This window comes from Ewingella americana, assembly GCF_006438725.1.
Lineage (GTDB): Bacteria > Pseudomonadota > Gammaproteobacteria > Enterobacterales > Enterobacteriaceae > Ewingella > Ewingella americana_A.
Genome location: NZ_RCZD01000015.1, coordinates 1 through 57,671 on the forward strand (window position 1 = coordinate 1; position 57,671 = coordinate 57,671).

Here is a 57,671-nt window from a genome sequence, read left to right on the forward strand (position 1 = left end):
CTGGTCTCCTATAATCTGCTGAGAAAGGAAATGGTTGATATAGCAGGGGAGGCTGGAGTCATACCGACGCGAATTAGCTTTGTTGCGGCATTAAATATCCTGGTATCGCAGGTCAGAGTGAGCGGTAAAGGCGCTGCGGGAAACATCCCTAAGCATCTGAAAGGAATGAGGGAAAATGTAAAAGCGTTTATCCTTCCGGAAAAAAGAAAGCACCGACGATACGATCGTACAGTGCTTTACATACCACCTAAATATCCGTTCAGTTTTAAGTCACGTGAGGCTTAAGTGAACGGCATTAGGCACCAATGGCCCGCCTTTTTTTCCGCGATTCCTTACTCTTCTTTTAAACCCCGGTTCTTCAGCATCGGTTCAATCGACGGTGCTTTACCGCGCCAGGTTTCATACAGTTTTTCCAGGTCTTCGCTGTTACCGCGTGACAGGATTTGGTCACGGAATTTCTGTCCGTTTTCACGGGTTAACCCGCCCTGCTCTTCGATACCGGCAAAGGCATCGTCAGCCAGCATTTCGGTCCACAGATAGGCGTAATAACCGGCGGCATAGCCGTTGCCCCAGATGTGCTGGAAGTAGCTGGAACGGTAACGTGGCGGCACGTAAGCCAGGTCGATATTGTCCTTCTTCAGCGATGCCGCTTCGAATTTATCCACATCCTGCTCCGGCTCACTGGCGCTCAGGCTGTGCCAGTGCATATCGAGCAGCGCGGCGGCCAGCAGTTCGGTCATCTCGTAGCCTTTATTAAACTTGCTGGCCTTCTCGATTTTGTCCTGCAACGCCTGCGGCATCACTTCACCGGTCTGGTAGTGTTTGGCGAAGTGAGTAAACACTTTCGGATCGCTGGCCCAGTGCTCGTTGAACTGCGACGGGAATTCGACAAAATCGCGCGGCGTGGCGGTGCCGGACAGGCTCGGATACTGCTGGTCGGCGAACAGCCCGTGCAGGGTGTGTCCGAACTCGTGGAACATAGTGATCACGTCATCCCACGACAGCAACGCAGGCTGGCCCGCAGCCGGTTTCTGGAAGTTGGCGACGTTATAAATCACCGGTTTGGTACCGAGTAATTTGGACTGATCGACGTAGTTGCTCATCCACGCGCCGCCGCCTTTGTTGTCGCGCTGGAAGTAGTCGGCGTAGAACAGCGCCATCGATTTTCCGTCTTTGTCGAACACTTCAAACACCCGCACGTCCGGGTTATAGACCGGCAGATCGTGGCGCTCTTTGAAGGTCACGCCATACAGCAGGTTGGCGGCGTAAAACACGCCGTTTTCCAGCACATTGTTCAGCTCGAAGTAGGGTTTGATCTGCGCATCGTCCAGGTCATATTTGGCTTTGCGCACCTGTTCGGCATAGTGCTGCCAGTCCCAGGCTGCCAGTTTGAAGCCACCTTTCTGCTTATCAATTAATGCCTGGATGTCTGCGGCCTCACGTTGCGCCCGCGCCGTGGCAGCCGGAACGATTTTGTGCATAAAATCGAGTGCCGCCTTGGGTGTTTTCGCCATCTGATCCTGTAACTTCCACGCAGCATACGACGGGAAACCGAGGATTTTCGCCTGCTCCGCGCGTACTTTCGCCAGTTTGGAAATCAGCTGGCGGGTGTCGTTGGCATCGCCACGTTCAGCCCGGTTAATCGAGGCGTCGTACAGGGCTTTGCGCGTTTCGCGATCTTCCAGCGACTGCAACAGCGGCTGCTGCGTCGTGTTTTGTAATACCAGCAACCAGGCGTTATCCAGTTTGCGGTCTTTGGCGGCCTGCGCCGCCGCAGAGAGCTCAGCCTCGCTCAGCCCCGCCAGCTGTTTCTGGTCTTTGAGCGTCAGCCCGCCCGCTTTAGTCGCCGCCAGCAGTTTATTGGTGAACTGGGTGCTGAGCGTGGCAGACTGCTGGTTCAGTGCCTTGAGTTTCTCTTTATCCGCATCAGAAAGATTCGCACCCGCCAGTTCGAACTCTTTGTAGGTCACTTCAATCAGGCGCTGGGATTCAGGGTCCAGTTTCAGTGTATGGCGCTGGTCGTAGACCGCTTTCAGCCGCGCAAACAGCTTACTGTTCAGATAAATACTGTCACTCATCGCCGCCAGTTTCGGCGAGGTATCTTCATCAATTTTTTGCAGGCCATCAGAAGTATTCGCGCCGGTCATTGCGCCAAATACGTTCATCACACGGGTCAGCAAGCTGCCTGACTTTTCCAGCGCCACGTAAGTGTTTTCAAAGGTCGGTGGCGCGGTGTCGTTGGCGATTTTGTCCACTTCCGCCAGTTTCTGCTTAATCCCTTCGGCAATCGCCGGGGCATAATCGCTTTCCTGATAAAGATTGAACTGCGGCGCCTGGTACTCAAGCGGGCTGCGTTCGAAGAACGGATTGGCGTGTTTTGCCGGACTGTTCATGACATTTTCCTGCGTTGGGGCAGACGCGGGGGAAGTCTCTGCTGCTACCGCGTACTGACTGCATGCCAGAGTAATGGCCAGAAAGAGGTTTGAAAGACGCATTGATGATCTCCTTTGCTATAAATTCCAGTAAGGTCCTGATCATAGTAACAGGTTGGGAGATCAGCAAAATCATGGCGACATTAATGTGAGATCTGCTAGTCTTGCCGCATAACTACTGTGCATTTTTACAGGCTTAATCATGATTAAAAATCAAACCTTTACCGATCAGCGTTTCAGCCAGCAAAAAACGCTGGCAGGCGAAATCTTCCATGATTGCCATTTCCTGCGCTGCCGTTTCGATAGCACAGACCTGTCAGAGACGGCGTTCGTTAACTGCATTTTCTATGATGATGAAACGCAAAAAGGCTGCTCTTTTCAGCATGCACAGCTTAAGGATGCCAGCTTCAAAAACTGCGATCTCACCATGGCAGATTTCAAAAACATTCAGGCGCTGGGTCTGGAAATGCGCGAATGCAAAGCCACCGGCGCAGACTTTGCGGGTGCCAATTTTATGAACATGATCACCGCCCGCACCTGGTTTTGCAGTGCCTTCCTGACCAAAAATAATTTTAGCTATGCCAACTTCAGCAAAGTGATTTTGGAGAAGTGCGAACTGTGGGAAAACCGCTGGACCGGCGCCAACATGCAAGGCAGTAACCTGAGCGGTTCAGATCTTTCCGGCGGCGAATTCACCGAATTCAACTGGAACGACGTCAACGTCACCCACTGCGACCTGACCAATTCCGATCTCGGCGAGCTCAACCTGCGAAAAGTGGACCTCGACGGTGTGAAAATCGACGACTGGCAGCAGAGTCATTTGCTGGAGAAATTGGGCGTGATTGTGATTCATTCGAAGTAGGATATGCGAAGCAGGGTTAAGTGAAAGAGACTGCATAAAAATGCTCTGTTACATCACCCTCCATCAGAATTGCACAGCAATATGCTATAACAGCCGTTCGCTGTGGCTACGAAATTAACCTTATGAAAGATAATAGTATTTATTCTCCTCAATCCTCGGTGCCGGTGACGTCGCGGGTGCTGGGTTGGTCGGATTTATTCTCGCTGTGGTTCTCGCTCGGTATGGGCCTGATGGTGTTGCAGGCGGGTGCGATTTTGGCACCGGGTCTGGGGATGGCAGGGGCAATTACCGCCATTTTGCTGGGAACGGCGGTGGGTGTGGCGTTGCTGGCACTGGTTGGGGTCATTGGTGGGCAGACGGGCATGTCGTCGATGGCGTCGCTGAAACTGAGCCTCGGCAAACGCGGCGTGGCGCTGCCGGTGCTGTTCAATCTGATCCAACTGGTTGGCTGGGGCGCGTTCGAGATCGTCGTGATGCGCGACGCCGCCAGTTTGCTGGCGCAGCGGGCATGGGGAAGCGAAAGCCTGTGGGCGAACCCGACGCTGTGGACCTTTATTTTCGGTGCCGTTGCTACGTTGTTGGCGGTAAGCGGCCCGCTGGCGTTTATCCGCGTGGTGCTGCGCCGCTGGGGCATCTGGCTGTTGATGGCCAGCTGCGCGTGGCTGACGGTATATCTGTTCCAGCATGCCAATCTCGTTGCCCTGTGGCACAAAGCCGGTGATGGCTCGATGCCATTCGCCATGGCCTGTGACATCGTGGTGTCGATGGCCTTTTCGTGGCTGCCGCTGGTGTCCGATTACACCCGTTTTGGCAAATCCGCCCGGCAGAACTTCTGGGGCACGGCCTGCGGATTCTTCCTCGGCAGCGTATGGATGATGTCACTCGGAGTTGCCTATACACTGGCGTTTGTCAGCACATCGACCGACGCCAATGCGCTGCTGCTGGCGCTGTCCGGCGTGGCACTTGGTATTCCGCTGCTGCTGATTTTAGTCGATGAACACGAAAATGCCTTTGCCGATATCCACTCAGCGGCCGTATCTGCTGGCACTTCATTACCGCTCAGTATCGGCAAGCTGACGCTGGGGATTGGCCTGCTGTGTACGCTGATTGCCTGGCGCGTTCCACTCACACAATACGAAAACTTCCTGCTGCTGATTGGTTCCGTCTTTGCGCCACTGTTCGGCGTGGTGCTGACGCATCACTTTGTCTTGCGTCAGCAGACTACCCGCGACCTGAACGGACGATCGCTTGCGGCCTGGGCCATCGGTATTGTGGTCTATCAACTGATGGCAAACTTCCTGCCCGATATCGGTGCGACACTTCCTTCGCTGTTTGTCGCGGGATGGGTGTGCTGGGGCTTGGGGCGCAAGGTAAATAGCTAAAAAAACCGCCCCGAAGGGCGGTTCCTTTATTGTGACAAACCAGATCTTAAGTTGATGCTGAAGTTGATGTGAGAAACGTTAATGTTCCATCCATCTCCCGCTGGCGTCATCAAAGAACCCAGCACAACGATCAGTGCATAAATACACTTTTTCATTGTTTCGGCCTTTTAGAGCCGCGTTTCACCAATAAGCACCGGGACCCACTGACGAAGGACAAGCAGTGTTTGAGCTACCTGTACCCGCGGTGCTTAAGTTCTAATTTCAAGCCCGGTGACCCGTCTCTAAACGGGCAAATTAGCCCCGCGCAGATGCTACCATTAAGACCATAAAATAAATAAGGTTATTGATCATAATTTAAACTTGTGATGCTTTTATCCGTAGTGTAAATTAAAGGCGTTTGGGCTGCCTGTACCCGCTTGTTTCAAGCGAGTGAAAAATGGGAAAGTTTAGCGCTAACTGAACTCCCCAACAAAAAAACCGCTCTCTAAAGCGGTTTTTTTGTGCCTAAAATTCAGCCGTTACGACGAACGGCTCACCTCATTTCCCCTGCACGAAAAAGTCGTTATAGAGCATATAAAGATGCGCTGCGCTCCAGGAGAAGTTGGGCGCGCCCTGCTGCTGGCCGTTGAGCGGATTGTAGTTCTCGCGGATTGGGCCATCGGTGACCAGGCCGTCGGCGTGGTCGAAGAAAGTTTGGGCCATTTGGATCGCGTCATTGCGGTAGCCGTACTGCTCCATGCCTTTCAGGCCAAAGTAGAGCTGATCCACCCAGACGCGGCCGCGCCAGTAGATATCTGCGCCGAAAGCCGGATTGGTCAGCGCCGCAGTGCCGAGCGGCACGTAGGTGTTGAACTCTTTCGGGTCTTTCATCACTTTCACCACGGCGTCTGCATGTGGCTGGGTAGCGGCACCGTTAAACAGCGGCGACCAGCCCTCCGGGCCTCTGCCGCGTTCGACAATCGGTTTGCCCGCGCAGCCGTTGGCCAGCGGTTTTGCTTCGATACGAATGTCATAGAAGAAGCCGCTGCGGCTGTCGAACATGCAGGTATTGATGTAATCCGCCAGTTTGCTGGCCTTGCTGCGGAAAGTCTCAGCCTCGGCTTTCTTGCCTAAAATATCCGCCATTTCAGCCAGATATTTGTTGTCGCTGTACATATAGCTGGCCTGATCGACTGACTCCTGCAACAGCGAATAGCCCAGCAGCGTGCCATCCGCAGTGCGGTTTTCGGCGAAACTCACCTGCCAGTCCTGCTTTTTGCCGCCATTTTTGACGTACTTCGCCAGTTGATCGGCATCGATAAAGCCAAAGGCGGCAGCGTCATCACGGCCAGACTCCCACGACGCGGCGACCTGCGCCGGGATCTCAATGCGGTCATATTTTCCTGACTTCACCACCTGGTCGTAGTTTTTCAGCCCGGATTCCGTCTGCTCTTTTTGCCCCTCTTTGACGGTAAACAGCATCTGCCCGTCGGCGGTGTTATGCGCTTTATCGCGCGTGGCGCCATATTCTGGCACGCCGTTATGGTTGTGGTCGCGGTTGCGCAACCACCAGTCGTGATAGGCCACCAGTTTCGGGTACATCTCGGCCAGCCACTGTTTGTCGCCGGTGGTTTTATACACCTCCATCACCGACCAGGCTGCCAGGCTCGGCTTGGTGTTGCGTTCGTTCCAGTTGGTACCGTCGCCGCCGCGTTCCGGGCTCGGATTATAGGCAATCAAATCAGGCAGGAAACCGGCGTCCCAAGGGCGTACCGGGTCATCGGGCTGAACCTGAAACGCGAAGACTGCGCGGATATTATCTTTGGCGACGTCCGGGTTGAAATGCGCCATCGCGTAGGCCTGTTTCCAGGTATCCCACGGCCAGGTCTGATTGCCGGAGAACCAGCGTCCGGTAACAGAAGGCGTGACCGAGTCAAACTTCATGGCACCCGCCACGCCGCGCCAGTTACCGTTGAGGGTTTCGATGGCTTTCACCGCCACGCGCTCCTGAACAGAGGTGGCGTGTGCGTTGGTCAGCCCTTTATTCAAATACCCTTCCCAGCGCTGAGCGGAAGCCGTCAGGTACGGCTGCGGATGAGCCAGCATATCGGCGATTTTCGGCTGCTCTTTTTGCACTTCTTCAACCGTGAGCAGATGCGAATAGGTGGTGTAAAGGGTGGTAGAACCAGAAATACCGGCTTTCGCCACAAACCGATGGCCCTCGACGGTGGTTTGCATCGGTATCGATTTATGGATCTGATATTCAGACTCACCGGAGGTCATCAAATTGGACGGTGCCCGCACTTTGCCGAAGGTGACGGTCAGGCCGTCGGCGGTAGGCAGAATTTTACGGCTATAGCCCGGATAGACCTGTTCGATGGTTTGTGCGGACTGCGGCTTGCCTTCTTTTGCATGGTATCTCTCCAGCAGTTCACCGTCCCACACCAGTTCCAGCGGCACATTCGTGGTGATGTTGGTTTCCAGCAGCGAGGTGCGCGCGCTGGCAAAACGTAAGGTCATGTCGATGCGGATACCCGGTGCGGTCAGGGTTTGGATCAGCGCACCGGGAATACTGTAGGCCGTCATACTTAGCGCGACTTTTTGACCGTCTTTGTAGATCGTCAGGCGATCAAAGTTATCTGCCATAAAGTTGATGTATTCTTCGGTCAAGAGCGCCGGGCCGGGGAATCCGCCCATCCCTTCCGGGCCTGCGGGTAATAAATGTCCGTGCCATGAGCCGTCGTCGAAAAATGGATTCAGACGCTGATGGTCGTCTGAATCGTAATCGAGCATGTAATGCGGCGCGGCGCTGCGGTTGATGACATTTTTATAGGCATCGGCGCGTAAATGAATATCGCTGCCGCTGGCCGCCACACCACCGGAAATAAGCAGAACCGCAGAGATAAAAATAGCGAGAGGTGTTCGCAGGCTGACCTTATTCATTATGATTTCCCCCAATAGAAATATTGCATCAGAAAGACCGAGTTACTGGCGCCGGTGGTGTCGTTGGTCATATAAAATTTGCTGTCGAGCGCGGTCGCAAACCGGCCACCGGCGTATTCGTACCAGATGCCCGCCTGGGCATAGGAAGTGGTGGTGTCTGGTGCGTTATCCAGATGGTGTTCGGCGTAACTGTAGGCCGTGGACAGATAGAGCCCGTTGGCGGCTTCGACCATGGCGCTGGCCATCATGCCGGTCTCGGTGCCTGGATGATGGCCATCGCCTTTGCCGGTGTGATGCCAGACACGGCCCGCCAGATTCTTACCCTGTAAACCGGCCAGGAACAGCTGCCCCATGCCGTCGGTCAGTTCCAGTCCGTTCAGCAAGGTCAGCCCTTCAAACAGGTCATATTGGGTGTAACCATTGACCATCGCCTGATACGTGTATTTATCTGAATAGCGGTCATATTTGCCGAAATGCAGCAGCGCTTTGCTCTCATCGACGCGACTTTGCGGTGCGGCAGTCACGCTGTAGCGAAACTTCCCGGTGAGGTTCTGGATTTTTGCAGCCTGGGTTAAATCGCGGGTGTTGGGGATCACATAACCGTATTCCGGCGTGAAATCGCCCCACCATTGCAGGTCATCCAGTGAGGAGTCATTGCGCATACTGAGGATCAGTTCGGTGCCGTCATCGGTACGGTAGCCGCCATAAAAACGGTTGAGTCCGCCTTCGAATCCGCCCCAGCTGTGGTCCGGCACCCAGGCATTACCCTGATGATCGGCCTGTACAGTCCAGCCTTCGCCATAAATAAGCCCGAACCAGTTGCCATGCTTTATTTCCAGCCCGCCTTCAATATAGGTGCCGTCGCTGTATTTATGCTGGTCTTTCCCCTCTAAATATAGGCTACCGCCACCGCCCATTTCGCCATAAAAACGGTACGCGGTAGCGTTCGGGTTTTGGGCGGTTATTTCCGGTGGCGTTAAAATATTATGTTCGGCGGGTACGACAGGTTCCTGTGCCATTAAAGTTATTGGCGTGCTGAATAACAAGAATAGTAATATTTTATTAGGTGATGTTTTCTTCATTCGATGCGCTTCACTTATTCGATCCATGGACGAGAAAGGCAAAAAAGTAAAAGGCATACTAGTAAATATTTTACTAAAATATACTAAATAATAAGTAAATTGTTAACTGCGTCACATCGAGATTTTGGCCATTGGGACACGGATCCAATGTATACATGTGTCCGCGTAGCCTTTAAGCTAACTGACTGATTTACCCCTTTATCATTCACTGAGACACAGATGGCTACTTTGAAGGAAATCGCTGAGGCCGCGAACGTATCCGTTGCGACGGTTTCACGCGTGCTAAATGACGATCCGAGCCTGAGTGTGAAAGCGCAAACCCGGCAGAAAATTTTGGAAGCGGCAGAACGCCTGGAATATAAAGTGTCGCCCTCCAAACGCAGCACCACGCACCGGATGACTTTTGCCGCGCTGTTCACCTACCGGCAGGGGCTGGAAATCGACGATCCCTACTACCTTTCCATGCGCTACGGCGTTGAAACACAGTGTGAAAAGCTCGGTATCACGCTGGTTTCCGGTTATGACTTTAACGGGGATAAACCGCTGCCGTCCGTGGACGGTTTTCTGGTTATCGGGCAGCCGCAACCCGCGCTGCATACCCAGCTCAGTCAGCAATCCAGTCCGGTGGTGTTCATTGATGGCGTGATGGAAGACCCGCAGTTTGACTGCGTGAATGTCGATCTGGTTAAGATCAGCCAGAAAGTGATCGATTTCTTTATCGCGCAGGGCTATTCACGGATCGGCTTTATTGGCGGGCGCGATCATCCTGAATTTGCCGACCAGCGCGAGCAGGCGTTTGTGGAGTATGGCCGTCTGAAGAATGTGGTGCAGGCGCAGGATATATATTTTGGCGATTTCACCAGCCAGTCCGGCTATCAGTGCGCGAAAAAAATGTTGCAAGAGAACACGCCGTATCCTCCGGCATTATTGATTGCCACCGATTCAATTGCGCTGGGCGTGATGCGGGCTCTGCTGGAACACGGGGTGAAAATCCCTGAAAAAATCGCGCTGATCAGCGTCAATGACATCCCGACTGCCCGCTTTGTTTTCCCTTCATTATCAACGGTACGTATTCATTCAGAAACCATGGGTGCACAGGCGGTCAACTTGCTGACCGAACGCTTGCGCGATGAACGCAGCGTACCCCTTTCGGTCTTTGTACCGAGTTCACTCCAGCTGCGCGACACCACCCGCCGCTGATACCGGCTTCCCGATTGCCACTCTCTGGCGCCATGTTTTTAGATGAACAATGGGCGTCAGAGGGATCCACTGCAACCGGTAAAATTAACGACATGATCCTCAAGCAGATTTTTTATTTATTGTGATCCCTCTGACAATCGGTAAATATTTTTAGTTATTTTTACTAAAATTTTACTATCTTCTTTCCCATAGAAACACGTCTCAGGAGAGATCACGTGAATAATTGGGAAAACATCGATAAACAGTCAGAGAAGCGTTTACCCCCGCGCGCCCGCTTTTTCAGCTACCCGCATGCACAGCAGGCCCTGAGCTTTGACCGCGCCGCCAGCCAGCATTTTCAGTTGCTGAGCGGCCGCTGGCAGTTTCGCTATTTTGAGCACCCGGATTTAGTCCCGGACGCGTTCTACCACCAGCCGATGACGGACTGGGGCGATATCGCCGTACCGGGCATGTGGCAGATGGAAGGCCACGGCCAGCTGCAATACACCGATGAAGGATTCCCTTTCCCGATTGACGTCCCGTTCGTGCCCACCAATAACCCGACCGGGGCCTACCAGCAGCGCTTTACACTGGATGAAGTGTCGGCGGGCACACAAACTCTCATCAAATTCGACGGCGTGGAAACCTACTTCGAAGTCTACGTGAACGGCCACTACGCAGGGTTCAGCAAAGGCAGCCGCCTGTGCGCGGAATTTGATATCAGCGCCTTCGTACAGCCGGGCGACAACCTGTTATCGGTGCGCGTTTTGCAGTGGGCGGACTCGACCTATATCGAAGATCAGGACATGTGGTGGATGGCCGGTATCTTCCGCGACGTGTATCTCATCGGGCAGACCCCTGTTCATATTCATGATATTACCGTCGTCACCACCTTCGATGAAAACTACTGCAATGCGCTGCTGGCAATAGATGCGCTGCTGCACAACGCGGGTCCGGTGCCACTGACCGGTTACCGTCTGCATGCTCAGTTATTTGACGGCAAACGTTGCGTGGCAGAGCAATGGAAAGAGGTTCCTGAAGCGGAAGTGGAAGCGCGCTGCCAGTTGGCGATCCCGGTCAGCCAGCCACGTCAGTGGAACGCCGAACATCCTGAGTTATATCAGCTGTTGCTGACATTGCATGACGACGCAGGCAACGTGCTTGGCGTGGTGCCGCAACACGTGGGTTTTCGTGATATCTGCGTGCGCGACGGGCTGTTTTACGTCAACGGTCGCTACCTCAAACTGCACGGCGTCAACCGCCACGACCACGACCACCGCAGAGGTCGGGCGGTCGATATGGCGCGGGTTGAGCGCGATATCATTCTGATGAAGCAGCACAATATTAACTCGGTGCGTACCGCGCATTACCCTAACGACCCGCGCTTTTACGACTTGTGCGATCGCTACGGGCTGTTTGTCATGGCCGAAACCGATTTGGAGAGCCACGGTTTCGCCAACGTCGGCGATCTGAGCCGTATCACCGACGACCCGCGCTGGGAACATGCTTATGTCGAGCGCATCGAACGGCATGTGATGGCGCAAAAAAACCACCCGTCGATCATCATGTGGTCGCTCGGCAACGAATCCGGTTATGGCTGCAATATCCGCGCCATGGCGGCACGCTGCAAACAGCTCGACCCAACCCGGCTGGTTCACTACGAAGAGGACCGCGACGCCGAAGTGGCCGATGTCATCAGCACCATGTACTCCCGCGTGCAGATGATGAATGCGTTCGGCGAATACCCGCACGCCAAACCGCGCATTATTTGTGAATACGCCCACGCGATGGGCAACGGCCCCGGCGGACTCGCCGAATATCAGGCCGTTTTTAACCGCCACGACAGCCTGCAAGGTCACTACATCTGGGAATGGTGCGATCACGGCCTGTTAGAAACCAATGAACACGGGCAGGCGCGCTACACCTATGGCGGCGATCACGGCGATTACCCGAACAACTATAACTTCTGCATGGACGGTCTGATCTACCCTGACCAGACGCCCGGCCCCGGCCTGCGCGAATACAAACAGGTGCTGTGCCCGGTGGAAGTTAGCCTCACCGATGACAAAAAAGCGCTCCGCATAAAAAACCGTTACTGGTTCAGCTCACTCGACGACATCCGGCTCTCGCTGACGGTACAGCTCGACGGACGTGGCCTGCCAACCCGTGAAATCACCCTCCCGCATCTGCAATCCGGCGAATCCGAAGAGATCCCGCTGCCAGAATTTACCGCCAACGGGAAGGAAACCTTCCTCAACGTCAGCATCTGTAAAAACAGCCAAACCGCGTACAGCGAAGCGAATCATCCGCTCGGGCAGTATCAGGTGCTGTTGCAGGCGGCACAGCCGCTGGTGACGTTACCCGAGCCTGAAAGCAGGATGCCGCTGATTTGCGACGAGCAAAAGCACCGGCTCATCGTCAGCGGCCAACATTTCCGCCTCGAATTCTCACGTCTCGATGGCGAACTAAAATCCTGGCAAGTGGATGGCGAAGAGATCGTCGGGCGTGCGCCAAAACTCAATTTCTTCAAGCCGGTGATCGACAACCACAAGCCGGAATTTGAAGGCATCTGGCAACCGAACCATCTGCATATTCTGCAGCAACATTGCCGTTCACTGCGCTGGGAGCGTCAGAATGACGACATGGTGATTGAAGTCTGCACGGTGATCGCCCCGCCGGTGTTTGATTTCGGCATGCGCTGTATGTATCGCTGGCGGATATCATCACAGGGCACGGTCAGCCTGGATTTATCCGGCACGCCTTACGGCAATTTCAACCATGTCATACCGAAAATCGGTCTGGATTTTGGCATCAGCCGCCGTTTCGAACAGGTGGAATATTACGGTCGCGGGCCGGGCGAAAACTATCAGGACAGCCGTCAGGCCAACCTGATCGGGCATTACCAGCAACCGGTCAGCAGCCTGTTCGAGAACTATCCGATGCCGCAGGATAACGGTAACCGACAGGATGTGCGTTGGCTGAGCCTGCGCGATAAAGCGGGTCACGGCATTTTCATTCAGCCGCGTCAGCCACTCAATTTTAGCCTGTGGCCGTACAGCTCGCAGATGTTGCAGCAGGCGCAGCACATCGACGAACTCACGCCGGACAGCTGCCTGACGCTCAATCTCGACCATAAAATCATGGGGCTCGGCTCCAACTCCTGGGGCTCGGAAGTGCTCGATTCCTACCGCGTTTATTTCTCTGCGTTCAGTTACGGCTTCACGCTGGTGCCGTTCAGCCAGCAGGACACCGACAGCCTGAGTCTCGCTGAAGTGTCCTTTCAAACACCGGTCTTTCAACACCCGGAGATAAACTGATGATTATTCTCGACGCGTTATCTGAATTTCAGCGGCTTTACCGCACGGGAAAAAAATGGCAGCGCTGCATGGAAGCGATTAATAACCTTGAAAAACTCCGCCCCGGCGTTTTTCACTCGATCGGCGATTCGCTGGTCTACCGGCTGGCGTCCGGCGCTGAGCCGCAGCGGGCCGAATTCGAAGGCCACCGCCGTTATTTTGATGTGCATTACTACCTCGAAGGCCGTGAGGAAATCGAGTTCGCCGCGAAATCCCGGCTTAACTCCGTCGCGCCTTACCTTGATGAAACCGACCGCGAATGGTTTACCGGCGGTGGCGAAAAAATCACGGCCAGCAAAGGCAACGTCATCCTTTTTGAAAACCACGAAGCCAGCCGGTTCAGGCCGGAAAAAAACGTTAAAAAAGTCATCCTGAAGGTGACCATCGAAGAGAGCTATTTTCTAAACAAATAATAAAAAACCTAACCCTACAATTATCGCAGTTGGAGAATCTTTATGGCCGGGTCGAGCAGAAACACTATCGGTAAGTTTGGATTATTATCCATGACATTTGCCGCTGTTTTTAGCTTCAATAATGTCATCAATAACAATATTCAGTTGGGCATCGCATCTGCGCCGGTCTTTCTGCTGGCGACGCTGATTTATTTTATTCCGTTTTGTCTGATCATCGCCGAATTTGTCTCACTCAATAAAAACTCGGAAGCCGGGGTTTATGCCTGGGTAAAAAGTGCGCTCGGTGGCCGCTGGGCCTTTATGACGGCGTACACTTATTGGTTCGTGAATTTGTTTTTCTTCACGGCGCTGCTTCCACGCGTTATTGCCTATGCGTCTTACGCGTTTTTAGGGCATGACTCTATTTTCACACCGGTCACCACCGCCCTTATCAGCATCTGCTTGTTCGCCTTTTCCACACTGATCTCCAACAGTGGCGCAAAATTACTCGGGCCGATGACCTCGGTAACCTCCACCTTAATGTTGCTGCTGACTTTCTCTTATATTGTGCTGGCGGGCGCAGCGCTTATCGGTGGCGTGGAACCCGCGAATCCGATTAATGTTGAAGCCATGACACCGCATTTTAACTGGGCATTCTTAGGCATTATTGCGTGGATATTCCAGGCGGCGGGCGGCGCGGAATCGGTCGCGGTATATGTGAATGACGTCAAAGGCGGCAGCCGCTCGTTTGTCAAAGTCATCATTATTTCCGGGCTGGTGATCGGCGTGCTGTATTCCATCGCATCCTTGCTGATTAACGTGTTCGTGGCACAGTCCGCGCTGCATTTCACCGGCGGTACGGTACAGATCTTTGAGGGTTTGTCGGCGCACTTTGGTCTACCGGCGGTGCTGATGAACCGCTTTGTCGGCGTTATCTCTTTCACCGCGATGTTTGGCTCATTGCTGATGTGGACAGCGGCTCCGGTCAAAATTTTCTTTACTGAAATTCCGAAAGGTATTTTTGGTGAGAAAACCATCCGCCTGAATAAACACGGCGTGCCGACGCGCGCGGCGTGGATCCAGTTTTTAATCGTCATCCCTCTGATGTTAATTCCAACATTAGGCTCCAATAGTGTGCAGGATTTAATGAATACGTTGATCAACATGACCGCCGCGGCATCAATGTTACCGCCGCTGTTTATTATGCTGGCATACCTGAATTTACGGCTGAAATATGACAGCGTCGAACGCGATTTTAAGATGGGCTCGAGAATGCAGGGCATTGCCATTGTCAGTACCCTGATTGTTATTTTCACCGTCGGGTTTATTGCTTCGACCTTCCCGACCGGCGCCAGCATTATGACGATTGTGTTTTATAACGTCGGCGGCCTGGTGCTATTTCTCGGCTATGCGTGGTGGAAATACAACAAATACTCGAAAAGCCTGGATACTCAAACCCGTTATCACGAAGACACTCCGCTGGCGAGAAGGGTACTGGAATCACAACATGAGAAAGCCCGCGTAAATAAAGCCAACCCGCTTAACGCGCTGTCCGGCACCTAACGGCCAGTATTGCGCGCATAAAAAAACCGCCGGGTTAAAGGCGGTTTTGCATTTTATCTCAGTCGACAATTTACAACGCGACGTCAGCCACCTGTTTCTGCTCCTGCCCCGGTTTAGGGGCAGAAGAATTATCCGCCGCCGGCGCCGGTTCGACCGGTTTTGGCTGTGGATTGTCCAACATCAGAACACGGCTGGTGTCGCCCAGTTCTTTTTCAGTGGCTTCAACATTACCGTTCAGTTGCGTGCCATACGAAGGGATAATCTCCTTCAGTTTGGCCTGCCATGCTGGCGTCGCGACTTTGTCTTTGAAGACTTTTTCCATCAGGTGCAGCATGATCGGTGCGGCGGTAGAAGCGCCCGGTGAGGCCCCCAGCAGCGCGGTGATGCTGCCATCTTTGGCGCTGACCACTTCGGTGCCCAGGCGCAGAACGCCGCCTTCTTGCTCATCTTTTTTGATGATCTGCACGCGTTGACCCGCTTCCCACAGACGCCAGTCGGCTTTCTTCGCATCCGGGAAGTATTCACGCAGCGCATCAAAACGGTCGTCGTCGGACAACATCACCTGGCTGACCAGGTATTTCACCAGATCAAAGTTGTCGATACCGACGTGGGTCATCGGCATGATGTTGGAGAAGTTAACGCTGCCGAACAAGTCCCACAGGGAGCCGTTTTTGAGGAATTTGCTGGAGAAGGTGGCGAACGGCCCGAACAGCAGAACCTGTTTGCCATCAAGAATGCGGGTGTCGAGGTGCGGAACGGACATCGGCGGCGAGCCAACGGACGCTTTACCGTACACTTTCGCCAGGTGACGTTTTACCACGTCCGGGTTTTCCGTCACCAGGAATTCACCGCCGACTGGGAAGCCGCCGTAGTTATCCGCTTCAGGAATGCCGGATTTTTGCAGCAGGGTCAGAGACGCGCCGCCTGCACCGATAAACACGAATTTTGCTTTGATGACACTCTCTTTGTCGCCATTTTTCAGGTCAGCCACCGTCACGTTCCAGGTGTTATCCGGGTTACGTTTGATTTCACGGACTTCGTGGCCGAGGCTCAGTGAGAAATTAGGTTTCTTCTGCAAAGAAGCCACCAGCTGGCGCGTGATTTCGCCGAAGTTCACGTCGGTACCGATCGGAATACGGGTCGCTGCGACTTTCTGTTTCGGGTCGCGGCCTTCCATCACCAGTGGGATCCACTGTTTGATTTTCGCCGGGTCTTCTGAGTATTCCATGCCACGGAACAACGTGCTTTGTTGCAACGCGGCGTGGCGTTTACGCAAGAAGTTGATGTTGTCGTCGCCCCACACAAAACTCATGTGCGGCGTGCTGTTGATGAAGGAGCGCGGGTCATGCAGTACGCCATTCTCCACCTGATAAGACCAGAACTGGCGGGAAATCTGGAAGGACTCGTTGATCTCAACCGCTTTGGAGATGTCGATGCTGCCGTCGGCTTTTTCCGGCGTGTAGTTCATTTCCGCCAGCGCGGAGTGGCCGGTACCGGCGTTGTTCCAGCCGTTGGAGCTTTCCAGTGCAACACCATCCAGACGCTCAACCATATTGATTGACCAGTCCGGTTCTAATTCCTGAAGGTATGTCCCCAACGTCGCGCTCATAATGCCGCCGCCGATCAGTAGTACATCGACGGGCTTTTCATCTTTTGCGAACGTTGACTGACTGAAGGCAACCACGTTAAGGCAGAAGATCATGGCGAGTATTTTTCTCATGACGTCTGTTTCTCTGAATGTTTAGTTTTTGTTTTGCAGGTGAAAGCTATCCAGATCTCCCTGGATAAACGAAATCAACAACCCGATGCGGTGGGAAACAAGCGATTATTTCCACAGAGTGTGAAAGGACAATAATGCGGAGTAACGAAAACAGCGGCAAACAACGACAAATCAACCACACAAATGTTACCGAATACTCATATTATCGAGATTTCGCAAACATTTTAACATTGCCGTTACGTGCATTAACAATAGTTTACTGCTTTAAATAATTACATAAGTGAGTGTCACGGCCACCTTCCTCAGGCAATGGTGGCCCGCAAAGCCCCCGCACGCACCGCCATTTCCGCTGCCGGGCAGTGGCCGATGAACATAAAGTTGTAGCCAGCATTGCGCCAGTAAACCACGTTCATCCCCTGTCGGATTTCACTCTCCTGCGGCGTACTGTTTTGCTGTTCGCTGCGGGTAATACAGAGCGCCATCGGCCCGTACTCTTCATCGAGATAAGAGATCTGTGCAATATCATAGTCGTCGTAATGCAGAATGCGGGCATTCTTCAATGTCGCGCCCGGCACCGCCAGTGCAGCCGGGCTTAACGCGATACCCAGCGTGTTTTGTACCCGCGAGAGCTGCTGTTGTTGCTGTTCGGCGGTATCATTGACGTCCGCCAGCGTCTGCGCGGTATACAGCGACATATAACCGGCAACGCGCTCGCGCCAGTTGCTATCGGCGGCAGAAACCTGTGCCGAGTAACGTCCGGCGAGCAAGCCGACCGCCAAAAAACTCACCGACGCCGCCAGCAGTCTGCGGCGACTTATCCCGACCGGCCTGACGGCTTCAGGAATGGCATCGAGCCGTGCCTGTAAAGCAGCCAGCGGTGCCTGCGCCAGCATCGGCTCAAAGGCATCGTGGAAAGGTAAACTACTGTGCGAAAGCAACGTCAGGCGTTCGCTGAGGATCTCATCCTCCTGCAAACGCCTGGCAAACTGTTCACGTTCGGCGCGGCTGAGCTGGTTATCCAGATAAGCTACCAGCACCTCATCAGAGAAAGGAACGGGAAGACACTTTTGCGTCATTTTTTCTCCCCCTGTTGCGCATGGCGTGCAGCAACCGCCGTTTTCGCCAGCGTCTGCCGCGCGGTGGCCAGCCGGCTCATGATCGTGCCCACGGGAACGGCAAGAGTATGCGCAGCTTCCTGATAGGTAAAACCTTCGACATAAACCAGAAATACCGCATTGCGCTGAGCCTCCGGCAAACTGCCGACCTGTTGCATAACCTGCCGCTGCCAGCGGCTGTCTTCGAAATCGCTGGCTTCACTGACCGGGTCCAGATCATTGATATCAACAAATCCCTGCCCCTGACGCACCTGCTGCGCCCTGAGTTCATTGACCCAAATGGAATGCAGAATCGAAAACAGCCAGCGGTCGATGCGGGTTCCCTCCTCAAACTGCGGGCTGCGTTCCAGCGCCCGCACGCAGGTGGATTGAACCAAATCATCAGCCACGTCGCGCTTGCGCGACAACACCATGCCATAGCGCCAAAGACGCGCCAGGCAGAGGCTCAGTTCGTACCGGATTTCAGTGGGCGTGATTTTTCACAACCTCGTCGTCAGTCAGACAACATCAGGATTCAGGATGCCCGGCGATCGCAGCATTGAGATCGCGATACTCTTCGCAGCCGGTGCCGCAAATGCTTTTGATGGTTGCCAGTTGGGCTTTAGCTAAATCAGGACGGCCTTTGATCATATAGGCTTCGCCAAGGTATTCGCGCACTTTGGCGTAATGGCCATCGAGCGCGATGGAACGTTGATAATAGCCGATCCCTTCATCCGTGCGACCCAGTTTGCGCGTCGCGTAGCCACGGTAGTTCCAGGCTTCGCGGGTATTGGGTTGTTGCAGGGTATCGAGCAGCGTCAGCGCTTCCTGATAACGGCCCGATTTCGCCAGATGATAAGCGTACTGGGTTTTATCCTGATCGGAAATCATGCTGCCTTTCTCGACCATACAGCTTTTGGTTTTACTGTCGTAAACCTGGCCTTTCGGGCAGTCTGGCGTTTTTTGCGAGTCGTCACCCATGGCGCTGGCGGCGACGGAAAACAGCGACAGCCCGGCGACCAGGCACAGCGCTGACAAGGCTTTAACGGAAGTGATGGTTTTCATATTGGTGTCCTGAGATCACTGCGTTGACGGATTATGAGCGGCCGTGGCTGCCCGGTAACATGCGGCGCAAAATGCCGTCGCGTAACACGTAATGGTGGAACAGCGCGGCTAGAGCATGAACGCCCGCGACGATGATCAGCGCCCAGGCCACGTTGTTGTGCAGCATCCCGAAGGTACTGGTCATGATGCTGTCGAAATTGAAGACGTCGGGGATCGGGAATAAACCGAAGAAATAGAAGGGCTCAGCCTGCGACCAGCGGAACAGAAAGCCGAGAACAATCTGCGCGACCAACAATAAATAGAGCACCAGATGCGTCAAATGTGAAACGGCTTTCATCAGCGTCGGCATGGCGATGGGTGCCTGCTTGCTACGACCGGTACTGACGGTAAACAGCCGCCAAAGCAAACGCCCGATAATTATCACCGCCAGTAAAATACCCATCGAGATATGCACCGATTGCAGCCCTTTGCGCAGCGGCGTGCCACGTTCCAGCACCTCCCAAATATGCGCACTGGCAAACATAAAGATGACAATCAGCGCTGTTGCCCAGTGCAAGGTGATCGTCAGGCCGTCATAGCGATGACGAAGCGGTGAAGCGGAAGAAACCGAGTGTTTTTGCATAAAAGAAGCGTCCATAAGTGTCCTGTTAAGAAGTAAACACCTGAGGATGGGTTTTTATTCGATTTTATTTATCAATCTGGGAAAATAAATTTCACGTCGTCGAAGGGAGAACGTTCTGCGGCATGGCGTTAATCCTAAAAAAACAGTAATGCTGAAAAAGAGATAAAGCTTCGGCACCTGTTGCCGATAACCGTTATGACCGCTTTTTTAAGTCAAATTGAGCACCGGATAACCAAAATAATAAAATACTGATGGGGTATGGCAGGTGAGCGAAGCATCGAAAGAGCAATTTGTCAGACGCAATAAGCTGGGGATCCTGGCGGTTCTGCGTGACCTGAAAAAGAACAATACGCTGGTAATGGTGAGCCACGGGCGCGGGCAATTTATCAGCAAAATCCTGGAAGTTCTGCCAGATACCAATCAGTTACTGTTCGACCTGGGCAGCGGCGATTATGACAATCAGTTGGCGAAAGAAGCTCAGACGCTACGTTTTGTGGCAGAGCCTGCCGGTGCCAAAGTGGAGTTCACGTCCGGCAAAATTCATGAGATCAGCTGGCAAAATCTGCCGACGTTCAGCTGTGAAATTCCACCTGAGCTCTATTTTATTCAGCGTCGTGAGTATTTTCGCGTCAACATTCCGTTGCAGCCGGCCTATATTTGCAGCGGAAAATTCCCCGACGCCAGCGACTTTGCGTTCAAGCTGAAAGATATCTCGCTCGGCGGCCTGGGGCTGCATGTAGATAAAGTGATGCCGCTGTGCATTGAGTCTGGTGCGGTGATTAAAGATACGGTGGTGGAACTGGCGGAGTTTGGTTCGTTCAGGCTGGATCTGGAGTTTATCAGCGCAATGGACCGCAAGTCGGTGAGCAATAAAGGCGAAACCGTCACCACGCAAAGATTGAGTTTCAAGTTTCCGTATTTATCGCCCGCACAGGAACGTGACCTGCAACGGGCGATTTTCGAGCTGGAAAAGCAGCAGAATCAGAAAGCCAAACGCTTCCAGGAGGACTGATTTAGCCGCTCCAATAAGCCGTTAGATAAACATACCGCCCGACGCTTCTACACGCTGGGCGTTCATCCAGCGGCCAGCATCACTGAGCATCAGCGCCACCATATCGCCGATATCGTCCGCCAGCCCAACGCGTCCCAGCGCCGTGTTATCCGCCACCATTTTGTTCACTTGCGGGTTATCACGCACCATACCGCCGCCGAAATCCGTTGCAATGGCACCTGGCGCGAGCACGTTGACCGAGATCCCACGCGGGCCCAGCTCTTTCGCCAGATAGCGGGTCAGGACTTCCACCGCGCCCTTCATAATGGCGTAGGCCGAAGAACCCGGTAGCGCAAAGCGTGTCAGCCCGCTGGAGACGTTCAGAATGCGGCCGCCATCGGCCATGAGTGGCAGCAGTTTTTGCGTCAGGAAGAAAGGTCCCTTCAGATGGATGTTCATCATCAAATCAAACTGCGCTTCAGTGGTTTCGCTAAACAGCGCATGGTTGCCCACGCCTGCGTTGTTAACCAGATAATCGAACGTATCGCGCTGCCAGACCTGTGCCAGCTGCTTTTTCACTTCGGCGGTGAAGGCATCAAAACCGCCGCTTTCTGCCGTATTCAGCTGCAGGGCAACGGCTTTGCCGCCCTTGGCTTTGACAGACGCCACGACAGCCTGAGCGGTGTCGGCCTGGCTGTTGTAAGTCAGAATGACATCAATTCCCTGATCCGCCAGCTTCTCTACCGCGTTTTTGCCTAAACCACGGCTGCCACCGGTCACTAATACTATTTTATTGCTCATTTTAAGACTCCGCAGTGAATTTTATAGGGTTGCTGTGTACGAAATACAGACTATTAGACGACAGAGTAATGATAAAGAGCACATAATGAGTTTCACTGTCTCAACTCAAACAACAATCGGGCAAAATGTGGATAAAATTCAATCAATGCAGGTGTTTGTGCGGGTGGCGGAACTGAGTAACTTTACCCGCGCTGCCGAAAGCCTGGGGATGCCCAAAGGCAGCGTGTCACGGCTGGTACAGCAGTTGGAGACGCGGATGTCGGCACGTTTGCTACACCGTTCGACCCGCCGCGTGCAGCTGACACAAGACGGCCAGGTGTTTTACGAGCGCTGCAAAGAGCTGCTGGCCAATATGGACGAACTGGAGTCGATGTTTCAGTCGCATCCGTCAACGGTGAGCGGGCGGCTGCGCGTTGATATGTCAGTCGCGATGGCCCGCGATTTGGTATTGCCGCGGCTGGGCGAGTTTCTCAACCGCTATCCGGCGATCGAAATTGAGCTTAGCAGCACCGACCACCGTGTCGATGTGGTACGCGAAGGGTTTGACTGCGTGGTGCGCGTAGGGGCGCTGAAAGATTCGGGGCTCATCGCCCGCCCGCTGGGTGAGTTCACCGTCGTCAACTGCGCCAGCCCCGGTTATCTGCAACGTTACGGCACGCCCGAGCACCCGAACCAGCTGACCCAACATGCGATGGTGCATTACGAGCAAACCCTCGGCAGCCGCCCAACCGGGTTCGAATATCTGGAGGGAAATCTATTGAAAGTAGTGAAAACCGGGGGGGCCGTAACGGTCAACAGCACCGAGACCTACTCGTCGGCCTGCCTTGCGGGACTTGGCATTATTCAGGTGCCGCTAACGGGTGCACGCAACGCACTGGCCAGTGGCAAACTGGTGAGCATCCTGCCGCAGTTCCGCGCCCCGCCAATGCCGGTGTCGCTGGTTTATCCGCACCGGCTTAACCTGTCCCGACGCGCCAAATTGTTCATGGACTGGATGACGGATATCGCTCACGACTTCATTGCCTGACCCCAGGTATTGGGCGCTTCAGTGAACAGTCCGTGAGCCGTCGGCGCTCCCGGTGCCTGCGCGCGGCCTGTGGCGGGCTATACTAACGACATGGAAAATTTTTTAGATTAAGGACTGAGTGGATTAATGCCGACCACAACAGAAAATAAAACCCCCAAGCAGGAAGATCTCAAGCCGCTGATTATGCTCAAAACCGGTAATCATACGGTGGACAAAAATATCACCCGCGCCTCAACGCTGATTGCCCGAGTGCAAGCCTGGGGCTGGGTCGCTCACCTGATACGCACCACCGAGCGCTTTAATGATCGCCTCGGTAGCCAGTTCGGTGCGGCTATCACCTACTTTTCCTTCCTGTCGTTGATCCCCATCCTGATGGTGTCCTTCGCCGCCGCCGGTTTTGTGCTGGCCTCCAACCCCGATCTGCTGGCCAAACTTATTGGCAAAATAGTCAACAGCATCAGCGACCCGAACCTGGCTAATACCCTCAAAAACACCGTCAACACGGCCATCCAGCAACGTACGGCGGTTGGGTTGTCCGGCTTGTTGATTGCGCTTTATTCCGGCATCAGCTGGATGGGGAATCTGCGTGAAGCGATCCGCGCCCAGTCGCGCGATGTCTGGGAGCGTAATCCGCAGGATCAGGAGAAAATCTACAAGCGCTACGCCCGTGATTTTATCTCGCTGACCGGCCTGGTACTGGCGCTGATCATTACGCTGTCGCTGACGTCCATCGCCGGTTCGGCGCAAAAAACCCTCGTGGATGCGCTGGGCCTGGGGGGTATCGAATGGCTGCGCCCGGTGCTGACCTCGGTGACGTTGGTTATTTCGATTGCTGCAAACTACCTGTTGTTCCTGTGGATTTTCTGGATGCTGCCGCGCCACAAACCGCGCAGAAAAGCGCTGCTGCGCGGTACGCTGCTGGCGGCCATTGGTTTTGAGGTGATCAAGTTTGTGATGACCATGACCCTGCCGCGGCTTGCCAGTTCACCGTCCGGTGCGGCTTTCGGTTCGGTCATTGGTTTGATGGCGTTCTTCTACTTCTTCGCCCGCCTGACGCTGTTTGTGGCGGCCTGGATAGCCACTGCGCAGTACAAAGACGATCCGCGAATGCCTGAACCTAAAAAGAAGGCGGCACATCAGGAGAAAAGCACAACGGGAAACGACAGCGAATACACGCCAGACAACCTCATCGTGCCAGAGGAAATACACATAGCAGCAGTTAACGCTAAAAAAAGTCCGATAAAGCAGTGATTAAAACCAATCAAGAACCACCTCTACCCTACAAACCAGAATAACTGACTGAGGCCGATACTTTTCTTTTGCGCTTTTTTAGTCAGTTACTCTGTCTTTTACCTATTCGGCAAACTTATGACTGGCAAACTCCGGTCATCAGCAAACAATCCCCCAATCCCGCTCAAAACGCCCTGTTCCCCGACCTGAGTCGCGTTGAAATGCCATCGCGCTGTGCTTAAGATGCCTTTTCGCTATACATTTATTTACATTAGTTCCTACTCACTCATTACAAATAAGAAACACTTATGCAAGTCACTATCACTCCAGAATTAGAAGCTGACGCGAATTTGGTGAGTCAGAACTCACGCGGCAAAGTCATCGTGGCATCGCTCATCGGTACGGCCATTGAATTTTTCGATTTTTATATTTACGCCACGGCAGCCGTCATTGTTTTCCCGCACATTTTCTTCCCGCAGGGGGACCCGACAGCGGCCACACTGCAATCGCTGGCCACCTTCGCTATCGCCTTTATCGCCCGTCCGATTGGCTCGGCGCTGTTTGGTCATTTCGGTGACCGAGTGGGTCGTAAAGTGACCCTGGTGGCTTCACTGCTGACCATGGGCATCTCCACCGTAGTGATTGGCTTGCTGCCGACTTACGCCACCATCGGCGTCTTTGCGCCACTGTTACTGGCGCTGGCGCGTTTTGGTCAGGGTTTGGGTCTGGGCGGCGAATGGGGCGGGGCGGCGTTGCTCGCTACCGAGAATGCGCCACCGAAAAAGCGTGCGCTGTACGGCTCATTCCCTCAACTTGGCGCACCGATTGGCTTCTTCTTCGCCAACGGTATGTTCTTGCTGCTCTCCTGGCTGCTGACCGAAGAACAGTTCATCGCTTGGGGCTGGCGCGTGCCGTTTATTCTGTCTGCCGTACTGGTACTGGTAGGGCTGTATGTGCGGGTGTCGCTGCATGAAACGCCGGTGTTTGCCAAAATAGCCAAAGCCGGTAAACAGGTCAAAGTGCCGATTGGCACGCTATTTAGTCAACACCTGAAACCTACCGTGCTCGGCACATTTATCATGGTCGCCACGTACACGTTGTTCTATATCATGACCGTCTATTCGCTGGGTTATGGCACCATGCCGAAACCGCTGGGGCTTGGCATCACCCGTAACGATTTCCTGCTGATGCTGATGATTGGCGTGGTCGGATTTGGGGTCATGGTGCCGATTGCCGGCCAGCTCGCCGACGCCTTTGGCCGTCGCAAAACCATGATTTGCATTACGCTGCTGATGATCGTCTTCGCCCTGCTGTTCCCGACCCTGTTGGGTTCCGGTTCTCAGGCACTGGTGATGGTGTTTCTGCTATGCGGTTTTCTGGTGATGGGGCTGACCTTTGGCCCGATGGGTGCGCTGCTGCCGGAGCTGTTCCCGACAGAAGTTCGCTACACCGGTGCATCCTTCTCCTATAATGTGGCATCGATACTCGGTGCATCCGTTGCGCCTTATATCGCCACCTGGCTGGCAACCCGCTACGGGCTGTTTTATGTCGGTGTCTATCTGGCATCAATGGCAATGTTGACCCTGATTGCACTGCTGTTAACCAAAGAGACCCGCGACCAGTCACTTTAATTGATCCCACTGACGCAGCGGTTGCTGCGTCAGTTTTTGCCAAGGACACCCCATGCGTTTCTCACACCGACTGCTTATTCCGCTGATTATATTCGTGGTGGTGATCGCTGCCGCTCTGTGGTTGTTTCTGCCGCATAAATCCAATCCCAACGCGTTATGGAATATTATCAGCCAGAAGTGCGTGCCCAATCAGCGCGCCAATGGCCAGCCTGCGCCATGTGCTCAGGTCGATGAAAAACAAGGATTTGTGGTCCTCAAGGATATCAACGGACCGTTGCAGTATTTGTTGATGCCTACCGCCAAAATCACTGGCATGGAGAGCCCGGCGTTGCTCGAAGAGAGCACACCGAACTACTTCAGTCAGGCCTGGGATGCACGACACTACATGGCGGAGAAATACGGCAAGACGATCGATGACAGTAACGTATCGCTGGCAATTAACTCGCAATACGGACGTTCACAAAATCAGCTGCATATTCACATCTCCTGCCTGCTGCCGGCGGTGAAAGATACGCTGGCGAAAGATGCGGGTCAGGTGGGTTATCGCTGGCAGGAACTGCCGGAGCCGCTGGTGGGCCACACTTATCTGGCACGGAAAGTGGATCCGGCAGAATTAAATCAGAAAGGGGCTTTCCGCCTGCTGGCCGAAGGCGTTCCTCAGGCGCACGAAAAGATGGGGCATTTCGGCATGGCGATGGTCAGCCTGCCAGGCGGTCATTTCTTGCTGCTGGCCAACGAACGCAATCTGCTGAAGCTCAATAACGCCTCCACCGAAGAGATCCAGGACCACAACTGCGCGGTACTGGATCCGGTGCCGAAGGCTTAGTCAGACAAACAGGGCTGGCGAAATACCAAAACGTTTCGCCAGCTTGTTGATGTGCTCAACCAGAATCAGCGCCTCTTGATGATCCTTTTCTTTTGTTCTTCTCCTTTTCAGAGGAGGAACAAAGACTACTTCTGCTTCATCTTCTGCAAAATCGGGCCGCACTGGTTCTGTTCGTTATCACTTGGAGAGATCAGCGCCAGCAACGCAGCGGCGGGGGCGACGATGGCACCCAGCGCAACGGCGGCGGCACCGCGGGCAATAAGTGGCCCCGGTTTCACCCCGGCATCCGGGTTTTTATAGGTACCGCGCACGTAGAGCGGCGAACGCAGGGTCAGAATACGCACGCCTTTGCTTTCAGGGTCAATCGTCAAATCCAGACGTTCGGTGGCCATATTGGTGGTACCGCTGATATTAATCACGGCGTTCTCGGTGTCGAACACAAACAGTCTTGGCGAGACCAGACCGTTTTTGACATTCACATCGGCCGCCGCACAGTTAATGGCCACTTCGTCATCACCAAACAGTTTTCCGACCACATAATTACCGACGTTAAGGCCGACAATTTCCATCAGCCCACGGCTGATCACCCCGTCATTAATCAACAGCTTCATATCACCGTTACTGCTACCGAGCAGTTCGGCCACCGAATTACCGGTCCCGGACAGCGTGGCGTCACCGTTCAAGTCCCCCAGACTGCGTTCCATCGACTGCACACTTGGCAGCAGTTGTTTCAGCTTCAGACCGCGCGCATGCATATCGACGCGGCCCTGCATCGGCGATTTATCCCCTTCCAGCCGCACAGTCGAATTGAGATTGCCACCTGCCACGCCAAAGCGCAGCGGGTCCATCAGGATCACGCCGTTAGTCAGTTTAAGGTGGGTACTCAGATCGCTTATCGGCAGGGATTTCCCGTGCTCAATGCGTTTGGCACTGAATTTCACGTCAGCATCCATCACATCCCAGCTCTTGGTATCAAATTTCTCAACCGGCAGAACTTTATCGGATGGCTGGCGGGTTTTCTCCTCACGCTTAGCCTTATCCTGGTTGGAATCTGCACCGATCAGCGGTGCAAGATCGGCGAAACGCAGCTGTTTTGATTCGACATTGCCGACCAGTGACGGGCGCGGTTTACTGGCGCGGTAGGTCAACGAACCATGAATATCGCTGTCGCCAATTTCACCGTTGAAGTTCTGATAGCGGTACACCGCGCCGTCTTTTTCATGCAATGTGGCGCTCAGGTGGCCGTCGGTGGAATATGGCGGCGTCTGCGGCAGCAGCACGCCAGTCAGGCCATAGAGGTCAGACAGCGTCTGCCCGGAGAATTTGAGGCGCAAATCCAGTGCGCCAAGATTCATCGGATCCGTCAGCGTACCGGCTACCGCCACCCGGGTATCGCCAGAGCGCACATCAGCCTGCAACGGGAAGCGGGAGTTCGGGTCTTTCAGCGCCAATATGCCGCCGATTTTACCGCTGCCAGACAGCGGCTCACCGTTGTATTTGCCGTCCACCTTCCAGCCGAAGACGTAATTCGGCGTTTTTCCATTGTCGGCCGTGGCTTTATCGCCTTTCTCACCAACCACTTCGGTGAAAGGTAACGGCTTACCCAGCGGGTCAATGACCGCGCGGAAATCCGCTTTCAGCGGTGCGTCTTTATAGTCAATCTGGCCCCGGTCAAATACGATATCGTTTAAGGTAAATGACCATGCAGAGGCCGGCTGGGACGGATCTTGGGTGTCGCTGTTCGCCAGATTGAAGGTCCAGTTATTTTTGCCATTTGCCAGGCGGAGCAATGATGCATTGGGCTGTTTCAGCCAGATACGCGGGATCAGCACCTCTTTATGCAATAACGCCAGTGGCGCAATACTCGCCTCTACGCGAGCCAGCGTGACCATCTGTGCATCTTTTTTGTCGCCCGGTACGTCTTGCGGATTACCCAACACGATGTCTTCTGCATGAATGTGTGGCCAGGGCACCCAGGCGCGCCAGCCGGCCTCATCTTTCTGGCGTGACCAGTCAACACCCAGATTGCCGCGAATGGCAAAGGGGCGATTAAGCTCAGTTGAGACTTTTTGATTGATGGTGGGTTTCAGGCGATTCCAGTCAAACATCGAAATGAAAATAATGATGGCAATCAATATAATAACGATAATACCGGCCACCCAACTCACCACTTTACCTGTGCGTGTCATTAGCCTATTCCTATCAGACAATTAACTGATTAATAGAGCTAACCATAGTTGAGTTTGCGGCAGCTTGCATAATGGGCAAGGGAAGGAAAAACGAGGCAGGGCGTGATCAGTCCTCGAAATTTATGGGCAGTTTATCCAGTAAATCGAAGGTCTTAGGGCGTGATAAGTAATAACCCTGCGCGGCCAGCGCATCGGAATCACGCACCATACACCACTCCTGTTCGGTTTCGACGCCCTCGATGATCACGCCTTTACTGTAGCGGTTCATCAGGGTAACCAGCGTATAGAACAGGCGGGAGCCCTCTTCACTTTGACGCAGCAAAATAAACAGATCGCGGGCAATCTTGATGTATTCGTAATGCCAGGTGGTGAACGAAGAGAAGTTGGCAATGCCCTGACCGAAATCATCAAGCCACAGACGGTCGGCCTGCTCAATTTGCGACAGCGGGATGCTGAGGGCGTTTTCGGCGCTCTCTACCAGCTCGAAACGCACATAGGGCATGTTGTTGATCTGGCGCTTCAACGCACCATCGACCTGTAAGGCTTCCAGCACCTGTCCATCCACATTGATGGAGGCCAGCAGGCTGTGATCGACAAACATTTCCTGCCACTGCTGTAACAGGTCCAGTTGCTCCTGAACGATCTGCACGCGCTTGCCTAAGGCAATGGCGACAAAGTAGTGTTCAGGGGAGACGAATTTCTGCGGCTCCGACGGGTGAAAAACACCGGTCAGTAGCTCAATACCCAGTAACTTCCCGGTAGTCCGGTAAATGGGCTGAAAACGGTACACCCTCTGGCATTGCCGCCAGTAAGACTGTGCCCGAACACGTTCAATTACAGCGATAGAAGGCATCATCAGACCTAACATCATCTTTGTTATCATATTTTTTTGCCGCCATACTTTCTGCTGTCATACCCTTCACCGCTATACGCTTCGCCGTCATAAACGCGATAGGTCACTTGCGGCAAATATTTTGCGTGACTACACGGGTAGTCCGGCCCCCTGCAATTCTTTCGTAGTGATATCTATCGGCGTTGCGCGAGGAAACTTTAATCACCGGTGGCGAGAGAGGGGAAATAGAGGGCACAAAATGTCTGGGTGGTGCGCTGGAAGTTCCGCCGGGCAAGCTTTACAGTGAAAGACTCAATTGAACCTGTGATACATCTGGAGAAAACTATGCCTTTCGTCAATATCAGAATTACCCGCGACGGTGCCACCGCTGAACAGAAAAAAGCGCTGATCGAGGGGGTAACCCAACTGCTGGTTGATACTCTGAACAAAAATCCGGCGACCACCACGGTGATCATCGATGAAGTGGATACCGATAACTGGGGTGTGGGCGGACGCACCGTGACTGACCTGCGCAGTGAAGCGAAGTAAGGGTCTGCGCCCCGGTTAAAGACATGGCGAAAGCTTGCAGGCTTTCGCTTTTTTTATAAATTTTTTCCGCTTCTTCGATACGTCTCGTAAAAAAAATAAAACTGCGTTTTAATACTATTGACTGCCCTGCATCTTGCGAAGAGACTAGGCGCATCGTTTCGCTTACTCCATTTTCATTTCTCAAGACATAGGCCCGTTTCCATGACCAGCAAAAACATTGCCGTTATCGGCGAGTGCATGATTGAATTGTCACAGAAAGGCTCTTCCCTGCATCGTGGGTTTGGCGGTGACACTCTCAATACTTCGGTTTATATCGCCCGTCAGGTCCCTGAAGAGGCGCTCAAGGTGCATTACGTTACGGCTCTTGGCACGGACAGCTTCAGTAATGAAATGCTGGCAGCCTGGCAGCAGGAAGGCGTACAGACCGATCTCATTCAACGTCTCGACGATAAACTTCCCGGCCTCTATGTGATTGAAACGGACGACACCGGCGAACGCACATTCTATTACTGGCGCAATGACGCCGCCGCGCGTTACTGGCTCGACAGCCCGCAGTCAGCGGAGATTTGCCAAAAGCTGGCGGAGTTTGACTACCTGTATCTGAGCGGTATCAGTCTGGCCATTCTCAACGATGAGAGCCGTGAACGCCTGATGGCACTGTTGCAGTCCTGCCGCGCACGCGGTGGCAAGGTGATTTTCGATAACAACTATCGCCCGCGCCTGTGGCCAAACAAAGAGAAAACACAAGCCGCGTATAACGCCATGCTTTCGTGTACTGACATCGCCTTCCTGACGCTGGACGATGAAGATATGTTGTGGGGTGCCAAGCCTTACGAAGAAGTGATTGCCCGTACCCACGCGTTGGGGGTAAGCGAAGTGGTGATCAAGCGCGGAGCCGACAGCTGCATTGTGTCCGCCTCTGACGGCAAACAGTATGACGTTCCGGCGGTGAAAATGCCGAAAGAGAAAGTCATCGACACCACCGCCGCCGGTGACTCTTTCAGCGCCGGTTACCTCGCCGTCCGCCTGACCGGCGGCAGCGCCGAAGCAGCGGCTGTGCGCGGGCATCTGACTGCCAGTACAGTGATTCAGTATCGCGGGGCGATCATTCCCAGGAAAGCGATGGCTTTTTAAAAAAGCTAAGGCAAAACCTTGGGCTGCCGCCCAAACCGGCCTAAAGAGGCGCCTATCGCCGCGCCTCTTTAGAATCTCCGGCTCTTTAACTGCGCGCTATCGCTGAATCGGGATGGCCGTGTTCCAGTTATCTCCGTGATAGCCGCAAAATGTCGCCGCTTAGGCGGTGCCTTCGCTGCGGGTTCGAGCCTCAGGTCTCGAACCCCTTGCTCAGCGCCATTTTTGAATGCGGCCCACACTTTTTTAAAACATAAAAGCAGATCGGGTTTTGTTTTTAGTCTTCCATCTTTTGATTTACATAGCCGCTAAGGCGCAGTCAAAAATGGCACCGGATGAGAGGTTCGAGACCTGAGGCTCGAACCCGAAAGACGGGGACGGCGAAGCCGTGACATTTTGCGCCGTGAACGGAAGTGGCTGAAACACGTGCCCTGCCAGCGGCGAAGCTGTCGGTGTTTCATGAAAAAGCGCGGAGTCCAGAGGCCTGCGGGTCTCTGGTCGGTGTGGGCCGACGCCCACGACCTTGAATTTGAATTTGAATTTGAATTTAAAAGATTCGAAGGGGTAAAAGGGGCCAAAGCCCCTTTATCTACAACGTTATTGTGCTGGCGCCGCACCCGGCGCATTACTCACTGCATCAGCCGGAACCACCGCAGGCACCATGATTTGATCATAAGCTTCCTGCAGGGCTTTGGCGCTCATCTCAGGTTCGCCTTTCGGCTGGACCAGTAATAAGGCGGGATCGCGGGAAAGCTGCTGTTTCAGCTCCTGATTCAACACCGGCAAGGTCAGCGTAGACAGGAACTCCTGACGCAGCTTCTGATATTGCTCCGGGGCGATATCCACGACGCCGTTTTGCTGTGAACGCAGTCGCTGGCTCATCAGCACGTCAGTATCAGTACGCGCGTAGGTGGCAAACAGTTTGCTGAGTTGATCCTTCTTCTTAGCAATCAGAGTGTCAAATTCTGCCTGCGACAGGCCGTTATTACGCACTTTGACCAACTCCTGCGCCAGGTTCTTCAGCGAGTCGAGCATCTTCTCCTGAGATGCATCCATACGGATGGCACACTGCGCACGCTGATACTGCACACGACAGTCAAAACTCAGATTAGATACCGGCTTCTCACCCGTTTTGGCTTCTTTGCCTTCCGCTGTCGTTTTTAAAGACTGCTGTAAATGCCAAAACAGCGCTTCACGCGCCAGATCGCTGCGCCAGTAATTACTCAGCGCCTGCGAATCCTGAATGGGTTGCCACGGCATATCCCACAGCAGAGAGAGTTTGTCCTGCGTCAGCGAGTCGTCCATCAATGTCATGGCTTTTGGCGTTAAACCCGGCAACGTTGGCAGGGTCTGCGGCGTATGACGCGATCCTTTGAGCGCGGAGAACGTCTTGTTGATCTGCTCCATCATGCTACGGTTGTCAACATTCCCCACCACGTACAACGTCATGGCGTCAGGCGTGTACCACTGATGATAAAACTGGCTGAGTGCTTTGATATCAATAGGATGGGCGGGTAACTGGCTTGGGTCATGGCCGAGCAGCGTTGAGCCGGTCAGACGATAGCGCCACCAGGCATCTTTAGTGTCCGTTGGCAGCGCACCGATAGGGTCTTGCGACATACGGGCGGCATTACCCACCGTTTCTTGATTAATCACCATTTTGCCACTGGTGGCGGCAAGCCAGGCCAGTGCTTCTTTTAACAGGTCAGGCCGGCCATTCGGCAGGCTGATGTTATACATGGTGAAATCATACGAGGTGATGGCCGGAGGCAGTGGCCGATCACTGTTGATGCTTTGCTGCCAGAATGACTGTAACTGAGAGCTACTGAAGCCTTCAGCATGGGTCAGAGCAATTCGGGGCAGAAAATGTGCGAAACCGGATTGCTGACTTGATTCAGCCAGAGAGCCAGTACCGACGATAAGACGTAATTCGATGCGATCGCTTGGACGTTGCGGCGTAGCCAGCATTTGCCAGGTAAAACCATTGTCTAATTTACCCTGCTGCCAGGCCGGATCAGGCTGTAATGCTTCAGCCTGTGCGTTGCCTGCGGCTGCTGCCAGCAGCAATCCACCAACGAGTAAACGAATTTTGGTGCCCTGCATGTGAACCCCTACGTAATGACAATCCAATGTTCTGAGTGCTAGTCCTGCCGGCGTCTTTCGACCCACCCACAGGATATCAATGTGTAAAAACGAAGACGGCAAAGTTTAGCACTCTGTTAGACCGCACGTTTTTACCGATGTCACCGTTCTCACGAAATTTTTGTTGGAAATCACTACCGAAGGGACACCGGGGATAACACATTATGAAGATAATCCAATGGTTACATCAAGCAACCGGTGGATTTATAGGAAAATTAGGCATGAAAAAGGCAGGATTCGGAAATTCCGACCTGCCTTTTAACTCTTTTTAATCAATTTTTTAGAAGGACCTAATCTGTCAGGCTGATTTCTCAGCCACTGCCAGACCTTTCCGACCCGATAAAGTGGCTTTCAACTGACCTTCGTCCAGTTGATTGCACCATTTTGCCACCACCACCGTCGCCACACCGTTACCCACCAGATTGGTTAAGGCACGGGCCTCGGACATGAAACGGTCAATCCCCAGAATCAGCGCCAGGCCGGCAACCGGAAGGTGGCCGACGGCAGAAAGGGTCGCCGCGAGGACGATGAAACCGCTGCCGGTCACGCCTGCGGCCCCTTTTGAGGAGAGTAACAGCACCACCAGCAAGGTGATCTGATGCCAGATATCCATGTGGGTATTGGTCGCCTGCGCAATAAATACCGCCGCCATCGTGAGGTAAATCGAGGTGCCATCGAGGTTGAAAGAGTAACCGGTTGGAATAACCAGTCCCACCACCGATTTTTTACAACCCAGACGCTCCATTTTGTCGAGCATACGCGGCAAGACGGATTCAGATGAAGAGGTACCCAGAACAATCAGCAGCTCTTCTTTTATATAGGCAATAAATTTGAAGATACTGAAACCGGTGAAGCGGGCGATAAGCCCCAGCACCACCACCACGAACAGCACGCAGGTCAGGTAGAAGCACAGGATAAGCTGACCCAGTTGCACCAGCGAACCCACGCCATATTTACCGATAGTAAACGCCATCGCACCGAAAGCACCCAGCGGGGCAAGGCGCATGATCATATTGATGATGCCGAAAATCACTTTCGCGAAGCTCTCGATGAAGTTGAAAACCAGCTGGCCTTTATCCCCAAGGCGATGAAGCGCAAAACCGAACAGAACCGCAAACATCAGCACTTGCAGGATGTTACCGCTGGCAAAGGCCCCGATCACGCTGCCGGGAATAATATCCAGCAGGAAAGGAACAATGCCCTGGCTTTGCGCCTGCTCGGCATACATCGCCACGGCTTTGGCATCCAGCGCGGCCGGATCGACATTCATCCCTGCGCCCGGTTGCACCACGTTGACGATAACCAGACCGATAATCAGCGCGATAGTACTGACGATTTCGAAATAGAGCAGAGCAATCGCGCCGGTACGACCCACGGCCTTCATGCTTTCCATACCGGCGATACCGGTAACGACGGTACAGAAGATCACAGGAGCGATGATCATCTTGATTAATTTAACAAAACCATCACCAAGAGGCTTCATTTGCGCACCCAGATCAGGGTAAAAGTGCCCCAATAAAACGCCCAACGTGATCGCCGTCAGCACCTGAAAATAAAGGCTTTTGAAGATATTCGTTTTCATTTATTGCCATCCTGTAGTGATACAACAACCCTACCTTCACTGTGGGTAATGCCCATAAGTGATAGGCGGGAAAATAACACCGACATAACAAGATGGAAATAATTTGTTTCGTTTTGCAATCCCTGTTGTTTTAAAACTAGAACTGAAAGCTTTCAGCAGAAAAGTAACAAGATGCGGGATACATCAAAACAGCAGTAACGAAAGGGGAAATCCGTGGCGTCTGGCCCCGCCAGGCAGTGAAATACGGGGTGGGCGTCGGAAGGAAAATGACCTCAGGGTCACAGCATCAAGGCTGCACAGCCTTCTCTTCACAAAATGTGCGCTCAAACTCTGCCTGGGACAATGGCGGGGAGAAGAAATAGCCCTGGCCAAACAGAATGTGATTTTCTAACAGCCAACTGCGCTGCTCGTCAGTTTCCACCCCTTCAGCAATCAGCTGGATGTTCATGGCCTTACCTATAGAGGCCACAATGTTCACCATCACGTCGTCATCCGGCAGGACGCTGACGAAACTGCGGTCAATTTTGATAACGTCGATCGGCAGGCTGCGCAGTCGATTGAGGTAGTCCAGCCCGGAATAGCCCAACCCAAAGTCATCCAGTTCGATGGATACACCGACGGCACGCAGTTCGCCCAGCAATATGAGCGCACGATCCAGATCATCAATGCGGGCCGTTTCGGTGATTTCCAGCACCAGTTGGCCGGGATTAATTTTATAACGGCTCAACAGGCTACGCAGCTCTGGCAAGAAATTACGCTGTTGTACCTGAATGCCTGAGAGATTAACCGACAGCGGCAGCGTAATGCCGCGCTGCTGCCAGCCAGCAAGAATGCGGCAACCCAGTTCGAGCACTTTATAACCCAGCATCCCCATCACGCCGATCTCTTCCGCGAGCACGATAAAATCACTTTCCAGACCGTAGCTGCCGTCGGCCATTTTACGGCGCAACAGCGCTTCCGCCCCCACCACCGCGCCAGTCGACATATTGACCTGCGGCTGAATAAACAGCACAAAGTCGTTCTGCTCCATGGCGTGCAGAATTTCATTCTCCTGCAACAGGCGTTTCTGAATTTTTTCGGTCAGTTCCGGTTCAAAGAACAGGATCTGGTTTTTACCTTGCTGATAGGCAGAAACGCGCGCAGCGCGGGCATTCACCATCAGCTGTAAAGCGGTGACCGCCACCTCGCCATTATAATGCATAATGCCGATGCTGCCGGTCGGATGCAGCGCCAGCGGCGTCTTGTCGCTCTCCTGAGGCGCATTAATGCGCTCCATGATTTGCCGGGCCAGGCGCATCGCCATAAAGGGACGCGCAATGTCGGTCGCCAACAAGGCAAATTCGTTGTAACTCAGACGCGCCAGCAGACACTCCGGCGGTAAGACCTCCATGATCGAACTGACCAGCGGACAACCGACATGGCCGTCATCACGCAGGCTTTCGATACCGATCAGCAGCAGGTGGAAATCTTTTTCTTCCGGGATGGCATTAATGCGCAGCTGCAAATGCGCCATAAACTGCGCTTCATTACTCAAGGCGGTTGGCGGCAGACTCGCGTGCTGAATTCTGTGTTGTGCTTTCAACCAGTGCTGCTGGTTACGGTTATAACTGCGGACCAACATCCCGAACTCATCATCTTCGTGGCGGGCGGGCAGGCTGAGTTGGTGATGGACGATGTCACTTTCAGACAGCGCTTCCAGTTCACGGGCGATCGCGCGTAACGGTTTGATCATCAGACGGTTGATACACCAACTGACCGAGATCGACAAAATCAGCGCCAGCAACAGGTACGTCGTCAGCATGGTGGAGAGCGCGCTGACGATAAACTGATACATGCGATAGGAGTCAGCCTGTAACTCAAGATAGGCCAAAGGCTTGGGGGCTGTCGGGCTGGCCGCAGCGGAATAGAGCGGGACCGAGATAGTGACCGGCAAATTAAACATGCGGACCACCCACTCAGGAACCGGGCGTCCGGCAGGGAAATGGGTACTTAGCGCGGTGATTTCATTGGGTAAAACCACCTCCGCGCGGCTGAGAATACCGACCGGACGCAGCGTGTTGAGAATATCCTGAGTTTCATTGAGGTCGACCTCCAACACGGCCTGCGACAAGGGCAGCCTGACGGAGTGGGCAATGCTTTCAAGTTGCTGGGCGTAATCGTCCCTCCGCTGCTGCACAAAGTGAAACAGTTGGATGACGATAAAAATACAGATAGTGATCACAGCGACACTTGACACTGCAGCCATCTGTTTAATGGTTAATGAACGCCTGACCCGCAATATATTACTCTCCAACACCGACCAACCTGATTTAAAGCCCACTTATCTTAACAGGCAGCGACGGGTAACCCTATCCTGCCGCAGTATACCTGATAAGAGAGGACTCTGGTCTCGTCCCGAGCGATTTTGTCTATTAAAACAACATCTTTATGACAGGAGATTTCATTCACTGCTATTCCTGACGCTTTTCATACAAATAAAAATAATCCTGCTATTTGCATTTCGCTCTGAAGGTTCGACTTCGCCTCTCATAGTCATTCTGATATTAACAACCCCAAAGCAATAAGTGTGCTACATATCACATTAAAGGCGGTGGAATTAACGCCACTATTGAATATTAGCAGCGAGTTCGGCCAAAAATTCTTTTTTACCAAGCAGTTAACAATGGCCTATAGTTATATGGGCTAATTCCTATTTTTTGTAAATTGTGCTTCTTGCTGCACCTTAGCTGATATATTAGGACTATTCCTAAGCTGGCATTTTTTCTGTACGAATCAATTCTTTGCTGAAATTTAGCTACTGATGATCGTTGGCCGTTTTCACGTCCTGATTATATAATCCCACCGGGCAGGTTATATGAATAAATATGACGACATTAAGCGCTTCCTTGAAAAATCAAAAACAGAAGATATTGATTATAAAGAGATAAGTGAGTCTTCTGTTGGCAATGGCATGACCGGCTCGATGAACAAATGGTCATTAATCAAGCAGGTCTCCGCCAGTGAAGAAGCACCGAGTGCACTGGAGAATGGCCGCACCACCCTGCCAACACCTCAGGCCATTTCCGCCGAAGAATTTGAGCGCACGGTGACGGTTGCCCATGACCTGTTGAACACGCCGGTTTCCACCCCCTCCATCGCTGAATCAGCGCCGATAAATACCTTATCGGCAGAAATCCCGGCAACGGGCAGTAACCTGATGGAAGCGCTACGTGAATCACTGCCGCCAGTATCGCCACCTCTTGCGGCACCTCAGGCACCCACAGCGCAGCACAGTGCTGCCATTTTACATGCACAATCGGTTACGCCAGACAGTGCAGGAAGCCTGCTCGATTCGGTGAAAAATGCCCTGCCTGTCCAGCCACCGGTACAAGCGCCTCAACCGCAGCCTCAGCCAGCGTATAGCGCCCCTGCGGCGCCAGTTAACGCAGCCGTTGCTCCGGCCCGGACACAACCCGTTGTAGCGCCGGTGCCCGTTTCTGCACCGCCACCACCGGGCGCGCAATTTCGCCAAATGTTCAAACAAAAAGCTCCGCTGTCTGCGGGTGCTTACTTACATCGCGATACGCCGCTTCAACCCTTGTTAGAGATGATTGCATCATGCCGTTAGTCTGTGTGTGTTCCCCGAAAGGTGGGGTTGGAAAAACCACGGTCGCCTCCAACCTGGCGTATTCCCTGGCCCGTAGCGGCAGCAAAGTCCTGGTCATCGATTTCGATGTACAGAATGCCTTGCGCCTGCATTTTGGTGTACCCATTTCCGACACCCGCGGCTTTGTGGCCGGATCGGGAAATGAGTCTGACTGGAGCCAGTTTATTCTCAAGGCTGGGTCGAATACGTTCGTCCTGCCCTACGGTGAAGTGAGTGAAGATCAGCGACTGGAATTTGAACATCAGTTGGCCAGCGACCCGCATTTTTTACAGCGTGGTTTAAATACCGTGCTTAATTACCCCGGTCTGGTGGTGATTGCTGATTTCCCTCCTGGCCCCGGTCCGGCGTTAAAAGCCGTGCAACCTTTGGCTGATTTACACGTGGTGGTGATGCTGGCGGATACCGCATCGCTATCGCTATTACCGCTGATGGAAAAAAATAAGCTCATCGGTTCCCCCCTGAATAATAAAAAGGGTGAGTATTACGTGGTTAACCAAAGTGATAATCGCCGGACTCTGAGTCGTGATGTCACGCAGTTCTTTGAACAACGCCTAAACGAACGGTTATTGGGCACCATCCACAGGGATGAATGTGTGCCAGAGGCGAATGCCTCGCAGCGCTCTATTATTGATTTCAGCCCGGTATCCGCTTCGGCTTTTGATATTGAACTGATCAGCAAAAAAGTCGCGGCCATTTTAGGGATCAAAGTCGGTGATGGAGAATTGCATGCCTCTCCAAAACCAAATAACTATTAATAGCTCCAGCAGACAGCGACCCTAAATGCGATGAATAAATTCCTATTCTCCCTGCTCGTCCTTCTTTTGCTGCCGGTAGCGGCAGTTATTATCATCACGCCCATGGACAGCCAGAAGCAGTATATATTTGGTCTGATTAGCATCGGTTTATTATTCATCTTAGGACGAATAAAAAATCGACGTATCTCTATAGTGCTGGTGATTCTGTCAGTATTAATGTCCACCCGTTATATCTACTATCGGGCAACAGAAACCCTGCATTTTAACTCCACCATAGAAACCATACTGGGAATAGGACTGTTCCTGGCAGATATTTATGTCTGGGTGGTGTTAATGCTGGCTTATTTGCAGACCATGTGGCCTTTAAACCGAACGATTGAACCCTTGCCTGAGGATATGTCGCTGTGGCCGACGGTCGATGTTTATATTCCGAGTTACAACGAAAGTCTTGATGTGGTTCGAGATACCGTTCTGGCCGCACAGTGCATTGATTATCCGAAAGATAAGATAAAAATTTATCTCCTCGATGACGGAAAACGGAACGAATTCGCCGTATTTGCCGCCGATGTGGGCGTCGGTTATATCACCCGTGATAACAATGCCCACGCGAAAGCCGGCAATCTAAACAATGCCATGAAACTCACCAAAGGTGAGCTGATTTGTATTTTTGACTGTGACCATGTGGCAACCCGGGTATTTTTACAGGCAACAGTGGGCGGCTTCCTTAAAGATGAACGCCTGGCACTGGTACAAACGCCGCACTATTTTTACTCACCCGATCCCTTTGAGCGCAACTTATCGATAGGGCGCAATATCCCGAAAGAAGGATCGCTGTTTTATGGCCCAATCCAGCAGGGGAATGACAACTGGAATGCCACCTTCTTCTGTGGCTCCTGTGCGGTTATTCGCCGCAGCGCGTTAGATGAAATTGGCGGTTTTGCCGTGGAAACCGTCACCGAAGATGCGCATACTGCATTGAAAATGCAGCGTCTTGGCTGGAAATCGTCCTTCCTGGCTATCCCGCTGGCGGCAGGCCTTGCCACTGAACGCCTCGGTTTGCATATCATCCAGCGTACCCGCTGGGCACGCGGCATGACGCAAATTTTACGCATGGATAACCCACTGTTCGGCCGGGGGCTGACCATCCCGCAAAGACTTTGTTACCTCAATGCGATGATCAGTTTCCAGTCAGGTTTACCACGGGTGGTGTTTCTTACCGCCCCGATTGCCTTCCTGCTGTTTAACTTGAATATCATTGCGTCTTCTTCGGCCCTTATTTTCGCCTACGCCTTACCGCATCTGGTGATGTCGGTTTATATGAACTCAAGGCTGAATGGCAAATTCCGCTACTCATTCTGGGGCGAAGTGTATGACACGGTCATGGCCTTCCACTTGATTATCCCAACCCTGGTGACGCTGATTTCCCCGAAAAAAGGGAAGTTTAACGTAACGGATAAAGGCGGGTTGCTGGACAACGGATTCTTCGATTTCCATATCGTTAAACCACATCTGATCGCATTGACGCTGATGCTAATGGGCATTGGCTGGGGTTTAATCCGGGTGATATTCCACGATTATTTTGATGTCGATCCGAGCGTTATTGCCCTGAACGTGGCATGGGGCAGTTTTAGCGTGATCATTCTGCTGGCCGCGATTGCGGTCGCCAAAGAGACCCGTCAGGTACGTAAAACGATCCGCATCGATGTCGCCATTCCGGCCATTATCCATTATGCCAACGGTATCTCCCTGCGCACCGAAACCATTGATATGTCGATGGGCGGCGTGCAACTCGTCACACCAGATGTCCGCTATCTGAATGAAGAGATTGAAGAGGTAGAAATTCAGCTGGCGTCCGGTGCCGAAAGCTTCCCGGTCAGCCAAATCAGCGCTGACAAAGACCGCCTGCGCCTGCAGTTCGAAAATCTCCCGCTGGATAAACGGCGTGAATTGGTCCGGGTTGTGCTGTCACGTGCTGACGCCTGGATTGGTGATGAATATCCGCAAGACAGGCCGCTTCACTCACTGTTCGGTATTGTCCGTTGTGTGTTCGATCTTTTCTTTGGCACCTGGCGCGAACGCCGTGCAAAAAATAAAACCTTGGCCAAAGAATCCGCCAGTAAGAGTGAAGCCGCATGAAACGACCATTAAAAAAATTATTCACTCGCCGTTTAACCACCGGACTGCTGCTTTCACTGGGCGTTCTGCCGCTGGTGCAAACCAGCGCAGAAGAGTCTGCCAGTACACCCGCGATGACTCAAAGTAACGGCCAGAATGCGACAGCAGACAGCGGAATGGGGAATTTGCCTCCGGCTCCCTCCTGGTTGCCAGCGACGCCGCCGGTCCCGGCCGGTAATGTGCCCCAGATCGATACCCGCCAGTCTGAAGTCGCCGCAACCTCAACCGGTGAGGCCGCTCCGCAAGCGGACACCACGCCGGCCAACACATTCCCGGTGGCAGCTTCACAGGACGCAGCGTCGGCGCAGGGATCCCCCCTGGTACAGGCGGTAACCAGTACCGTAACCGTCGCGGACATGGGCCAGCCCAACGGCCTGACGCTGAGCGGCGGCCAGTTGCAGTCAGGGATTATTTTCACCCTGCCCGGCGACCAGGTGATCACCAATGCCAAACTGTCACTGGCACTGAAAATCTCCCCGGCGCTGATTGCCCGGGATACCACGCTGGAGCTGATGCTTAACGGCCAGCCATTGGGCAATCTGCCGCTGAGCCAGAGCAGCAACGGCGGTGACGTCTATGAACTGGATATTCCGGCAGCGATGGTGGTGTCGAGCAACAACCTGAGTTTCCGCGTTCATGACATCAACACCATGACCTGCGAGAAAGATCAGTCGGACAAATATTGGGTCACGGTTCTGCCCACCACCAGCATCGGGCTGGAGGGTCAGCAGCTCAACATTGGCCGTAACCTCGGTCACTTCCCGCGTCCGTTCTTTGACCCGCTGCAAATGCAAGAGTCGAAAGTGACAATGGCGTTCTCATCATCGCTGCAACCGCAGGATGTCAGCGCTGCCGCCATCGTCGCTTCTTATCTCGGTATGCTGTCTGACTACCGTGACATCGACTTCCCGGTGGTACTGAATGATTTGCCGGAGCAGAACGGCATTCTGTTTGGCAAACCGGGGGATAAAATTGGTTCGCTGACGCTGCCTGCCAGCAACGGCCCGTCGATTCAGATCATCGATAACCCGCTGAACCCGGTCTACAAACTGCTGCTGGTATTAGGTAATGATGAAAACCAGCTGCGTCAGGCCTCTTACCGCTTGATCAGCGCCGCGATGCCAAACAACACCGATCATCTGACCGTCACGCAGCAAAGCATTCCAACGCGTAAACCGTACGATGCTTCGCGCTGGATTGATACTTCCCGTCCTGTGACATTGGGAGAGCTTGCCGCACGCGACCAGAACCCACTGACCGCGACCGGCATCTTCCATAATGAAATCCATGTGCCGTTCCGCGCGGCACCGGATCTCTTTATGTGGGATGGTCACACCATTCCGGTTCGCATTGATTATCGTTTCCCCACCGAAAATTGGATCGACGAGGACAACTCACAGCTCAATGTCTCCATTAACGGCACTTTCCTGCGCAACCTGACGGTCAATAAAGTCGGCCTGCTGGAAAACGTCTGGCGGCGTCTTGGCGGTGATAGCCGTCAGGAAAGTTACACCATCAAACTGCCCCCTTATCTGATCTATGGGGATAACCAGCTGGCATTCTATTTTGATATCAAGCCGAAGAAAAACGCGCCGTGCAGCATCCTGACCAGCGATAACATCAAAAGCCGCATCGACCCGAACTCTTATATCGATCTGAGCAGCAGCTACCACTTTACCCAGTTACCGAACCTCTCGTATTTCGTGGGGGCGTCTTATCCGTTCTCCAAACAGGCAGACTTCTCCGACAGCCTGTTACTGTTGCCGCCGGTGCCGACGGCGGGGGAAATCCAGACCCTGCTGAACATGGCGGCGCGTTCCGGTAATGCGACCGGCGTGCCGGTCAGTCATGCGCAGGTGGTGTTTGGGCTGAAAGGCAACGAAGGGGATAATCCGCTGTTTGAACGCGATATTTTAGCCATCACCACGCTCGGGGATTCCGCCTTTAACCAACAGTTGCTGGAATCCTCGCCGTTCGCCATCAACAACAATTCGCTCAGCGTGAAGACGCCGACACAGCTGCAACGTGCGCTCGACGCCCTGACCGGTGACTGGTATCGCCAGCCGCTGGATGCCGACCGTTACCTGTCGTCAACGGGTGCCGGGCGCGGGTTTATCAGCTACCGCTCGCGCTGGTCGCCTGACCATGCGGTGATCGTGGCGACCGGCACCGACGACCAGCAGTTGCTGAAGATCCACGGTGACCTGAAGTCCTCCAAAATCAACGCCGGTGTTCGTGGTGATCTGGCCATCATTACGGATGAAAACGGTATCCGCAGCTTTGCCGTCGGCAAGCAGTTCCCAACCGGCCAAATGCCGTGGTACATGATGGTGGTCTGGTATGCCAGCACGCACATTGTGATCCTGTCGCTGATCACCGTGATGCTTTCACTGCTGATAGGCTTGAGCCTGTACGTCCTGCTGGCCAAACATGCCGCGAAACGTCTGGGTAAGAAGCCGAAAAAATGAACAACACAATAATAATGACGATAGCACCTGACTCGGGCAGGCCACTGGCGATCACCGGAGTTACAAATGAAAAAACATAAACTGTCACTGGCCGTGGTCAGGGCTATTTATCTGGTAGGGATCGCCGGAATAGGAAGCTTCAGCGCTGCGAGTTACGCAGCGGACACCACAAATCCGGCCCTGAAGGCGCTGTTCGATCAGGCGGCTTATTGGCACGAACGCGCACATGACGATCTGGCGAAAGATGCGTTGAAAAAAGTGTTGCTGGTTGACCCCAACAACACGCAGGCGCTCTATCTGATGTCGCTCTATTCGATGCAGGCTGGAGATAAAACCGCCGCCAATCAGTGGCGTGAAAAGTTGAGTGCCGTGTCACCGCAGGACTCGCGGCTGGCCTCGCTCAACAGTGCCAAAGCCATGCAGTCCATTCCGCCGACCCAGTTGGCCTCGGCCCGGCAGATGGCGGCGCAGGGCAATATCAGTGGTTCACTGGCAACCTACCGCACTATCTTTAACGGCAACCAGCCACTCGACAGTCTGGCCACCGAATATTACCTGACAATGGCCGGTGACAAGACGCTACAGCCACAAGCCATCGAAGGGCTACAGCAGCGCGTAGCGCAACGTCCGGACGACACGTCGGCGAAACTGGCGTTGGGCAAAGTCCTGACCTATCAGGAATCATCCCGTCGGGACGGGATCAATTTACTCGGTAGTTTGGCCGCCAACAGCCCGGAAGCGGACCGTTCGCTGCGTCAGGCGCTGTTGTGGATGGCGCCGAAAGAAACCGACCGCGAGCTTTATCAGGGTTATCAGGCACGCCATCCGAATGACACCGCCGTGATGGCCTATTTCCAGAAAAACATCGGCGGCGTGGCCAAAAGTCAGGGCTTCAATGCGCTCAACAGCGGCGACGTCACCGACGCCAAAACCCAGTTCCAGACCGTACTGGCGGGCAACCCTAACGACCCGGACGCGCTGGCCGGCTTGGGTTATCTCGCTCAGCGCAGCGGTGATTTTGCCGCTGCGGCAGATTATCTGAATCGTGCCGCCCAGCAAGGCGGAGCCAACAGTGCTCAGCTCGCCGCGCAGGCACAAGATTCCGCGTTTTACGCGCAATTGGCGAAAGCCAAAGCGGATGCCGGTTCCGGCAACTATGACAGCGCGCTGGCCGCCGTGACGCCGCTGACGCAGGCCGAAGGCGACAAAGGTCTCTCCGCCAGTTTGTTGCGGGCCGACATTTTACGCCGCAAAGGCGATCTGGCCGGTGCCGAGCAACAATACAGCGCACTGGGCGACAACCCGGATGCCCGTGCCGGACTCTATTACGTGCTGCGCCAGCAGAATAAGCCGGAGGCCAGTCAGGTTCTGCAAACGCTGCCGGTGGCGCTGCGCAACAAACTGCAACCACCTGCCGTGGCGGACGTTATCGAACCGATGCGCCGCCAGGCTGCGCAGGCCATGGCAAACAACGATCCGCAGCGCGCACTGAATATTTTACAACAGGCACAGCAACGTCAGCCGGGCAACGTCTGGGTAAAACTGGATATGGCGCGCATTCTGCAAAAGCAGGGGCAAACCGCACAGGCGCAGTCGCTGATGGCCAGTTCCACCCGGCCGGGAGCCGGTGCGACAGACCTGTACGCCGCCGCGCTGTTTGCGTCGGAAACCAAAAACTGGTCCACCGCCAGCGCTCTGCTGTCACGTATTCCGCGCAGCAACCAGACCGCCGCGATGCGTGAACTGGCCCAGCGCGCCAACTTCAATCAGCAAATGGCGACCGCCGAGGCCTATCAGCAGCAGGGCAACAGCGCCGCTGCCGCCAATACGCTGCGGGCACTGGCGCAGGATCCGCCTTCGGCACCCGCTGATGTCGGGGCATTGGCGAAAAATCTCGCCGCCACCGGGCAGATTCCGCTGGCCGTACAGTTAGTGCGCCAGAATATGCAAAAAGGCGTGCACGGCAATGCCGGTGATTATGCCGATCAGGTCACGGTGCTGAACCAGGCTGGGCTGAGTAATGAAGCGCAGGCCTTCCTGCAGAATCCGCAGATTCAGGCCAGCACCACGCCGACCGAAATGGCGGATATGCGCAACGGCTTTGTGATCAATCAGGTCGATCAACTGCGTGAACAGGGGCAGTACGCGGCCGCTTATGACAAGCTGGTTGTCGCGCTGCAGGCCGATCCGCAAAACCGCGACCTGATGCTGGCGATGGCCCGCCTCTATCAGTCCGGCAAAATGAACAAACAGGCAGGTCAGGTTTATAACTACCTGATGAGCAACGACACCCCGACGCAGGATGCCCGCATCGGTGCCATTAACGTGGCGCTGGCCGAAGGAGATAACGCGCGGGCGCATGAGCTGATGAACGGCCTGACCGGGCCACGTACGCCGGATCGCCTGTTACTGGCTGCCCGCGTCGCGGAAGCCGAAGGTGACCACCAGCAGGCGCTGGCGCTGTTGCGTTCAGCCAAAGGTAAGGTGATCGGACTGGAGGGCGCAGACGGCGGTTCGTCGCAAATCGCCGGTTTGCAGTTGACCGACAATCCGTTTATCAACCGCTCTACGCAGGGCACCCGCAGCACCACACAATCGGTGTATGGCACGGTGATGCCATGGCAGCAGTCAGATCAAGTCTCCTCAACCAGCACCGCTCCGCTGCCAGGTGCAGCACCGACCGCCGTGGTTCAGCGTAATGCTACCGAGAAGCAGATCGACGATATGCTCACCACGCTACAGGACAAAACGGCAAACTGGGTGCAGGGCGATCTGTCCGTGCGCGGGCGTGATGGCGAAAGCGGCCTGAGCCAGCTGACCGAAGCCAAAGCGCCGATGACCTTCTCCTTCGTGCCCTTTGATACTTCACGCGTTACGCTTGGCGTCACCCCTATCACGCTCGACGCCGGCACCAGCAGCGGCGACGCCAATAACCGTTTCGGTACCGGTGCGCTGCACGGCGTGCTCAGCCCGTCGGCGCAGGCACTGGCCAATACCTCCAGTACACCGCCGTCGGCTTCGCAATATATCGCCGATCAGTCCTCCGGTTCACAAAGTCAGTCTGGCGTGGAACTGAACGCCGCACTCAGTGGCGATAATTATAAAGTCGATGTGGGTTCTACCCCACTCGGGCAGGATTTAACCTCGCTGCTCGGTGGCGCGCAGTGGGCACCAAAACTGGGGGATTTCACCACCCTGACGGTAACGGCTGAACGCCGCGCGGTGACTGACAGTTTGCTCTCTTATGTCGGTGTGCAGGATAGCTACACAGGCAGTAAGTGGGGACAAGTCACCAAAAACGGCGGCAGCGTTAACCTCTCCTATGATAATGGGGATGCCGGTTTCTATGCTGGCGGTGGCTACTACAGTTATCTGGGTACCCATGTGACCTCGAATACTGCGGTCAATGCTAACGTCGGTATGTATATTCGCCCGTATCGTTATGACGACCGCGAGCTGAAAACCGGTATTAACGTCGGTTACATGAACTTTGACAAAAACCTCAGCTACTTCAGCTACGGCCAGGGCGGTTACTTCAGCCCGCAGAACTACGTCAGCGTGTCGTTCCCGGTGGAATATACCCAGAAATATAATGACTGGGATCTCAAGCTGAGCGGTGCAGTCGGTTACCAATCCTATACCCAGGATGCAAGCCCTTACTTCCCTGAAGATCCTGATTTGCAGGCACAGCTGGAGAACAAAGTGGCAAACAACACCGCGCAGGAAGCCTATTATACGGGGGGTTCCAAAAGTGGTATCGGCTGGAATGCGGGCGTCGGCGGCAACTATCATCTTAATAAAAACATGCAGATTGGCGGGCAAGTGGGCTATGACACGTTCGGTGACTACAATGAAAGTAAGGCTCAGGTCTACTTCCGTTATCTGATGGGCAACAACTGATCCCGGTGGAAAAAACCATGCAAGAACAAGATTATTCGCAGGTTGAGCAGCAATACTATCGCCACCGTCATCAGACTTCCGGCTGGCAGAGTTTGGTTCAGGTGCTGTTTTCCGGCATTCTTTCATCTGCCGATGACGAAGACGGCCGCCGCTTCCTGACCCTGATGGGCGGCAATCTGGCGCGCCAGCATCCGTTACCGGCCTCGGCCACGCTCGGCGAGTTGGAGGACAACCTGAATCAGTTGCTCAGCCATTTCGACTGGGGGGTGGTCAAAATTGAAGCTACCCAGCAGCAACTGACGCTGGTGCATATTGCCTGGCCTGCCGCGCCGCAGGGGCAGGATCAAGAACTGTGGACCATCGCGCTTATCGCCCTGCTTGAAGGGGCCTATGCCGAATGGCTGCTGGCGCAGGGCGGGCAATCTTTTGTCCCGCTGCGCTGGCAGGAAAGCACCCGCGAAGGTGCCTTGGTCTTTCGTTATCAAAATGGATTGTAAGGAATTTTTATGTGGTCATTTCGGGCCCGCAGCCTGGTGCTGTGGTTCAGCCTCGCATTATCGCTTTTCTCTACGTCAGTAATGGCGCAGGACACCGGTTGGTCAGACTATAAAAGTCGTTTTCTGATGCCAGACGGGCGGATTGTTGACACCGCTAATAAAAACGTCAGCCACACCGAAGGGCAGGGTTTCAGTATGCTGCTGGCGGTGTTCAACAACGATCAGAAGACCTTCGACAAGCTGTGGCAGTGGGCCAACGACACCCTCTACCGCAAAGATGTCGGGCTCTATTCATGGCGCTATGACCCGAGTAACACCCCAAAAGTGGTGGATAAAAATAACGCCGCCGATGGCGATACGCTGATAGCCTGGGCATTATTGCTGGCCGGTGACCAATGGCATGACCCGCGTTATACACAGGCGTCAGAAAAATTGCAGGCGGCGCTGATTAAGCACACGGTGATCGACTACGCCGGTTATAAAGTGATGCTGCCTGGCATTTCTGGGTTTAATCAGACCAGTTCAATTACGCTCAATCCCTCTTACTTCATCTTCCCGGCATGGAAAGCCTTTTATCAACACAGCCATCTGAAAGTGTGGAAAGATCTGGATGAGAGCGGTACCGCGATATTGAGTAAAATGGCCTTTGGCGATGCCCGCCTGCCGACTGACTGGGTCGATATGAGTGTCGATGGCACCATGAAACCGTCAAGCCGCTGGCCGACGCGCTTCAGTTACGATGCGGTGCGCATTCCGCTATACCTCGGCTGGGCACACCCCGGCAGCCCGAATCTCGCCCCGTTCATCCAGCTGTGGCAAAAGACGCCGCGCGATGCGACACCGGCCTGGGTTGATGTCATGACCGGCACCACAGCGCCCTACAACATGTCGCCGGGCCTGCTGGCTATCCGCGATTTCACCATGGCCAACCGCAGCGCCATCAGCCCGAATCTCGTGCCAAAAGATGATTACTACTCGTCATGCCTGCAACTGTTGACCTGGTGGGCCAGTCAGGGGAAATAGATTTCACGCAAATCCAACCCAATAAAAGAGGAAACGGCATCTGATGAGGATGCCGTTTTTTATTTTCCAGACGCACACTGATTTGCCCAAAATCATTCGAGTTAGATCCAGGCGGCAACTGAATGAATCCCCGAGAGCTTACTCAGGTAAGTGACCGGGGTGAATGAAGGCCGCCAACGCCGAGCTCACTTGAAGGATGAAGGGCAAATTAGAAGTAGTATTTGAAGCGCGCACGTACTCCATATCGCGTGTCATTATCGCTCTGATCGCCGTTATCTGCGGTGTCGAGCATAGAGGCGTAGGCACCCAGATAGAGATTGAAGTTCGGCATATTCATAATGTTCGGGATCAGATAGGACGTATGCACCGTGTGGATGCTGTACGTGCCCGCACCGTCAAAGGCGTAGTCGCCGTTGTCATTGCGCATGAATCCGCTGTTGTTGAACTCATCAATCTGGTTGTGCGCATAGATATACCCCAGTTCCAGACGGTGCCACAACACGTTGGCGCCGATGGAGAAATCTTTCTCGTCCTGCGCGTCAAGATAGGCGGTGCTGAAGTTGGCGACCACGCCATCATCAGGGTCTGCTTTCTGGCCGTTCCAGGTCATGGTCATGCCATAGCCATTACGTTTTGACTGATCAACCGTGTCACCCTGCGCATTTTCATACCCATAGGCATTGTTGACCACGTTGCTTTCCATCGCGACAGCGGCGGAAAAAGCATCGCCTTTCCAGGCCACAATCGGGCGAAGATAGACCACGTTTTTGTCATTGGTCAGGCTGTTACCGTGGTAATCCCTGTCAGCAAACAGTGAAGTGCCATCTTCCACCAGCGTGTTTAATTCGAAATACCAGTTACCGATATTTTTGCTCAAATTGAAGTTGCCGCCGCTGTCACTGCGCCCGCGCCCTTCTTTCATCATGTAGATATAACCGTAACCGTCAGAGTAGAGGTCATTGGCGGTATTCCCGGAATACTCAACAAAAGTGTCCTGATTGAGCGGGAACATATCGTAGGCTTCGAAGCGTCCCACTTTGGCCTGCCAGTTTTGCTCCTCGCCGAAGAAGAAGGCGGCGTCATCGACATTCATGCTGCCGTGAAGGTCTGCCAGTGGTTGTACCGTGAAACCGGAGAATTGCCCATTCTCATTGCGGCGGTAACCATCGACCCCAATCAACAGGCGGCCGTTAATATCCCAGCGTTCATTATTTCCCGCCTTCCAGTTTTTATTATCGCTGGTCCTGGCCGACGTTAATTGCCCACTGCGGCTGGCACCGTCCATATTAAATTCCACATCACCATACAATTTCAGGTTATCGAAACCATTAAGGGTGAGCGCTTTAGTATTGGCCGGTTCTTTCTGTTGAATATCCACGGCGGCCACCTGCATTTCCTGCGTTTTCTTCAGTGTCTGGTCGTCATGTTTTAGTTGCTGGATCTGTTTTTCAGCATTGTCTGCCCGCGTTTCCGCCTGTTGCAACCGCTGTTCAAGCTGCGCCAGACGGGCTTCGAGACTGGCAGAGGAGGACGCTGCCGCATTACAACTACCTGATACCGCAGCCCCGACCATTAAAGCGATAAGTGTTAATTTTTTCATGATGTCCCTTTCATTAGCCATTTAAAGAAATAACGTAATCGGAATGGTAAATAACATAATTTTATAAAAATCTTTATCAACATAAATAAATAAATAAAATGGAATGTATGGCGAGAGAATAATATCTGTCAAAAGACTTTAACTATAAACGTGATGCCGATCGGCCTCTTGGTTAACTGCTATTATTAATAATTTGTATTAATTATATTTTTATTTTAAATATATAAAATGCAAATGAGTAAACAGGGAATTATTCTGCGAATTAATACGCTGCGCAGGGCGATCGGCTAATAATCATCTCAGCCATAGAGTGCGTCACGTCGCATTTCCAATGTCGCTTTTGCAAAGTTTCTAGCCAATATGGGATTGGCCTCGCATAATTTCTTTCTAATACAGCCACCTATAAAAAGAAGAAACGATGAAAAAGACGATTCTCTCCATGCTGCTTTGCGCAAGTACCTCTGTCATGGCCGCCGAACCGGTCAATATCACTATTCTGGGTACCTCCGACCTCCACGGCACCTTCGTACCCTGGGATTATTCCACCGACACCGAAAATCTGGCGGGCAGCCTGAGTCAAATTGCCACGCAGGTGCATAAAGTTCGGGCGCAGCAACCCAATGTGATTTTGGTGGATGCCGGTGACACCATTCAGGGCAACTTCATTGAGACTTTCAAGAACGATAAAACCAGCCCGATGATCCTCGGCTTTAATGCGTTGAACTACGACGTCTGGGTGATGGGTAATCACGAATTCGACTTTGGTCTGAAGGCGTTAGCCACCCCGCTCAGTCAGTTTAAAGGCACCGCGCTGGCGGGAAACATTCTGTGGGACAGCGGCAAACCTTATCTGCCTGCCTATAAAATCATTGAACGTCAGGGCGTGAAAATCGGCGTCATCGGCATGGACACCCCGATGACCGCTGAATTTGCCAAAGGCACCGATCGCATCAAAGGCCTGAACTTTACCGACCCGGTTAACGCGGTGAAAAAGGTGATTGCGGAACTTCACGGCAAAGTGGACGCCATCGTGCTGGTCGCTCACATGGGCATCGATAACGAGAACCAGCGCCCCGGCACCGGCGTGGGAGATATCGCCCGCGCCAACCCGGAACTGGCGGCCATTGTCGCCGGGCATATGCACGTAAAAGTGGATAAAGAAGTGATTAATGGCGTGATCATCACCGAACCGGATAAATATGGCCGGGCGTTGTCGCGCATCGATTTGCAGTTTGAACAGCAGAACGGCAAATATGTGCTGATCAATAAAGACTGCTACACCTATCCGATCAAGGGCATCACGTCCGACAAGCAGATGGAAGAGATCTACCAGCCGTTTCATAACATCCTGCGGGCCAATGCCAACCGGCCGATTGCCCAGCTGACCGGGCAGGATCTGGTACCGCCGGACGCTGTGAAAGGTATTCCTCAGGCGCATATTCAGGATACCGGCATCAGCGCGTTGTATCAGGAAGCCAGCCGCTACTACGCGCCTAAGGCCCAGGTCATCGCTTTGCAGATCGACAATGACCGGCCAAAACTGAACGTGGGCACCATCACCGCCAAAGATATTGCCTTCAACTACCAGTATGCGGGCGGCGAAATCACCGTGTATCAGCTCACCGGTAAAGAACTGAAGAAATACATGGAGTGGTCGGCGGGATACTTTAATCAGCAACATGACGGGGACGTGACCTACAGCTTTAACCCGCTGCGCCGCGCATCTAAATATTCCACCAACGACTTCTTCGACGGCGTCACCTATACCATCGACCTGCGTAAACCGGTCGGGCAGCGCATTACCGATCTGAAAATGAACGATGGCTCACCGGTTACCGACAGCACACCGATCCGCCTCGGCATGAACGCTTATCGCATGGGCCACCTGACCCAAAAAGGCGGCGCGCTGGAGGGAATGCAGTTCCCGGTGCTGTCAGATACCAAAGTGGAATATGGCGAAGAGGCCGGAACCATCCGTAATCTGACCCTCCGCTATCTGACTGACGTGAAGAAAGGCCAGTATCAGGGCAAGGCAGAACATCGCTGGAAACTGACCGGCATGGAAGGTTACGAGCGTGAACGCAAAATCGTGGATCAGTTGCTGAACGACGGCAAAATCAGCGTCCCGACGACAGAGGATGGCCGCTACACCAACGTGGCCTCCATCAACGTCAAACCACTGCTGTTTAGCGATGCGAAAATCATGAAAAAACAGATCACCGCGCTGCAACAACAAATGCAGGCCACCAGCGATCCGGTGGTGAAAAAGCAGCTGAGTGACCAATTGGTGATCATTGAGGCGATTAACTGATTGGGCACCAAAAAACCGCAGTAAAGACTCATGCCGCTCGCTTAAAAACGGGCGACTTGCTTTTTGTTCAACACCACAGGATAATTCGCATACAATTTTTACCATTTTTTGTATTTAGCATCTTCAGGGAAAAAAGATGAAGGGTTTTGATTTTAGGAAAAAACACCGAAAACTCAAACAAGACATAAGTAATTTTCGGATTAATATTTTAAAATTACGCTCATTAATAAAAAACCGGGTATCAAAAAAAGATAACCTCAATGGCAAGCTACAACCAACTATACTCATTCTCAGAACAGGTGATGAAATTGGGGATGCTATAATAGCCACAGGGTTAGCGAAAAAATTATATGATGCGGGATATCAGGTTAATTTTCTTGCCGGTAAATCATGCGCGAATTTATTTAGCCACACAGCCTTTATTAATAAAGTTTTTATATATGACCGAGATAAATCCCCACGAAGATTAAAACGAGAAAAATTTGATATTGTTATTGATTTGAATGATATTTTAACCTTCCGACGAATTAAATTAATTTATCACCTTAATGCTAATATTACCATTGGATTTAACAAGTCAAAATATCCAATGTATTCAAAATCCATTGAATTTATGGATATTGATATTCACATTACGGAACGGTATAAAAAAGTATTGGACTTTCTTGGCATTGAGACGACTGACTATGAATATTTATTGGGCGTTAGCGAGAGTGATGAGAAAACACTATCTGATAAAGTGTCACCACTGAATGTTAAATATTTAATCGCGTTAAATCCACTCACCAGTTCATTAGATAAAAATCTCTCTAAAAAACAAGTGGAAGATATTATTTATTTCATTAAAGACAATTATCATAGCATTGGTATCATACTCATTGGGAGATACAATAAAATATCTGAATTTAAAACAGATGAGTGTATTGTTTTCCCTGAAAGTACAATTAGTTTTGCTACAGCCATTGTGAAAAATGCAGATTTAATCATCACACCTGATACGTCCATTGTTCATTTATCACGAGCTTTTAATAAAAAAATGGTCGCTATTTATAATAATGGAAGAATAGAGGAGACAGGATTCCTTGCCTATAACATGTGGCTTCCTGGTTATGAAAATTCGACTGTTATTCGAGTCAACACACCCAATATTAGTGAATTTGATTCAAAGGAAATCATCACAAAAGTCAAAGAAATCATCCCTCCAGAGTTACTCAAGATATCAGCCTAATGATAACTGCCTCTGAGGCTGGTGTTCTTCCTGGCCGATTTAGCCCAGTAGAATTCCCCGTCCTTAGCGAAAAAACTGCACCTTAATCAGTTGGGTCCAACTTTTAGGGTGCAGTTAATGGCAAAAACCTACGCCTGCCCCGCCTCAACCAGTGGCTGAGTTTTTCCCATCTCATCCTGATCTACCGCAAAACAGGCCACCAGTTGGTCACCGTACGGTTTCAACTGCGGCTGGAACTGGGTACAGGTGGTGAAGGCTCGGCGGCAACGGGCGTTGAACGCGCAACCGGCTGGCGGGTTAAGCGGGCTTGGCAACTCACCGGTCAGCTTGATGCGCTCACGGCGCTCATCCGGGTTCAGGCGCGGCGTCGCGGACAGCAGCGCCTGCGTGTACGGATGACGCGGATTGTTGAAGATGGCGTCTTTCGGGCCCTTCTCCACGCAGCGGCCGAGGTACATCACCATCACTTCATCGGCAATGTGTTCAACCACCGACAGGTCATGTGAGATGAACACGTAAGACAGCCCCAGATCCTGCTGTAAATCCATCATCAGGTTCAGCACCTGTGCGCGCACGGAAACGTCGAGCGCCGACACGGGTTCATCGGCAATCACCACGTCCGGGTCAAGCATCAGGCCACGGGCGATGGCAATACGCTGACGCTGACCGCCGGAGAACATGTGCGGATAGCGGTCGTAGTGCTCGGTTTTCAGGCCGACTTTTGCCATCATCGCCAGCGCTTTTTCACGACGTTCGTCGCGGGTCAGCCTGGTGTTGATCAGCAACGGCTCTTCGAGGATCTGGCCAACTTTCTTACGCGGGTTCAACGATCCGTAAGGATTCTGAAACACGATTTGGATCTTCTGGCGGCGCAGCTTTTCAGCCGTGGCGTCAGGTTTCAGCAGATCCTGTCCGCGGTAATAAAGCTCACCGCCGGTTGGGATCTCAATCATGGTCAGCAGGCGGCCGAGGGTCGATTTCCCACAGCCGGACTCGCCCACCACGGCCAGGGTTTTGCCGCGTTCGAGGTCAAAAGAGACGCCGTCGAGGGCTTTAACGGTGCGCTCAGGGGCAAACAGCCCCTTCTTCACCGGGTAGTGTTTTTTCAGGTCAATCGCCTGCAACAGAGGCGCTGACTTGGTGGGGTTTTCATGACTCATAGGTAGGTCTCCCGGCATCATCCAGCGGATAATGGCACTTCGACTGACGCCCGTTCGCAAGGTCACGCAGCGCCGGTTCTTCTTTACGGCACAGATCCGTTGCATACGGGCAACGCGGGTTCAGCAGGCAACCGTTCGGACGGTCATATTTGCCCGGCACCACACCCGGCAATGACTGTAAACGGGCTTTGTCGGCGGCGAATTCAGGTAACGAGCGCAGCAAGGCCTGGGTGTACGGATGGCGCGGCGCACGGAAAATCTCCGTGGCTTTTGCCGATTCCACCACCTGACCGGCGTACATCACGATGATGTGCTGTGCCGCTTCGGCGACCAGCGCCAAATCATGGGTGATCAGCATCAGCGCCATGTTTTCTTTCTGCTGCAATTCCAGCAACAGCTCGATGATCTGCGCCTGAATGGTCACGTCGAGCGCGGTGGTCGGTTCGTCGGCGATCAGCAGTTTTGGCCGGCAGGCGATCGCCATGGCGATCATTACGCGCTGGCTCATCCCACCGGAAAGCTGGTGCGGATAGACATCGAGGCGTGAAGCAGGATCAGGAATACCGACCAGGTTGAGCAAATCAATGGTGCGCTGACGACGGGTCTTTTTATTGCCGCCCTGATGCACCTTGATGGCTTCCATAATCTGGAACCCCACGGTGTAACACGGGTTGAGGCTGGTCATCGGGTCCTGGAAAATCATCGCGACTTCGGCACCGACAATCTGACGGCGCTCTTTTTCGCTCATTTTTTGCAGGTCGCGTCCGCCGAACTCCAGCGTCTCGGCCATCACTTTGCCGGGGAAGTCGATAAGCCCCATCAGTGCCAGCGAACTGACCGATTTGCCGGAGCCAGATTCGCCCACAATCCCAACCACTTCGCCTTGCTTTACGCTGTAGCTGATACGGTCGACGGCGCGAAACGGCGTACCTTCATCACCAAAGTGAACGGAAAGTTTATCGACGGTCAGCAGCGTTTTACCGACCGGTACATCTTGAATTAATGTGGTTTCCATCTCTCGTCCCTTACTGCTTGAGTTTAGGGTCAAGGGCGTCGCGCAGACCGTCACCCATCAGGTTAAATGCCAGTACCGTCAGCAGAATGATCACGCCCGGGAAGGTCACAACCCACCACGCGCTCTGAGCAAACTGCAATACGTCGGACAGCATAGTGCCCCACTCAGGCGTTGGCGGCTGTGCGCCCATACCGAGGAAGCCGAGAGCCGCCATGTCGAGAATGGCGTTGGAGAAACCGAGCGACGCCTGCACGATCAGCGGCGCTAAGCAGTTAGGCAGAATATTGACGAACATCTGACGAGTCGCACCGGCACCGGCCACGCGCGACGCCGTAACGTAGTCGCGGTTCACCTCAACCAGCACCGCCGCACGGGTTAAACGCACGTAGTGTGGCAGGGCAACGAAGGTCAGGGCCAGCGAGGCATTGACTATCGACGGACCGAAAATCGCCACCAGCACCAGCGCCAGCAGCAGGCTTGGCAAGGCCAACATGATGTCGACCACACGCATGATCGCGGCATCAATCAGGCCGCCGTAGTAACCGGCAAACAGACCGAAGACCACGCCGAGGATCAAAGAGAGCACCACCACCAAACAACCGACCAGCAGCGACAGACGCGCACCGTACATCAGGCGGGTAAGAATATCGCGGCCGACGTCATCGGTTCCCAATAAGAATTTCCAGCTACCACCCTGCATCCAGACCGGCGGACGCAGCAGCGCGTCACGGAACTGTTCGGCAGGCGCGTGTGGTGCCAGAACGTTGGCACCGATAGCAATCACCAGCATCAAAATGATGTAAACCAGACCGGTAACGGCCCCTTTGTTGCGCTTGAAGTAATGCCAGAATTCGCGCAAAGGCGGCATCGGCGTTGGCGCAGCCGTCACGATTTCATTCGCGACGGGCTCTGTAACCTGAGACATGTTGCGCCCCTTATTTTCTATGACGAATACGCGGGTTGACCACGCCGTAGAGCACATCTACCAGCAGGTTAACCACGATAATCAGAATGGCGACCAGCAGCACACCGCCTTGTACGACCGGATAGTCGCGGCGTTGTAATGCGTCGATAAGCCAGCGGCCGAGTCCCGGCCAGGAGAAGATGGTTTCCGTCAGGATGGCACCACCGAGCAGCGTGCCCACCTGCAAACCAATGATGGTCACCACCGGCAGCAGTGCGTTACGCAAGGCGTGGACCACGATCACCCGCATACGGCTGACGCCCTTGGCGCGCGCGGTACGGATGTAGTCTTCACCCAGCACTTCCAGCATGGAAGAACGGGTCATAC

Annotated in this window: 41 protein-coding genes and 1 pseudogene (1 of these 42 running past the window's edge); 23 read left to right on the forward strand and 19 right to left on the reverse strand. The window is 53.4% G+C overall.

Annotated elements, in window-relative coordinates:
* Window positions 1-285 (forward strand): annotated as a pseudogene (locus tag EAH77_RS21330) (IS4 family transposase); the annotation flags it as partial.
* Between the two features lie 47 nt (window positions 286-332).
* Here the strand turns inward: EAH77_RS21330 and dcp are convergent.
* Window positions 333-2,495 carry a peptidyl-dipeptidase Dcp gene (dcp, locus tag EAH77_RS21335; protein ID WP_140474867.1) on the reverse strand — a complete coding sequence of 721 codons (2,163 nt, stop codon included), beginning with the start codon at window positions 2,493-2,495 and terminating at the stop codon, window positions 333-335.
* 139 nt (window positions 2,496-2,634) lie between these two features.
* Here dcp and EAH77_RS21340 point away from each other — a divergent pair, with 139 nt between their 5' ends.
* Together EAH77_RS21340 and cytX are read left to right on the forward strand one after the other, a co-directional pair.
* Window positions 2,635-3,294, forward strand: coding sequence for a Qnr family pentapeptide repeat protein (locus EAH77_RS21340; RefSeq protein WP_140474869.1), 660 nt, complete (start codon window positions 2,635-2,637; stop codon window positions 3,292-3,294).
* Between the two features lie 122 nt (window positions 3,295-3,416).
* Window positions 3,417-4,676 carry a putative hydroxymethylpyrimidine transporter CytX gene (gene cytX / locus EAH77_RS21345; RefSeq protein WP_140474871.1) on the forward strand — a complete coding sequence of 420 codons (1,260 nt, stop codon included), beginning with the start codon at window positions 3,417-3,419 and terminating at the stop codon, window positions 4,674-4,676.
* Between the two features lie 537 nt (window positions 4,677-5,213).
* Here cytX and ygjK read toward each other — a convergent pair.
* Together ygjK and ygjJ are read right to left on the reverse strand one after the other, a co-directional pair.
* Window positions 5,214-7,598: an alpha-glucosidase gene (gene ygjK / locus EAH77_RS21350; RefSeq protein ID WP_140474873.1), complete on the reverse strand. Its 2,385-nt coding sequence runs from the start codon at window positions 7,596-7,598 to the stop codon at window positions 5,214-5,216.
* Window positions 7,598-8,680 carry a protein YgjJ gene (gene ygjJ, locus EAH77_RS21355; protein ID WP_140474875.1) on the reverse strand — a complete coding sequence of 361 codons (1,083 nt, stop codon included), beginning with the start codon at window positions 8,678-8,680 and terminating at the stop codon, window positions 7,598-7,600. Before ygjJ ends, ygjK begins: the two co-directional genes overlap by 1 nt.
* Before the next feature lie 219 nt (window positions 8,681-8,899).
* Between ygjJ and ebgR the strand changes: the two genes are divergently transcribed.
* The 4 genes from ebgR to EAH77_RS21375 all read left to right on the forward strand — a co-directional run bounded on the left by ebgR (window position 8,900) and on the right by EAH77_RS21375 (window position 15,170).
* Window positions 8,900-9,880 (forward strand): transcriptional regulator EbgR, encoded by a 981-nt coding sequence (gene ebgR / locus EAH77_RS21360; protein ID WP_140474877.1) that lies wholly within the window; start codon window positions 8,900-8,902, stop codon window positions 9,878-9,880.
* A gap of 215 nt (window positions 9,881-10,095) precedes the next feature.
* On the forward strand, window positions 10,096-13,176 hold the full coding sequence (gene ebgA, locus EAH77_RS21365; RefSeq protein ID WP_140474879.1) for a beta-galactosidase subunit alpha: 3,081 nt from the start codon (window positions 10,096-10,098) through the stop codon (window positions 13,174-13,176).
* Window positions 13,176-13,628: a beta-galactosidase subunit beta gene (locus EAH77_RS21370; RefSeq protein ID WP_140474881.1), complete on the forward strand. Its 453-nt coding sequence runs from the start codon at window positions 13,176-13,178 to the stop codon at window positions 13,626-13,628. Before ebgA ends, EAH77_RS21370 begins: the two co-directional genes overlap by 1 nt.
* Before the next feature lie 42 nt (window positions 13,629-13,670).
* Complete coding sequence (locus tag EAH77_RS21375) at window positions 13,671-15,170, forward strand: amino acid permease (protein ID WP_140474883.1); 1,500 nt, start codon at window positions 13,671-13,673, stop codon at window positions 15,168-15,170.
* Window positions 15,171-15,240: 70 nt separating this feature from the next.
* Here EAH77_RS21375 and mqo read toward each other — a convergent pair whose 3' ends face one another.
* The 5 genes from mqo to EAH77_RS21400 form a co-directional block, all read right to left on the reverse strand.
* Window positions 15,241-16,890, reverse strand: a complete 1,650-nt coding sequence (gene mqo, locus EAH77_RS21380) for a malate dehydrogenase (quinone) (RefSeq protein ID WP_140474885.1) — start codon at window positions 16,888-16,890, stop codon at window positions 15,241-15,243.
* Between the two features lie 302 nt (window positions 16,891-17,192).
* Entirely contained in the window at window positions 17,193-17,966 is a 774-nt protein-coding gene (locus EAH77_RS21385) for an anti-sigma factor family protein (protein WP_140474887.1), read from the reverse strand.
* Window positions 17,963-18,418 (reverse strand): RNA polymerase sigma factor, encoded by a 456-nt coding sequence (locus tag EAH77_RS21390; protein ID WP_140474889.1) that lies wholly within the window; start codon window positions 18,416-18,418, stop codon window positions 17,963-17,965. Before EAH77_RS21390 ends, EAH77_RS21385 begins: the two co-directional genes overlap by 4 nt.
* A gap of 94 nt (window positions 18,419-18,512) precedes the next feature.
* Entirely contained in the window at window positions 18,513-19,049 is a 537-nt protein-coding gene (locus EAH77_RS21395; RefSeq protein WP_140474891.1) for a tetratricopeptide repeat protein, read from the reverse strand.
* A gap of 31 nt (window positions 19,050-19,080) precedes the next feature.
* Window positions 19,081-19,686, reverse strand: coding sequence for a cytochrome b (locus tag EAH77_RS21400; RefSeq protein WP_241673511.1), 606 nt, complete (start codon window positions 19,684-19,686; stop codon window positions 19,081-19,083).
* Window positions 19,687-19,936: 250 nt separating this feature from the next.
* Between EAH77_RS21400 and EAH77_RS21405 the strand changes: the two genes are divergently transcribed.
* Complete coding sequence (locus EAH77_RS21405; RefSeq protein WP_140474893.1) at window positions 19,937-20,683, forward strand: flagellar brake protein; 747 nt, start codon at window positions 19,937-19,939, stop codon at window positions 20,681-20,683.
* Between the two features lie 21 nt (window positions 20,684-20,704).
* Here the strand turns inward: EAH77_RS21405 and EAH77_RS21410 are convergent, their stop codons facing one another.
* On the reverse strand, window positions 20,705-21,463 hold the full coding sequence (locus tag EAH77_RS21410) for an SDR family NAD(P)-dependent oxidoreductase (RefSeq protein WP_140474895.1): 759 nt from the start codon (window positions 21,461-21,463) through the stop codon (window positions 20,705-20,707).
* 127 nt (window positions 21,464-21,590) lie between these two features.
* Here EAH77_RS21410 and EAH77_RS21415 point away from each other — a divergent pair, with 127 nt between their 5' ends.
* From EAH77_RS21415 to EAH77_RS21430, 4 genes are all read left to right on the forward strand, one after another.
* The gene (locus EAH77_RS21415) at window positions 21,591-22,490 is read left to right on the forward strand and encodes a LysR family transcriptional regulator (protein ID WP_170215687.1); all 900 of its coding nucleotides are present in this window, start codon (window positions 21,591-21,593) and stop codon (window positions 22,488-22,490) included.
* A gap of 126 nt (window positions 22,491-22,616) precedes the next feature.
* Window positions 22,617-23,741, forward strand: a complete 1,125-nt coding sequence (gene yhjD, locus EAH77_RS21420) for an inner membrane protein YhjD (protein WP_140474899.1) — start codon at window positions 22,617-22,619, stop codon at window positions 23,739-23,741.
* A gap of 287 nt (window positions 23,742-24,028) precedes the next feature.
* Window positions 24,029-25,351 carry an MFS transporter gene (locus EAH77_RS21425; RefSeq protein WP_140474901.1) on the forward strand — a complete coding sequence of 441 codons (1,323 nt, stop codon included), beginning with the start codon at window positions 24,029-24,031 and terminating at the stop codon, window positions 25,349-25,351.
* Window positions 25,352-25,403: 52 nt separating this feature from the next.
* Entirely contained in the window at window positions 25,404-26,177 is a 774-nt protein-coding gene (locus EAH77_RS21430; RefSeq protein WP_140474903.1) for a CDP-diacylglycerol diphosphatase, read from the forward strand.
* A 125-nt stretch (window positions 26,178-26,302) separates the two neighbouring features.
* Here the strand turns inward: EAH77_RS21430 and EAH77_RS21435 are convergent, their stop codons facing one another.
* Window positions 26,303-28,366: an AsmA family protein gene (locus tag EAH77_RS21435; RefSeq protein ID WP_140474904.1), complete on the reverse strand. Its 2,064-nt coding sequence runs from the start codon at window positions 28,364-28,366 to the stop codon at window positions 26,303-26,305.
* 106 nt (window positions 28,367-28,472) lie between these two features.
* Window positions 28,473-29,249 (reverse strand): cyclic-guanylate-specific phosphodiesterase, encoded by a 777-nt coding sequence (gene pdeH, locus EAH77_RS21440; RefSeq protein ID WP_140474906.1) that lies wholly within the window; start codon window positions 29,247-29,249, stop codon window positions 28,473-28,475.
* A gap of 294 nt (window positions 29,250-29,543) precedes the next feature.
* On the opposite strand from pdeH, the gene EAH77_RS21445 reads away from it, so the two are divergent.
* Entirely contained in the window at window positions 29,544-29,747 is a 204-nt protein-coding gene (locus tag EAH77_RS21445) for a 2-hydroxymuconate tautomerase family protein (protein WP_140474908.1), read from the forward strand.
* Between the two features lie 201 nt (window positions 29,748-29,948).
* Complete coding sequence (locus EAH77_RS21450) at window positions 29,949-30,881, forward strand: sugar kinase (RefSeq protein WP_140474910.1); 933 nt, start codon at window positions 29,949-29,951, stop codon at window positions 30,879-30,881.
* Between the two features lie 594 nt (window positions 30,882-31,475).
* On the opposite strand, the gene EAH77_RS21455 is transcribed toward EAH77_RS21450, so the two are convergent.
* From EAH77_RS21455 to hmsP, 3 genes are all read right to left on the reverse strand, one after another.
* Window positions 31,476-32,981, reverse strand: coding sequence for a M16 family metallopeptidase (locus tag EAH77_RS21455; RefSeq protein WP_140474912.1), 1,506 nt, complete (start codon window positions 32,979-32,981; stop codon window positions 31,476-31,478).
* 337 nt (window positions 32,982-33,318) lie between these two features.
* Window positions 33,319-34,602: a dicarboxylate/amino acid:cation symporter gene (locus EAH77_RS21460; protein WP_140474914.1), complete on the reverse strand. Its 1,284-nt coding sequence runs from the start codon at window positions 34,600-34,602 to the stop codon at window positions 33,319-33,321.
* 286 nt (window positions 34,603-34,888) lie between these two features.
* The gene (gene hmsP / locus EAH77_RS21465) at window positions 34,889-36,880 is read right to left on the reverse strand and encodes a biofilm formation regulator HmsP (RefSeq protein ID WP_140475041.1); all 1,992 of its coding nucleotides are present in this window, start codon (window positions 36,878-36,880) and stop codon (window positions 34,889-34,891) included.
* 576 nt (window positions 36,881-37,456) lie between these two features.
* Here hmsP and EAH77_RS25705 point away from each other — a divergent pair.
* The 7 genes from EAH77_RS25705 to EAH77_RS21500 all read left to right on the forward strand — a co-directional run bounded on the left by EAH77_RS25705 (window position 37,457) and on the right by EAH77_RS21500 (window position 49,066).
* Window positions 37,457-38,209, forward strand: a complete 753-nt coding sequence (locus EAH77_RS25705) for a cellulose biosynthesis protein BcsO (RefSeq protein ID WP_140474916.1) — start codon at window positions 37,457-37,459, stop codon at window positions 38,207-38,209.
* On the forward strand, window positions 38,200-39,003 hold the full coding sequence (gene bcsQ / locus EAH77_RS21475; RefSeq protein WP_140474918.1) for a cellulose biosynthesis protein BcsQ: 804 nt from the start codon (window positions 38,200-38,202) through the stop codon (window positions 39,001-39,003). The genes EAH77_RS25705 and bcsQ overlap by 10 nt, the downstream gene beginning before the upstream one ends.
* A gap of 30 nt (window positions 39,004-39,033) precedes the next feature.
* Window positions 39,034-41,139 (forward strand): UDP-forming cellulose synthase catalytic subunit, encoded by a 2,106-nt coding sequence (gene bcsA, locus EAH77_RS21480; protein ID WP_140474920.1) that lies wholly within the window; start codon window positions 39,034-39,036, stop codon window positions 41,137-41,139.
* Complete coding sequence (gene bcsB / locus EAH77_RS21485) at window positions 41,136-43,646, forward strand: cellulose biosynthesis cyclic di-GMP-binding regulatory protein BcsB (protein ID WP_140474922.1); 2,511 nt, start codon at window positions 41,136-41,138, stop codon at window positions 43,644-43,646. The genes bcsA and bcsB overlap by 4 nt, the downstream gene beginning before the upstream one ends.
* Before the next feature lie 66 nt (window positions 43,647-43,712).
* A complete protein-coding gene (locus EAH77_RS21490; RefSeq protein WP_140474924.1) occupies window positions 43,713-47,546 on the forward strand; it encodes a cellulose biosynthesis protein BcsC in 3,834 nt (1,277 codons plus the stop codon).
* Window positions 47,547-47,563: 17 nt separating this feature from the next.
* On the forward strand, window positions 47,564-48,043 hold the full coding sequence (gene bcsD / locus EAH77_RS21495; protein ID WP_140474926.1) for a cellulose biosynthesis protein BcsD: 480 nt from the start codon (window positions 47,564-47,566) through the stop codon (window positions 48,041-48,043).
* A 9-nt stretch (window positions 48,044-48,052) separates the two neighbouring features.
* Complete coding sequence (locus EAH77_RS21500; protein WP_140474928.1) at window positions 48,053-49,066, forward strand: glycosyl hydrolase family 8; 1,014 nt, start codon at window positions 48,053-48,055, stop codon at window positions 49,064-49,066.
* A 208-nt stretch (window positions 49,067-49,274) separates the two neighbouring features.
* Here EAH77_RS21500 and EAH77_RS21505 read toward each other — a convergent pair whose 3' ends face one another.
* Window positions 49,275-50,666 (reverse strand): carbohydrate porin, encoded by a 1,392-nt coding sequence (locus tag EAH77_RS21505; protein WP_140474930.1) that lies wholly within the window; start codon window positions 50,664-50,666, stop codon window positions 49,275-49,277.
* A gap of 418 nt (window positions 50,667-51,084) precedes the next feature.
* Here EAH77_RS21505 and EAH77_RS21510 point away from each other — a divergent pair, with 418 nt between their 5' ends.
* Window positions 51,085-52,977, forward strand: coding sequence for a bifunctional metallophosphatase/5'-nucleotidase (locus tag EAH77_RS21510; protein WP_140474932.1), 1,893 nt, complete (start codon window positions 51,085-51,087; stop codon window positions 52,975-52,977).
* A gap of 136 nt (window positions 52,978-53,113) precedes the next feature.
* The gene (locus EAH77_RS21515; protein ID WP_140474934.1) at window positions 53,114-54,205 is read left to right on the forward strand and encodes a glycosyltransferase family 9 protein; all 1,092 of its coding nucleotides are present in this window, start codon (window positions 53,114-53,116) and stop codon (window positions 54,203-54,205) included.
* Between the two features lie 128 nt (window positions 54,206-54,333).
* On the opposite strand, the gene dppF is transcribed toward EAH77_RS21515, so the two are convergent.
* The 4 genes in view from dppF to dppB are tightly spaced (at most 10 nt apart) and all read right to left on the reverse strand, a layout consistent with a single transcriptional unit that may run on beyond the window.
* Window positions 54,334-55,365, reverse strand: coding sequence for a dipeptide ABC transporter ATP-binding subunit DppF (gene dppF, locus EAH77_RS21520; protein ID WP_140474936.1), 1,032 nt, complete (start codon window positions 55,363-55,365; stop codon window positions 54,334-54,336).
* A complete protein-coding gene (gene dppD / locus EAH77_RS21525; RefSeq protein WP_140474938.1) occupies window positions 55,355-56,380 on the reverse strand; it encodes a dipeptide ABC transporter ATP-binding protein in 1,026 nt (341 codons plus the stop codon). Before dppD ends, dppF begins: the two co-directional genes overlap by 11 nt.
* 10 nt (window positions 56,381-56,390) lie before the next feature.
* A complete protein-coding gene (dppC, locus tag EAH77_RS21530) occupies window positions 56,391-57,305 on the reverse strand; it encodes a dipeptide ABC transporter permease DppC (protein WP_140474940.1) in 915 nt (304 codons plus the stop codon).
* 10 nt (window positions 57,306-57,315) lie between these two features.
* Window positions 57,316-57,671: the end of a dipeptide ABC transporter permease DppB gene (dppB, locus tag EAH77_RS21535; RefSeq protein ID WP_140474942.1), read on the reverse strand. Its footprint extends 664 nt past the window's final position; the window shows 356 of its 1,020 coding nt (coding positions 665-1,020); the start codon falls outside the window, past its right edge — the gene reads right to left on this strand; the stop codon is at window positions 57,316-57,318.

Coding starts and splice junctions, on each gene's coding strand:
- dcp (WP_140474867.1), bottom strand. CDS start 2,495: ATGCGTCTTTCAAACCTCTTTCTGGCCATTACTCTGGCATGCAGTCAG.
- EAH77_RS21340 (WP_140474869.1), top strand. CDS start 2,635: ATGATTAAAAATCAAACCTTTACCGATCAGCGTTTCAGCCAGCAAAAA.
- cytX (WP_140474871.1), top strand. CDS start 3,417: ATGAAAGATAATAGTATTTATTCTCCTCAATCCTCGGTGCCGGTGACG.
- ygjK (WP_140474873.1), bottom strand. CDS start 7,598: ATGAATAAGGTCAGCCTGCGAACACCTCTCGCTATTTTTATCTCTGCG.
- ygjJ (WP_140474875.1), bottom strand. CDS start 8,680: ATGAAGAAAACATCACCTAATAAAATATTACTATTCTTGTTATTCAGC.
- ebgR (WP_140474877.1), top strand. CDS start 8,900: ATGGCTACTTTGAAGGAAATCGCTGAGGCCGCGAACGTATCCGTTGCG.
- EAH77_RS21370 (WP_140474881.1), top strand. CDS start 13,176: ATGATTATTCTCGACGCGTTATCTGAATTTCAGCGGCTTTACCGCACG.
- EAH77_RS21375 (WP_140474883.1), top strand. CDS start 13,671: ATGGCCGGGTCGAGCAGAAACACTATCGGTAAGTTTGGATTATTATCC.
- mqo (WP_140474885.1), bottom strand. CDS start 16,890: ATGAGAAAAATACTCGCCATGATCTTCTGCCTTAACGTGGTTGCCTTC.
- EAH77_RS21385 (WP_140474887.1), bottom strand. CDS start 17,966: ATGACGCAAAAGTGTCTTCCCGTTCCTTTCTCTGATGAGGTGCTGGTA.
- EAH77_RS21390 (WP_140474889.1), bottom strand. CDS start 18,418: ATGGTGTTGTCGCGCAAGCGCGACGTGGCTGATGATTTGGTTCAATCC.
- EAH77_RS21395 (WP_140474891.1), bottom strand. CDS start 19,049: ATGAAAACCATCACTTCCGTTAAAGCCTTGTCAGCGCTGTGCCTGGTC.
- EAH77_RS21400 (WP_241673511.1), bottom strand. CDS start 19,686: ATGGACGCTTCTTTTATGCAAAAACACTCGGTTTCTTCCGCTTCACCG.
- EAH77_RS21410 (WP_140474895.1), bottom strand. CDS start 21,463: ATGAGCAATAAAATAGTATTAGTGACCGGTGGCAGCCGTGGTTTAGGC.
- yhjD (WP_140474899.1), top strand. CDS start 22,617: ATGCCGACCACAACAGAAAATAAAACCCCCAAGCAGGAAGATCTCAAG.
- EAH77_RS21425 (WP_140474901.1), top strand. CDS start 24,029: ATGCAAGTCACTATCACTCCAGAATTAGAAGCTGACGCGAATTTGGTG.
- EAH77_RS21430 (WP_140474903.1), top strand. CDS start 25,404: ATGCGTTTCTCACACCGACTGCTTATTCCGCTGATTATATTCGTGGTG.
- EAH77_RS21435 (WP_140474904.1), bottom strand. CDS start 28,366: ATGACACGCACAGGTAAAGTGGTGAGTTGGGTGGCCGGTATTATCGTT.
- pdeH (WP_140474906.1), bottom strand. CDS start 29,249: ATGATAACAAAGATGATGTTAGGTCTGATGATGCCTTCTATCGCTGTA.
- EAH77_RS21445 (WP_140474908.1), top strand. CDS start 29,544: ATGCCTTTCGTCAATATCAGAATTACCCGCGACGGTGCCACCGCTGAA.
- EAH77_RS21450 (WP_140474910.1), top strand. CDS start 29,949: ATGACCAGCAAAAACATTGCCGTTATCGGCGAGTGCATGATTGAATTG.
- EAH77_RS21455 (WP_140474912.1), bottom strand. CDS start 32,981: ATGCAGGGCACCAAAATTCGTTTACTCGTTGGTGGATTGCTGCTGGCA.
- EAH77_RS21460 (WP_140474914.1), bottom strand. CDS start 34,602: ATGAAAACGAATATCTTCAAAAGCCTTTATTTTCAGGTGCTGACGGCG.
- EAH77_RS25705 (WP_140474916.1), top strand. CDS start 37,457: ATGAATAAATATGACGACATTAAGCGCTTCCTTGAAAAATCAAAAACA.
- bcsQ (WP_140474918.1), top strand. CDS start 38,200: ATGCCGTTAGTCTGTGTGTGTTCCCCGAAAGGTGGGGTTGGAAAAACC.
- bcsA (WP_140474920.1), top strand. CDS start 39,034: ATGAATAAATTCCTATTCTCCCTGCTCGTCCTTCTTTTGCTGCCGGTA.
- bcsB (WP_140474922.1), top strand. CDS start 41,136: ATGAAACGACCATTAAAAAAATTATTCACTCGCCGTTTAACCACCGGA.
- EAH77_RS21490 (WP_140474924.1), top strand. CDS start 43,713: ATGAAAAAACATAAACTGTCACTGGCCGTGGTCAGGGCTATTTATCTG.
- bcsD (WP_140474926.1), top strand. CDS start 47,564: ATGCAAGAACAAGATTATTCGCAGGTTGAGCAGCAATACTATCGCCAC.
- EAH77_RS21500 (WP_140474928.1), top strand. CDS start 48,053: ATGTGGTCATTTCGGGCCCGCAGCCTGGTGCTGTGGTTCAGCCTCGCA.
- EAH77_RS21505 (WP_140474930.1), bottom strand. CDS start 50,666: ATGAAAAAATTAACACTTATCGCTTTAATGGTCGGGGCTGCGGTATCA.
- EAH77_RS21510 (WP_140474932.1), top strand. CDS start 51,085: ATGAAAAAGACGATTCTCTCCATGCTGCTTTGCGCAAGTACCTCTGTC.
- EAH77_RS21515 (WP_140474934.1), top strand. CDS start 53,114: ATGAAGGGTTTTGATTTTAGGAAAAAACACCGAAAACTCAAACAAGAC.
- dppF (WP_140474936.1), bottom strand. CDS start 55,365: ATGAGTCATGAAAACCCCACCAAGTCAGCGCCTCTGTTGCAGGCGATT.
- dppD (WP_140474938.1), bottom strand. CDS start 56,380: ATGGAAACCACATTAATTCAAGATGTACCGGTCGGTAAAACGCTGCTG.
- dppC (WP_140474940.1), bottom strand. CDS start 57,305: ATGTCTCAGGTTACAGAGCCCGTCGCGAATGAAATCGTGACGGCTGCG.